We start from the raw sequence: 55984 nt of genomic DNA on the forward strand, positions 1-55984 counted from the left end.
CGGCACCGAGGTCGACGAGCAGGCGATCCTCGACATCGCCCGCTACGCGCTCGCGCGGATGCGCATCCACCCGCTCTCCGAGCTCTCGGTGATCGTCGTGGACGCCGCCGCCATGGAGCAGCTGCACGTGCAGTGGATGGACCTGCCCGGGCCCACCGATGTCATGTCGTTCCCGATGGACGAGCTGCGGCCCCCGTCCAAGGACGACGACGAGCCGCCGCAGGGGCTGCTCGGCGACATCGTGCTGTGCCCGGAGGTCGCCAAGAAGCAGGGCGAGGAAGCCCCGACCCAGCACTCCATGGACGAGGAGCTGCAGCTGCTCACCGTCCACGGGGTGCTGCACCTGCTCGGCTACGACCACGAGGAGCCCGACGAGAAGGCCGAGATGTTCGGGCTGCAGGCCGCCATCGTGGACGGGTGGCGGTCCGAGCGCGGGCTGACCGGGCCCTCCCCGGCGCCGACCGTCTCATAAGCGGCCCGCATGTCTCCGCAGATCGTGATCGGCGCGATCGCGCTGGTCGTCGTCGCCTGGCTCGCCGCCTGCGCGGAGGCGGGCATCGCCCGGGTCTCCAGCTTCCGCGCCGAGGAGGCCGTCAAGTCGGGGCGGCGCGGCAGCGCCAAGCTCGCCCAGATCGCCGCCGACCCCACCCGCTATCTCAACGTGGCCCTGCTGGTCCGCGTCGCCTGCGAGATGGCGGCCGCGGCCCTGGTGACGTACGCCTGCCTGGAGGAGTTCCCCGCCACCTGGCAGGCCCTGCTCGCCGCCATCGCCGTCATGGTCCTGGTGTCGTACGTCGCCGTGGGCGTCTCCCCGCGCACCATCGGCCGCCAGCACCCGCTGAACACCGCGACCGCGGCGGCGTACGTGCTGGTGCCGCTCGCCCGGATCATGGGACCCGTCCCGTCGCTGCTGATCCTCATCGGCAACGCCCTCACGCCCGGCAAGGGCTTCCGGCACGGCCCGTTCGCCTCCGAGGCCGAGCTGCGCGCGCTGGTCGACCTCGCCGAGAAGGAGTCGCTGATCGAGGACGACGAGCGCCGCATGGTGCACTCGGTCTTCGAACTGGGCGACACCCTCGTCCGCGAGGTCATGGTGCCGCGCACCGACCTGGTCACCATCGAGCGCTTCAAGACCATCCGGCAGGCCCTCACCCTCGCCCTGCGCTCCGGTTTCTCCCGGATCCCGGTCACCGGGGAGAGCGAGGACGACATCGTCGGGATCGTGTATCTGAAGGACCTGGTCCGCAAGACGCACATCAGCCGGGAGGCGGAGAGCGACCTGGTCTCCACCGCGATGCGGCCCGCGGTCTTCGTGCCGGACACCAAGAACGCCGGCGACCTGCTGCGCGAGATGCAGAAGGAACGCAACCACGTCGCCGTCGTCATCGACGAGTACGGCGGCACGGCCGGCATCGTCACCATCGAGGACATCCTCGAGGAGATCGTCGGCGAGATCACCGACGAGTACGACCGGGAACTCCCGCCCGTCGTCGAGCTCGGCGACGACCGCTACCGGGTCACCGCCCGCCTCGACATCACCGACCTGGGCGAGCTGTACGGCCTGGAGGAGTACGACGACGAGGACGTGGAGACCGTCGGCGGCCTGCTCGCCAAGGCCCTCGGCCGCGTGCCCATCGCCGGCGCGTCCGCCGAGGTGGAACTCCCCGACGAGCGCCGGCTGAAACTGACCGCGGAGGCAGCGGCCGGACGCCGGAACAAGATCGTCACGGTCCTGGTGGAACCGGTCCCCGTGCCGGTCGTCGAGGAGGAGACGTCCGAGTGACCCCTCAGGAGCTGCGCGCCTTCTGCCTGTCCTTCAACGCGGTCGTGGAGGACTTCCCGTTCAACCCTGAGACGTCGGTCTTCAAGGTGCTGGGCAAGATGTTCGCCCTCACCGCCCTGGACGCGCGGCCCCTGACGGTCAACCTCAAGTGCGACCCGGAGGACGCGATCCGGCTCCGGGCCGACCACGAGGGGCTGATCGTCCCCGGCTGGCACATGAACAAACGGCACTGGAACACCGTGACGGTGGACGGCGGGCTGCCGGACCGGCTGGTGAGAGAGCTGGTCGAGGACTCCTACGACCTCGTCGTCGCGGGGCTGCCCCGGGCGGAGCGCCTGCGGCTGGACCGGCCGTAAATCCGGTTGCCCGGCGCGGCCCGCACGCGGTCGGATCTCCGTATGACGATCAGGTGTCCGCGCCCGCTGCGCCCCGGTGACCGTATTGGTGTGACCTCCCCGTCCAGCGGGGTGGCCGAGAAGATGCGCGCCCGTCTCGACGTCGCGCTGCGCGACCTCGAGCGGCGCGGATACGAGGTGGTCGTCGGCCGGTGCATGGACGGCTCGACGCACATCAGCGCCCCGGCCGCCGACCGCGCCGCCGAGCTGACCGCGATGCTGACCGACCCGACGATCCGGGCCGTGGTGCCGCCGTGGGGCGGCGAGACCGCGATCGACCTGCTGCCGCTGCTCGACTTCGAGGCGATCGGGCGGGCCGAGCCGACCTGGGTCGTCGGCTACTCGGACATGTCCACGATCCTCGCCCCGCTGACCCTCCTCACCGGCGTCGCGACCGTCCACGGCAACAACCTCATGGAGACCCCCTACCGGACACCCGAGGGGCTGGTGTCCTGGCTCGACATCGCCACCGCCGCGCCGGGGGAGCCGTTCGCGCAGACGCCGCCCGGGCGGTACCGGACCGCTCGCTTCGACGACTTCGTCGGTCACCCGGAGGTCCGCGACTTCACGCTCGACGCGGAGGGCGCCTGGACCCGGCTCGACGGCGACGGAGACGTGGACGTCGAGGGCCGGCTGATCGGCGGCTGCGTCGAGACCATCGGTCACCTGGCCGGCACCCCGTACCTCGACACCTCGCGGTTCGCCGGGGACGAGCCGCTGCTCGTGTACGTCGAGGCCTGCGAGGACAACGCCTTCACCATCTGCCGCCATCTGCACGGCATGCGGCTCGCCGGGTTCTTCGACCGGGCCGCCGCCGTCCTCGTCGGCCGCACCCACGCCCCCGACGGCCCCACCCTCACCCAGCACGAGGCCGTCCTGGACGCGCTCGGCCCGCTCGGGGTCCCGGTCATCGCCGATGTCGAGTGCGGGCATGTCGCGCCGTACCTTCCCCTGGTCAACGGCGCGCGCGGCCGTGTGGTGCACACGGCCGCGCGGAGCGGGATCGTTCAGACCCTGGACTGACCCCGGCGCAGGCCCAGTCCGACCAGGACGGCGGCGGCGAGGACCACGCCCGCGTCCAGGGCGAGGACCGTGTGGACGCCGCTCAGCAGGTCGCCGGAGGTGGTGGCCAGCACGCCCAGCAGCGGGATGCCGACCGTGATCCCCACCTGCTGGGTGGAGGTCACCAGACCGGTGGCCAGGCCCTGTTCCTCGTCGGGGACGCCCGAGGTGACGGTCAGGCCGTACGAGATGATCGCGCCCAGGTGGCACATGCTGGCCAGGGACACGGCGGCCGTGGCGAGCCAGACCGACCAGGTGTGGGCCTTCAGCAGGAGCAGCGTCGCGATCAGCGCGCCCTGGCCGGTGAGCGAGCCGACCAGGGTGCGGCGGGCGCCGAAGCGGCCGATCACCTTGGGGGCGAGGGTGCCGGCGACGGCCGACAGCACGCCCTGGACGCCGAAGACGAGGCCCGTCTCGAAGGCCGAAAGGTGCAGGATCTCCTGCAGGTACAGGGTCAGCACGAAGATCACCGTCGACATCATCGAGAAGGTGACCAGGCCGCCCACGTTGCCCCACGCCACCGTGCGGCGGCGCAGCATCGGCAGCGAGACCAGCGGGGCGGCCGTACGGGACTCGACGACCGTGAACGCGGCCAGCAGGAGCAGACCGGCGACCAGGGTGGTGACGACGTCGGCGCGGGCGAAACCGTGGTCCGCGGCCGTGGACAGGGCGTAGATCAGCGACAGCAGCCCGGCGGTCACGGTCACCGCGCCGGGCACGTCCAGGCGCGGCCGCTCCGGGGTGCGCGACTCCGGCAGCAGACCCGGCGCCAGCGGCAGCACGATCAGCGCGAACACCGACAGCAGGGCCATCGTGGAGCGCCAGCCGAACGCGTCCGTCAGCACACCGCCCGCGACCATGCCGACGGTGAAGCCCAGCGACAGCAGCGTGCCGGAGATGCCGAGGGCGCGGTCGCGGGCCGGGCCCTCCGGGAAGGTGGTGGTCAGCAGGGACATGCCGGCCGGGACGATCGCCGCCGCGCCGAGGCCCTGCACCGCGCGTCCGGCGAGGAAGGACGCCGGGTCCCAGGCCAGGGTGGCCAGCAGCGAGGCCGCGCCGAACAGGGCCAGGCCGGTCAGGAACAGCTTCCGGCGGCCGTACAGGTCGCCGATGCGGCCGAAGAGCAGCAGGAACCCGCCGGAGGGCAGCGCGAACGCGGTGACCGCCCACTGCAGGGCCGAGCGGCTCATGCCGAGGTCGGAGCCGAGTTCGGGCAGTGCCACGTTCAGCACGGAGAAGTCCAGCGCGACCATGAACTGGGCGGCGCACAGGACGAACAGGACGAGCTTGTCACGCGTCGACAACCGGGGCGGCCGGGGGGTGTCGAGCGTCGTGCCCGTGGAGGTCGGGGTGGATGAGGTGGTGGTGTCGATCGCCATGCGTCGAGCTTCGGGGGCGCGGAATACTGGTGGGGAGTCGGAACTTATGGTGGTGCCGGCACCACCAGACACGGGGACCGTCACGACGGGGGAGGAGCGGCACGTGCCCGCTGCCGAGGCGACACGGAGTCAACGACGCGAAGAACTGCGCGAGTTCCTGATGAGCCGGCGGGCCCGGGTCAGCCCCGAGGAGGCCGGGCTGCCCGTGGGCGGCGGCCGGCGCCGCACGCCCGGACTGCGCCGGGAGGAGGTCGCCGTGCTGGCCGGGGTGGGCGCCTCCTGGTACCAGTGGCTGGAGCAGGGCCGGGAGATCTCCGTCTCCCCGCAGGTGCTGGACGCCGTCGCCCGGGTGCTGCGCCTCAGCGACGCCGAGCGCCGGCATCTGTATCTGCTGGCCGGGATGAACCCGCCGGCGCCCGAAGTGGCCCCGGGCAAGCGGGACATGTGCGACGGGCTGCGGCGGCTGATCGACACCTGGATGCCGTATCCGGCGCACATCATGGACCTGTACTACAACTGCGTGATGTACAACGACGCGGCCGCGATCGTGCTCGGCATGCGGCCGGACATCACGCAGAACTGCCTCGTCGACTTCTTCACCGACCCGCTGTACCGCGCGCGCAGCCACAGCTGGGAGCGGAACGCGCGCACGGTCGTGGCGCAGTTCCGGGCGGCGTGCGCGGCGCGGCCGGACGACGAGGGGTTCCAGGCGGTGCTCTCCGAGGTGAGCGAGGCCAGCGCCGAGTTCCGGGAGATGTGGGCCGAGCGGGACATCGAGGACCAGGGGCAGATCCGCAAGGAGCTGGAGCATCCGCTGGCCGGGCTGCTGGTGGTGGAGTCGACGGTGCTGAAGGTGCCGGCCCGGCCCGACCTGATGATCGTGCTGCACACTCCGCTGGACGAGGCGAACACCGCGGAGAAGCTGGAGTGGCTGGCGTCCCCGGAGGGGCGGCGCGGCGCGATGTATCCCGTGGCGGGGTGACGCGACCCCGTCGCGGGGGCGGCGGGGCGGGGCTTCGTATGCTCGGGGCATGACCGAGAGCAACGCGCTTGATCCCGAGGACCGCAAGATCGTGACCCTGGCCCGTTCCGCGCGGGTCCGCAACGGGGTGCCGGAGGGGGCGGCCGTACGGGACGACACCGGGCGCACCTATGTCGCCGGGACGGTGTCGCTGCGCTCGCTGGAGCTGAGCGCGCTGCGTACCGCCGTGGCCATGGCGGTGGCGTCCGGGGCCACGTCGCTGGAGGCGGCGGCGCTGGTGACGGAGGCGGAGTCCGTGCCGGCGGAGGACCTGGCCGCGGTCGCCGACCTCGGCGGAGCGGGGACGCCGGTGCTGCTGGCCGGGCTGGACGGAGCGGTACGGGTGACCGTCTCCGCCGGCTGACGCAGCTCAGAGCGCGTCGGGGCCGTGTTCGCCGGTTCGTACGCGTACGACCGTGTCCACGGGTACGGCCCACACCTTGCCGTCCCCGATCTTGCCCGTGCGCGCGGCGTTGACGATCGCGTCGATCACGGCGTCGGTGTCCGCGTCCTCCACCACGACCTCGATGCGCACCTTCGGCACCAGGTCGACGCGGTACTCGGCGCCCCGGTACACCTCGGTGTGGCCGCGCTGCCTGCCGTAGCCGCTGGCCTCGGTCACGGTCAGGCCCTGCACGCCCAGCTCCTGCAGGGCGGTCTTGACCTCGTCCAGACGGTACGGCTTGACGATCGCGGTGATGAGCTTCATGCCTGGCTCTTGACCTTCTGGGCGGTGGAGAGGACGGACGAGCTGACCGGGGCGCCGTGGCCCAGGACCCCGTGATCGTAAGCCGTCTCGGCGTGCACCGTAAGGTCGAGGCCGGTGTGTTCCTGCTCCTCGCTCGCCCGGAGGCCCATCACCTTGTCGAGCAGCTTGCCGACGCCGTACGTCACCGCGAAGGCGTACGCGGCGACGGCCGCCACGGCGAGGAGCTGCTTGCCGAGCGGGGCGAGCCCGCCGCCGTAGAACAGGCCCTGCGCGCCGCCGGTCATCGCCTTCTCGGCGAACAGGCCGATCAGCAGGGTGCCGATGATCCCGCCGACCAGGTGGACGCCCACGACGTCCAGGGAGTCGTCGTAGTTCAGCTTGAACTTCCAGCTCACCGCGTAACTGCAGACGACACCGGCGGCCAGGCCGACGACGAGGGCGCCGAGCAGGGAGACCGTGCCGCAGGACGGGGTGATCGCGACCAGGCCGGCCACCGCGCCGGAGGCGGCGCCGAGCGTGGTGGGGTGGCCGTCGCGCTTCTGCTCGACGAAGAGCCAGCCGAGCAGGCCGGTGCAGCCGGCGGCCAGGGTGTTGAGGAAGGCGGCCGCGGCCAGGCCGTTCGCGCCGAGCGCGCTGCCCGCGTTGAAGCCGAACCAGCCGAACCAGAGCAGACCGGCGCCGAGGATCACCATGGGCAGGTTGTGCGGGCGCATGGCGTCCTTCTTGAAGCCCAGGCGCGGGCCGAGGACCAGGCACAGGGCGAGACCGGAGGCGCCGGAGGTGATCTCGACGGGCAGGCCGCCCGCGAAGTCCAGCGCGCCCAGCCTGCTCGCGATCCAGCCGCCGGGGCCCCACACCCAGTGGGTCACCGGAACGTATACGAGCAGCGTCCAGACCGGCACGAAGACCAGCCAGGCCGCGAATTTCGTCCGGTCCGCGACCGCGCCGCTGATCAGCGCCGCCGTGATGATCGCGAAGGTCAGCTGGAAGGTGGCGAAAAGCAGGGTGGGCACCGTGCCGTGCACGCTGTCCGGGCCGAGGCCGCTCATGCCGGCCTGCCGCAGCCCGCCGATCAGCCCGCCGAACGCGTCGTCGCCGAAGGCGAGGGAGTAGCCGGCCGCCAGCCACACCACCGTGACCAGGGCGATCGACACGAAGCTCATCATCAGCATGTTGAGGACGCTCTTCGTGCGGACCATGCCGCCGTAGAACAGGGCCAGGCCCGGGGTCATCAGCAGGACGAGGGCGGTCGCGGCGAGCAGCCAGGCGGTGTCGCCGGTGTTCACGTGTGCGGCGGCGAGGGTCACGGGCGTCTCCAACGGGGAGGGGGCTCGTCAGAGGGTCACCGGTGAGCGTTTCCGGTTGCGTACGGGTGTGTTTCCGTGACGTTTCATTGCCTGAGGGTTACCGGAACCTCACAGCGTGGCGCGGCCCGCAAGGCCGGGGCCGTACGGTACGGGGCGGCCCTGTGGATCAGGGACAATGAACGGCATGAGCGTTCGCACCCCGTCATCCGAAGAGCCGGCCGAGACCGTCCACCGCGCCGGCTTCGCCTGCTTCGTGGGCCGCCCCAACGCGGGCAAGTCCACCCTCACGAACGCTCTGGTCGGGCAGAAGGTGGCGATCACGTCCAACCGGCCGCAGACCACCCGGCACACCGTACGCGGCATCGTGCACCGCCCCGACGCCCAGCTGATCCTGGTCGACACCCCGGGCCTGCACAAGCCGCGCACGCTGCTCGGCGAGCGGCTGAACGACGTGGTGCGCACGACGTGGGCCGAGGTCGACGTGATCGGCTTCTGCCTGCCCGCCGACCAGAAGCTCGGCCCCGGCGACCGCTTCATCGCCAAGGAACTCGCCGGGATCAAGAAGACCCCGAAGGTCGCGATCGTCACCAAGACCGACCTGGTGGATCCGAAGGCCCTGGCCGAGCAGCTGATCGCGATCGACCAGCTCGGCCAGGAGTTGGGCATCGAGTGGGCGGAGATCGTGCCGGTGTCGGCGGTCGGCGCCAAGCAGGTGGACCTGCTGGCCGACCTCCTGATCCCGCTGCTGCCCGAGGGCCCCGCGCTGTACCCGGAGGGCGACCTCACGGACGAGCCCGAGCAGGTGATGGTGGCCGAGCTGATCCGCGAGGCCGCGCTGGAGGGCGTCCGCGACGAGCTGCCGCACTCCATCGCCGTGGTCGTGGAGGAGATGCTCCCGCGCGAGGACCGCCCCGCGGACCGGCCGCTGCTGGACATCCACGCCAACGTCTACATCGAGCGCCCCAGCCAGAAGGGCATCATCATCGGCCCCAAGGGCAAGCGCCTGAAGGAAGTCGGCATCAAGTCCCGCAAACACATCGAGGCCCTCCTCGGCACACCGGTCTTCCTTGACCTGCACGTCAAGGTGGCCAAGGACTGGCAGCGAGACCCCAAGCAGCTGCGCAGGCTGGGCTTCTGAGTTCGTTTCGCACCATGGTGGTGCGGGGCTTGGCACGTGCCTGATGAGGGTCGGTATCAAGTCCTGTGAGCACATCGAAGCGCTGCTGGGCACGCCGGCCGCGCGGCGGTAGCCGCACGTCGATACGGCCTGGACCTGCACGTCAAGGTGGCCAAGGACTGGCAGCGAGACCCGAAGCAGCTGCGCAGGCTGGGCTTTTGATCACTCCCTTCCCCGTACGTCGAGGACGACGCGTCGGCCGCGGGTCTCGCCCTGTTCGAGTCTGCGGTGGGCCTCCGCGGCCGCGCTCAGTGGGAAGGACGTGACGGCGCGGGGGCGCAGTCGGCGGTTCGCGAGGAGGCGGTTGATGGTGACGGCGGCCTCGGCGAGTTCGCCGGTGGTGGCATGGGAGATGACGAACCCCCGGATGCTGCAGTCCTTCATGTAGAGGGCACCTGCCGGGAGTTCGGGGTGCGAGGCGGCGCCGGCCAGCAGGACGATCCGGCCGCGCGGGGCGAGGAGCGGGACGGCGAGGCCGAGGTCGTTGGTGCCGCTGGTATCGACGTAGAGGTCGACGCCGTTCGGGACGTGCTCGCGCAGGGCGTCCAGGAGGCGGTCGGAGCGGTAGTCGACGACCGCGTCGGCCCCCAGGGAACGGCAGTGGTCCGCGTCGCGCGCGGCGGCGGTCGCGACAACCCGGGCACCCGCTTCGACGGCCAGGACCGTCAGCGCGCTGCCGACGTTGCCGGCGGCCCCGGCCACGACCACGGTCTCTCCGGGCCGCAGCTCCCCGTGCGTGAACAGGCCCAGGTAGGCGGTGGCCGCCGGATGCAGCACGGCGACCGCGGTCCTCGGATCGACGCCTGCGGGCAGGTGGTAGAGACGGTCGGCGGGTACGACGGCCCGTTCGGCCGCGGCGCCCTGCCGTCCCTCGTGGCCGAGGCTGTTGCACCACACGGTGTCCCCGACGGCGAACCCGGCAGCCCCGGGTCCCGCCTCGGCGACCGTGCCCACCAGGTCGCGGCCGACGACGAACGGGAACGGCAGCGGCGTACGGAAGACACCCGACCGTACGAAGGTGTCGACGGGGTTGACGGTGGTCGCGGTCACGTCGACGAGGACGTCGGTGGGGCCCGGGCGGGGATCGGGCAGTTCGCCGTGGCGAATGGCCTCCGGGGTGCCGAGCCGTTCGATGTAGGCGGCGCGCATGGCGAGTGGTCTCCCTTTCGCGGTGCAGGGGTGTCAAGGGGTGGTGCGGCATGGCGGGGCCGGCGGGTCACGGTTTGCGGGGGCACGGCCGGCGCACTCTCCAGCCCCCGATGGCCAGCGCCGCGTCCACCGGCTCCCGGTGCCGCCCCGAGGTACTGGAGCGGATCGCACAGCGTGGTCAGCTGCCCGGGCGGCAGGGCGGCAGGGCGGCAGGGCGTCCGGGTGACCGGCGCGGGTGAGGTGCTGCGACAGCGGACAGGGGCCGCCCGGAGAGTCGCGGTCAGCGAACGGGGGATCAGCCCAGGGCGAGCGCCGGGGCGGTGGTGATCGGGGCCGGGGCCAGCAGCCGGGCGAGTGCGTCGGAGACGATGCCCAGGCCACCGGGCGTGAGCAGCGACTCCGGGTGGAACTGGACGGACGCGAACGCCGGGCCGCGCAGGGCGTGCACCTCGCCGGTCTCCGGGGCGCGGCAGACCTCGACCGGGCCGGCCGCGAGCGGGTGGGTGAGCAGGTCGCCGTCGTGCACGGCGGCGAAGGTGTTGTAGAAGCCGACCGGCTGGCGCTGCCCGAAGTAGTCGATGCTCTCCTGCTGGCCCTGGTGCGGGCTGTCCTTGCGGACGACGGGCAGTCCGAGCAGGGTGGACAGCACCTGGTGGCTCAGGCAGACCGCGAACGTGGGGCGACCGTGGGCGAGCTGACGCAGGGTCAGTGCTCGCAGTGCCGCGATCTTGGGGTGGTGGATGTCGCTCGGATCGCCGGGCCCGGGCCCCAGCACCGTGAGGTCGTACGCCGAGGCGTCGAAGTACGCGTCGTGGTCGCGTACCGTCACCGTCGCACCGAGCGAGCGGATCTGCTGGGCGAGCATCGCCGTGAAGCTGTCCTCCGCGTCGACCACCAGGACACTGCGGCCGGCCACCGCCGCGGTCACGGCGTTGCGTTCCTCCGGCCGGGCGAACCAGTACGGCGCCAGGCGGGCGTTGCGCCGCTCCAGGGCCTCCCGCACCTGTGGGTGCGCGGCGAAGCTGCGGGGCCGGACCGCGGCGGACGCCTGGGCGGAGGCGGAGGGGGCGGCGTGGGCCGTGGCATTCGCGGCGATGGTGGCGGCCGGGGAGGCGGAGGGCGCGAACGCCCGCCACAGCGCCTGCGTCTTCGCCCGCGTCTCCGCCGCCTCCGCCGCCGGGTCCGAGTGGCGTACGAGGGTGGCGCCCGCGCCGATCTCCAGCCGCCCGGCCGCGTCGATGTCGGCGGTGCGTATGAGGATCGCCGAGTCCAGCGTCGGGCCGTCCGCGTCCCGGCCCAGCAGGGCGATCACGCCGCTGTAGTAGCCGCGGCCGCGCGGTTCGTGCCGGGCGATGACCCGGCAGGCGCTGGCCAGCGGGGAGCCGGTGACGGTCGGGGCGAAGAGGCCGGCGCGCAGGATGTCGGCGGGCGCCGCCTCGCTGCGGCCCTCGATGACGTACTCGGTGTGCGCCAGCCCGGACATCTCCTTGAGGAACGGGCCGTGCACGGTGCCGCCCTCGGGGCACACCTGGCCCATCATCTTCAGTTCCTCGTCGACGACCATGTAGAGCTCGTCGCGCTCCTTGGCGTCGTCGAGGAAGGACAGCACACCGGGCAGGTCCGGTCCGGCGGCGGGATAGCGGTAGGTGCCGCTGATGGGGTTCATGGTGACGGTGCCGCCGCGCTGGGACATGTGGCGTTCGGGGGTGGCGCCGATGAAGGTGCGGTCGCCGGTGTGGACGAGGAAGGTCCAGTAGGTGCCGCGCTCCCGCTCCAGCAGCCGCCGGAACGCCGCGGTGACCGGCCGCAGGGAGGGGGTGCCGAGTTCGGCGACCAGGGAGCGGCGGATGACGAAGTTGGCGCCCTCGCCCTGCCCGATCTCGTCCTCCAGGACGCGGCGGACGGTCGCGGCGTACGTCGCGTCGTCAGGTTCGAAACGCGGCGTGGACGGCTCTGGGGCGTCCTCGGGCAGGCAGGCGATGACCTCCTCCAGCGGCAGCTGGTGGTGGGTGTGCGGGACCAGCGCGAGCACCGGCTCGCCGTCGTCCTGGCAGGCGAAACCGCGTTCGGTGATCTGCCGGTAGGGGATCAGCGCGAGGCTGTCGATCACCGGTGCGGCGGGACGGGCGGCGGCGCCGCGCGGGGGCCGGGGCAGGTCGTCGAGCCGGTCCAGCCGCTCGACGTCACCGATCAGGAGGTCCACGAGCCCGGGGCCGCCGGTCTGGGGGCGGTACAGGAGGGCGAACGGGGGAAAGGTGGCGCGGAGCAGGTCCGCGAGCCCTCCTTCGAGGGCCGGCGCCTGGTGCGGGGTCATGTCACGTCCTTTTCGTGGTCGGCGCGTTCAGCGCGTGGCGGTCGCGAGGGCGGGTACGGGCTGCAGGGCGGCCAGGACGTCGGCCGTGGTGGGGGTGGCGGCACAGCGCTCGGCGGCATACGTCAGGGCCTGGACGTGGTAGTCGTAGGAGAAGTCGGCCACCGCGTCGGCGACCAGGAACGGCTGGATGTCCCGGGTGAACGCGTCGCAGGCCGTCATCAGGCAGCCGACGTGCGCGTACACGCCGCAGACGACCAGCTGGTCGCGGTCGGCGGCGGCCAGCCGGTCCGCCAGGTCGGTGCGGGCGAAGGCGCTGTAGCGCCACTTGGTGAGCACGGTCTCGCCCGGCCGGGGCGCCAGCTCCGCCAGGATGCTCCGGTCGGCTGCGTCGGCCCGCATCCCCGGTCCCCACACGTCCATCAGCAGTCCGCGCTCGGCGGGCGTCATGCTGCCGGGCTGCGCGGTGTAGAAGACCGGCATCCGGGCCCGGCGGGCGGCGTCCAGCAGGGCCCGTACGTGCGCGGTGACCGAGCGGCGGGGCTCGGCGTCCGCGGCGTACGGCGCGAGGAAGTACTCCTGCATGTCGTGGACGAGCAGCGCCGCGCGGGACGGGTCGGGCCGCCAGCCGACGGCCTGAGCCGGCCAGGCGTCGCGCCCGGGGAGCGGGTAGGCGGGGATGGGGGCGATGGACATGGTGGTCCTCCCGTTGCGGAGAGAAGCGGCGGGGCGAAGGAGAAGGGCGGCCTCGGTGGGGAAGAAGGGGGCGGCCCGGTGACGAGAAGGGGCTCGGCAGACCGTCAGGCGCGCAGTGACTGTCCGCCGTCGACGTAGATGTCCTGCATCGTGATGTGCCGGCTGCGATCGGAGGCCAGGAAGGCGACGGTCTCCGCGACGTCCTCGGGGGTGGCGAGCCGGCGCAGCGGGATGCCCAGCCGGTACGTGGCCGGGTCGCCGTCGATCACCTTCTGCCGGGCGTCGGGGCCGTGCCACAGGGCGTGCTGCATGGCGGTGTCGACGGAGCCGGGCGCGACGACGTTGCAGCGCACACCGGTGGCGGCCAGTTCCAGGCCGAGGCACTTGGTGAAGATCGTCGAGGCGGCCTTGGAGGCGGCGTAGGCGGCCATGTTCATCCGCGGCAGCGCGGCCGCGTTGGAGGCGACGGTGACGATGCTGCCGCCACCGCGGGCCGCCATCCGTCCGGCCACCGCGCGGGAGACCAGGAAGACGCCGGTGGCGTTGCAGCGCAGCACCTCCTCCCAGGTCTCCTGGGTCAGCGCGGCGATCGGGCCGGTGCGCAGGATGCCCGCGCAGTTCACCGCGACGTCGACCGGACCGAGTCCGGCCTCGATGCGGTCCAGGGCGGACTCGACGGCGTCGGCGTCACGTACGTCCAGCTCGATCGCCATGTGCCGGGCTGCTCCGGGCAGTGCGGCGATCGCCTCATCGAGCGCGACGGGATCGGTGTCGCTGGCGGCGACCCGGGCGCCGTCCTCGGCGAGCCGGCGGACGACGGCGCGGCCGATGCCGCCCGCCGCGCCGGTGACCCAGGCGACGCGTCCGTGCAGTTCCATGCGGTGCTCCTCGGGGTGGGCGGGTACGGCCGGGCGGTTCAGGACCCGGTCCGCACCCCGTAGGCAGGCGGGTACTTCACGCCGGCGAACCGGCGAGCGAGGCGGTCTCCTTCGGCTCCCGGGCGAGCGAACCTGCAAGAGGGGTCCTCTCCTTCGGCTCCTCGGCCGCCGCGGCGAGCATGCGTCCCAGCTCCAGCCGCTTGATCTTGGTGGTGGCGGTGTGCGGCAGATCGTCGATGCGCCACTGCACGGGATCGGCCATGTCCGGCAGCCCGGCCGCCGCGGCCCTCCAGGCCGCCAGGTCCAGCGGCCGGTCCTCCCGCGTGCACACCACCGGCACCGGCCGGCCGTCCGCGCCCCGTACGACGATGACCTCGGTCAGCTCGGGCAGCTTCGCCAGCAGCGTGTCCTCCGCGGTCAGGGTGGAGCCGAAGCCCTCGATCACGTCGACCTCGCGGTCCAGCAGATACAGGCGGCCCAGCCGGTCGCGGTAGCCGACATCGCCCATCCGCCACCAGCCGTCGGCGGTGACCTGCCGGGCGTAGCGCTCCGGTTCGCCGAGGAAGGTCACTGCGCGGCCGTCGCTGCGGACGTCGATGTAGCCGGGGTTGTCGGGCGTGACGGGCCTGCCGTCGCGGCTGACCACCCGGACCTCGGTCATACCGGGGAAGGGGACGCCGACCCGGCGCCCGTTCGCGTCCGCGGCCTGGCGGCGGGTGAAGCAGGAGGCGACGACGGGCCCGGTCTCGCTCTGCCCGTAGAGCTGGACGAACAGCGGGGCCGTACGGCGGGAGGCGTGCAGCAGGCGGTGCACGGTGCGCGGGTGGATCGCGTCGAAGGTGCTGGAGAAGTACTTGACGCCGGCCAGCGGGCCGCGCGGGTCGTCCGCCAACTCCTCCCACTCCATGAAGGAGTTGGGGTGCGCTTCGAGGATCCCGGGCCGCAGCCGGGCGAAGAGGTCGGCGGTGTGCCGCGGCGAGGAGTCCTTGAGGACGAGCAGCGGGAAGCCGCGGTACAGGGAGAGGGCGATCGCGCTGATGACCCGGGAGTGCACGAAGGAGACGTGCATGGCCACGGTCTCGCGCCCCCGGACCAGGGCGACCGCGGAGGCCTGCGGCCGGTAACGGGCCTGCAGCGTACGGCTGGTGTGCACGGCGAGCTTGGGCAGGCCGGTGGTGCCGGAGGTGTGCGTCACCAGCGCCGGGTGGTCGGCCGGCATGGTGACCGGGGCGACCCGCGCCACGCCGGCCAGGTCCGCGAGCGCCGTGGCGCCGGGGTGGTGGCCCGCGGCGAGCAGCACGCTGGTCGCGTACTCGTGGACGGTGGCGGGGAGTTCGCGCTCCAGCTTGCTCTGGTCGGTCAGCAGGTGGGCGGGGGCGGCCCGGCGCAGCAGCTCGGCGACCGACGCGCCGTCGAGCTTCGGGGACAGCAGGACGGGTACGCCGCCGATCCGGGAGACGGCGAAGGCCAGCAGCGGGATGTCGAAGCCGTCGGACTTGTGCAGCACGACGCGCTCGCCGGAGCGTACGCCGGCCGCCCACAGCCGGGCGGCGTAGTCGTCGACCAGATCCGCGGCCTCGGAGACGGTCAGCCGGCGGCCGCGCTCGGGGGCGATGTCCAGGTCGTGGTCGAGGGTGATGACGTTCGCCGGGTGCTTGGCCGCGGCCCGGTCGAGTATCGTGCCGAGACCGATTCCCTTGTTGCCGATGCGTTGCAGAAACATGGTGGTTCCTTTTTTCGGTACGGGCGGACGGTGGTGCGGGGAATCTCCGCGTGGTGCGGGGAAGTTCTTCGGGGTGAGCGGGGAGGTGTTTTCGGGAGCGGGGCGCTATTCAGCGCTCATGAGCCGGGCAATGCGCTCGACGGTCTTCCGGAGGTCCTTCTCGATCTTCACCTGCCATTCGCGGATGAACTGCGCCCGCTCGGCACGGCACATGTCCGCGGTGATGCCTTCGATGCCCTCGGTGGCCCGGCCCATCCGGAAGTGGTGGGTGAGGAGGGTGCCGCCGCGGACCTCCGCGAGGTCGAAGCCCCAGACGCTCTCCTGCGCGTGGCCTGCGCTGTCGCGCATCGCCCAGCGGAAGGTGCGGCCCGGTTCGGCCGCGGTGACCTCGGCCTCCGTGGTCCACTCGCCGCGGACGACCGGGGCCCAGCCGACGACGTCGGCGGCCCGGTGGTTGGTGCCGCGGAACACCGAACCGACCTTCGCGGGGGTTCCGTCGACCCAGCTGCCGCCGGTGCACTCCGGGCTCCATTCGCCGCTGCGGGGCAGGTCGCTGACCGTGTCGTAGACCTCGGCGGGAGGCGCCGGGACGAAAATCTCGGCACTGGCGCGGAAGGTTTCCTGGGCTTCGAGCATCGTGTTCGTCATGGGAAAGAAACTCGCAGCATTTCCCCGGGGGCGCGATGCTTTCGGTCCAGTGCCCAAAGGATGGGACAGGGGTGGGAAACGGTACGGCGATCCGTCGAAGGGTTCGGATACCGGAGAACCGCGTTCTGGAGCAACGAGAAGCCCCGGCACGGGCTTGCGCCGCGTACCGGGGCCATGAGACGTGAGTAGAAGGAGAACGAGCGTAGAAGGAGAATGTGCGCAGGCGGTCGATGCGCGGCACCGAAGGCGGAGTTACCCCTTGCGGCCGCGACCGGTCACTGTCAGGAAGGCCAGCGCGACGACGGCGAGCACCGCGCCCAGGCCGTACGCGGCCGCCGGCCCGTGGGCCAGCGCCAGGCCGCCCAGGCCCGTACCCGCACTGATGCCCAGATAGATCGCGGAGGAGTTCAGCGACACCAGAAGCGGCGCCTCGGACGGTGCGGCGGCGATCAGCCGGTGCTGTTGCGGCGGGGTCTGCGACCAACTGCTGCCGCCCCACAGGAACACGAGGAGCCCGACGACGAGTTCGGTTCCGCCGCCGTGGGCCGCGATCCCGCCCAGCAGCGCCAGCGAGCCGCCCATGGCGACGTACGCGCCGGTCAACAGTCGCACGGCGCCCCAGCGATCGGTGACCACACCGGCCAGAAGGTTTCCGAGCACCGCCCCCAGCCCGTACAGGAACAGCATCAGCGTGCCGTGCGCGGTGGGGACTCCGACCGCATGCAGGGTGGGAACGGCATAGGCGTAGACGGTGTAACAGGCGGCCATGCCCAGCACGGTGAGCGGGAGCACGGCGAGCACTCCGGGACGGCGCAGCGCGTTCAGCCGGTCGCGCAGCGGCACCCGGGGGTTGCCGGGCAGCCTGGGCATGATGGCGGCCACGCCGACGCCGGCGAGCAGGCACAGCGCGGCGACCAGCGCGAGGGCGCTGCGCCAGCCCAGCCAGTGGCTCGCCACGCCGCCCAGCGGCACGCCGAGCGCGGTGGCGACGGTCAGCCCGCCGATGACCACCGCGAGGGCCCGGGCCCGCTGTTCGGGGCGGACCAGGGCGGCGCCGACCGCCCCCGCGTTGGGCGTGTACGCGGCGGCACCGACCGCGGCGAGCACGCGGGTGACGAGCAGCACGGAAAGGCTGGGCGAGAGCGCCGAGCCGAGGTTGGCGAGGGCCAGCACGCCCAGCGCGCCGACCAGCAGGGTGCGGCGCTCCAGGCGCGCGGTGAGGGTGGCGACGACGGGCGCGAGCAGCGCGTAGGCGATCGCGAAGACGGTGATCGCCTGGCCGGCGGCGGCCTGCGAGACACCCAGCCCCCCGGCCATCGAGGGCAGGAACGCCGCCAGGACGAAGGCGTCGGTGCCGACCGCGAAGGTGCCGAGGGCCAGGACGAGCGTGGAGGTGAGACCGCGGCGCGGCGGCTCGGGGGCCGCGCCGCCGGCCTGTGCTGACTTCGGCGGCCGGGTGGCCGCGGACGTGGTGGACATGACGGTACTCCTGCGGGTGGGGGGAGACATCTCCCGGGACGGGACGGACACCTTCCGGGACGGGACGGACACCTTCCGCGATGGGGCGGATGCGCCCCAGCATCCACCCGACGCCGCCTCTCGCGCGATGTATTCGACGCAGCGCCGAAACCAGCGCTCCATGCCTTGGCGCAACGGCGCAGCATTCGACCAACGGCCGAACAGATCGCGGGAATTGACCGGTGCCGCCTAATGTCCAGGGCATCGGACGAGCCGGTCGCCCACCGGCCTCCGATCACCACAATCCCCTTTTCCCGAAGCCACCCCATTCCATTCCTCCCCAGCCCGCACCACACCTGTACCCAGGGGGACCCATGCCCGGTCGGATTCCACATCAGAAACGGCACGCAATCATCTCCAGCGTCTCTTCGGACTCGCACACCTGGAACCTCGTCTTCCTTCAGCTATTGCTGGAGGAGCACAACTTCGAGGTGACCAATCTCGGCGCCTGCGTGCCGCCCGACATGCTCACCGAACGCGCCCTGGAGCTGCGGCCCGACCTCATTCTGCTCTCCAGCGTGAATGGCCACGGCGGGCTGCAGGGCGCCGATTACGTCAGGGAATTGAAGGGCCGTGAGGAACTCGCCGGCACCCCGGTCGTCATCGGCGGAAAGCTCGGTGTGGCGGGTGAAGCTGACCGCAATCTCGTTCCCGAGCTGCTGGACGCCGGCTTCGACGGCGTGTTCGTCGGCGACGAGGCCGTGCCGGAATTCCTCCGCTACGTCGGGAACCTGAGCCTGGTGACGGCGGCATGAGCAGCCCACCCGTCGCCTTCGGCCGTCACGTCGCCGAGCGGGCCGCCGCGGGCTCCCTGGTCGTCCAGCCCCGCCTCGGCTTCGCCACCACGGCCCGGATGCGCTCCGCTCTTCAGGCCGTACGACGTGCCGACGCCGACACCGTCGGCACGCTCACCCTCGACAGTTACACCCGCGTCAACGACCACGCCGCGGCGGCCCGCGCCCTCGCGGCCGGAAAGGACCTGAACGGGTTTCCGCTCGTGGCGCACGGCGCCGACCGCACCCGCGGAATGCTGGACGGCCTGGCCGGCCCCGGCTTCCCGGTCCAGGTACGGCACGGTTCCGCACAGCCGCTGCAGATCTTCCGGGCGCTGCTGGACTCCGGTCTGGACGCGACCGAGGGCGGCCCGGTCTCGTACTGCCTCCCCTACAGCCGCGTGCCCCTGCGTCAGGCGGTCGCGGCCTGGGCGGAGTGCTGCCGGCTGCTCGCCGACGGCCCCGGTGACGGGCGCCCCGGGCACTTGGAGAGCTTCGCCGGCTGCATGCTGGGCCAGCTCTGCCCGCCGGGCCTGCTGGTCGCGCTCGGTGTCCTGGAGGGCATCTTCGCCCGTGGGTACGGCGTGCGCAGCCTGTCGCTGAGCTACTCCCAGCAGGTGCACGCGGGCCAGGACGCCGAGGCGCTGCGCGCCCTGCGGGCACTGGCCATGGAGTTCCTGCCGGATGTGGACGTCCACCTGGTGGTCTACACGTTCATGGGGCTCTTCCCCAGGACCCCCGCCGGGTCCGCCGCGATCCTGCGGGACAGCGTCGACCTGGCCAGGGCCGCGGGCGCCGAGCGGCTGATCGTGAAGACGGCGGCGGAGGCCATGCGCATCCCGACCGTCGGCGAGAACGTCGAGGCCCTCGAGTCGGCCGCCGCACGCGCCCGCGAGGTGCCCGCGCAGCGGCCCGAGGACGGCGCGGACCTGGCCGACAACGAGACCTATGCCGAGGCCCGCACCCTCGTCGAGGCGGTGCTCGACCTCCATCCGGATGTCGGGACCGCACTCGTCACGGCCTTCGACCGCGGCCTGCTGGACGTGCCGTACTGCCTGCACCCGGACACCGCGCAGCGGGCCCGCGCCCGCATCGCGCCGGACGGCCGGCTGCGCTGGTCCGATCCGGGCCGGATGCCGCTGCCGGCCGCCGCGATACCGGCCGCCGAGCGACTGCGCCGGGTGGGCTCCGCCGAACTCCTGCAGATGCTCTCGCACAACCAGCGCGCCTACGACGGCATCACCGACACGTACGACCGCGTCACCGACGTCTACCACCGCACCGCCGACACCCACGACGGCAGCACCGATCACGTCTCCACCCGTCCCACCCTCCGAAAGGCAACGGCCCTCGCATGACCACCGACACCACCACCGGCGCCACCACCGAATCGACCGCATCCCCCACCCTCGCCGCCGTCCGTGCCCGCGGCCGGCTCCGTGTCGGCGTCTCCACCGGCATCAAGGGCCTGTCCTGGACCGATGAGCAGGGCGTACGCCGGGGTCTCGACGTGGACACCGCCCGCGCGGTGGCCGCGGCCGTGCTCGGCGACGCCGATGCCGTCGACTACGTCGAGCTGACCCCCGAGCAGCGGATGCCCTCTCTCGCGGACGGCTCGATCGATCTGCTCAGCTGCAACGCCACCTGGACGCTGACCCGCGAGTGCGGGGCCGGGGCCGTGTTCCTGCCCACCACCGCCTACGACGGCGGCGCGTTCATGGTCAAGAAGTCCACCGGCATCACCGAGGCCGCCCAGCTCGCGGGCCGCAAGCTGGCGGTGCTCGGCGGCACGAGCAGCGCCGCCAGCCTGGACGCCTACTACGGACCACAGGGCCTTGAGGTCACCGCCGTGCCGTTCGACACGCCCGCCGAGGCCCTGGCGGCGTACGCCGACGGCAGTGTCGACGGCTACGTCTGCGACCGCATCGTGCTGGCCGGTGAGCGCACCCGCATCGGCGACCCGGACGACCACGTCATCCTGGAGGAGACGATCTCGAACGAGCCGATGGGTCCCGCCGTCCGCGACGACGACCCGGCCTGGCTGCGTGTCAACCGCTGGGTGTTCTTCGCCCTGGTCGCCGCCGAGGCGGAGGGCCTGACCGCGGCCGGCGTCGCGGCCGGCACCCCGTCGGCGCTGCTGGACCGGCAGGCCGGGCTGGGCGCCGCCGCCGGTCTGCCCGCCACCTGGATCCAGGACGCCGTCGGCCAGGTCGGCAACTACGGCGAGATCTACGACCGCAACCTCGGGGACGCCTCCGGCCTCGGCATTCCGCGCGGCCTCAACGACCTGTGGCTGCGCGGCGGCCTGATCTACGCCCCGCCGCTCGCCTGATCCACAGGGCCGGCTCGCCTGGTCCACGCGCCGTGGCCGGCCCGGTCCAGGGGCTGCCGCCCTCCTGGTCCACAGGGTGTGGCTCGCGCGTGGTCCAGGGGCCGCCGCCCGTCTGCTCCACTCGCATCGCACGCCCGCTCACGACCGTCCACCGACCGTCCATCGGCTGTGGCCGTCCCCTCCGGTCACGGCCCGCCTCCGGAGACCCGACTCACCTGGAGTTCCCACCATGCAACCCCCCTCCGCTGCCCGGCCCTTGCTCCAGATCGGCACCGCCATGGCCGGCTGGGGCACCATCGGGGCCTTCGTGCTGGCCAGCGGCCAGCCGTCCTTCAACGTGGCCTTCGTCCGGTGCCTGCTGGGCGCCGTGGCCATCGCCGTGATCTGCCTGCTGCGCGGCGACTTCTGCGACACCAACCTCACCAGGCGCAACCTGTCCCTGATCGTCGGCGGCGGTGTCTGCCTGGTCTTCAACTGGGTCTTCCTGTTCACCGCGTTCAAGCTGACCTCGATCACGCTGGCCACCGTGCTCTACCACACCGAGCCGTTCTTCGTGCTCTTCATGGGCGCGCTCGCGTTCAAGGAGGGCATCACCGGGCACAAGGTCGCCTGGGTCGTCCTTGCCTTCGCCGGCCTGGTCGCCACCACCGAGGTCTGGAAGCTCAGTTCGGACGACCTCGGCGACGGCTATCTCCTCGGCATGGGCTGCGCCACCGCCGCGGCCCTGCTCTACGGCATCGCCACCGTCACCGCCAAGCAGGTCAAGGGCGTCAAGCCGCAGCTCACCGCGCTGATCCAGTTCACCGTCGGCGTGCCGCTGCTGCTGCCGTTCGCCGACCTCGGCTCGCTGGCGCACGCCGGCAGCGGCTGGGGCTGGCTGGTCCCCATCGGGCTCTTCCACACCGCGCTGCTGTACTTCCTCATGTACTCCGCGGTGCCCAGACTGCCCAGCGCCACCATTGCCGTGGTCGCCTTCGTCAACCCGGCCGTGGCCATCCTCTCCGACCTGGTCTTCTTCGGCCACCACCTCTCGCTGGGCGAGGGCGTCGGCATCGTCCTCATCACTGTGGCGAGCCTGGGCGTCACCCTCGGCTGGCGCGCCTACCCCTCGAGGAAGTCCAATCCGCTCGCCGGCTCCTCTTCTCCGTCTTCCCTCTCTTCCGCACCCACCGCCTCGTCCATGTCCTCCCCTTCCCCGGCACCCGCCGTCGCCGTCGACACCAGGAGCTGAACCACCGTGACCGCCACCCTTCCCGAGACCGCCACCCTTCCCGAGACCGGCGCCCGCCCCGTCACCGGCGCCCCCCGCATCGCCCTGGTGGGCGGCACCGGGGCCGTCGGCCGCACCTTCCTCGAACTCATCGCCCAGCGCGGCTTCGAGACCTCCTCGATCCGGCTGATCGCCTCGGCTCGTTCCGCCGGCCAGGTGCTGCCCGTGCCCGGCGGCGCGGAGGCCGTCGTGGAGGACCTCGCCACCTGCGACTTCTCGGGTGTCGACCTGGCGTTCTTCTCCGCGGGTACGCCCATCAGCGCCGAGCACGCCCCACGTGCCGCCGCGGCCGGCGCCCTCGTCGTCGACAACACCAACGCTTTCCGCATGGACCCGGACAGCCCCCTCGTCGTCCCCCAGGTCAACGGGCACCTCCTGGCCGAGCGCCCGAAGAGCGGCATCGTGGCCAACCCCAACTGCTCGACCATCCCCCTCGCCCGGCTGCTGAAGCCGATCCAGGAGCGCTACGGGCTGCGCCGGGTGACCGTGTCCACGTACCAGGCGGCCTCCGGCGGCGGGCAGAGCGGGATCGACGAGCTGCGCGCCGACACCGCCGCCCGGCTCGCCGACCCGGCCGCGCCGGCTCCCGGGAACAGCCGCTTCGGTCCGGGCCTCGCCTTCAACGTCGTACCCGCCATCGACCGCTTCCTGGAGCACGGCGGCACGCTGGAGGAGCAGAAGATGCGCCAGGAGTCCCGGCGCATCCTCGGACTCGACGGCCTCGACCTCACCGCCACCTGCGTCCGCGTCCCGGTCGTCAACGGTCACTCCGAGGCCGTGGTCATCGACACCGAACACGCCGCGGACGCCGCCGAGATCGCCGCGCTCCTCGCCGAACAGGAGGAGGTGCGGGTGTGGACCGAGGGCTTCCCCACGCCCCGTACGGTCACCGACCAGCCCGATCTGGTCCACGTCGGCCGGGTGCGGACCGACCCGGAGAACGCGAACCGCCTCCTGCTGTGGCTGGTCGCCGACAACCTGCGGATCGGCGCCGCGCTGAACGCCCTGCAGATCGCCGAGAAAGCTGTTTCCCACGGCATCGTCGGAGGTGCGCTGTGAGCCTGCACGTTCTGAAGTTCGGCGGATCGACCTTCCCCTCCACGCACCAGTACCGGTCCATCGCCCGCTATCTGCGCCGCCGCATGGCGCGTGGCGAGCAGCTGGTGATCGTCGCCAGCGGGATGCAGGGCGCCACCGAGAACCTCCGCTCGCTGGCCACCTCCATCGACCCCGGGGTGGGCACCGCGGCCCTGCACGGTGTGCTGCCGCTGGCCGACACCACCGGCGCCGGTCTGCTGCGCATCGGCCTGGAGCGCGAGGGCGTGCCCGCCACGCTGCTGCACGGCCACCGTACGGGCCTGGTCACCGAGGCCGTCGAGGACCGCGCGGCGCCGCTGCTGCGCACCGAACTCGGCGAGATCCAGGACCTGTTGGACCGGGGCATCACGCCTGTGCTGCCCGGCGGGCAGGGCGCGGACGACCAGCACCGGCCCACCTGGCTCGGGAAGAACAGCTCCGACCTGAGCGCGGTGGCACTGGCGGGCGCGCTGGGCCTGCCGGAGGTGGAGATCTTCTCCGACGTGGAGGGTGTCTACTCGGCCGACCCCTACATCATCGACGCCGCCCGTCCGATGCCGCGGATCGGCTACGAGGAGATGATCACGCTGGCCGGGCACGGTGCGAAGGTGCTGCACCCGCAGGCCGTACGGACCGCCCAGCGGCACGGCGTCCGCATCGTCTGCCGCCTCAACTACGGCGATTTCAGCTCGGGTTCCGTCATCGGCGACACCGGCGGTGTGCGGGCCGTGGTGGTCGACCTGCGCTCGGTGGTGGCGTCCTTCCCGGACGCGGCCACGGCCGACACGGCCTACGAGCGCCTGCTCGCCGAAGGCGCCCAGGCCCACCGGCCGCAGGTCCCGGGCCGTCACCTGGCGGCCGTCACGGGCGGCTTCTTCGACGTCGGCCGCGCCCTGGCAGACGCCGGGCTGCCGGTCTCCATCGGCAGCGAGCGGCTGGTCACGGCGGTGCGCGACGGGGTGGCGACGATCCATGTGGCGGACGACGAGCAGGCGGCGCGCCGGCTCGGCGCCGAGCTGCACGACGAGCTGACGACGGCGCAGGCCGGGCGGGAGAGGGAGGTGCTGGTCCGGGCCTGAGGCGGGACGCACGGTGGCCCCGGGGCATATGCCCCGGGGCCACCGTGCGTCCATGAAGGACGAAGGCCGCGTCCCGTGACGCCGGACGGCTCAGCCGTGGCCCGCGGTCAGCAGTTGCGAGCCCAGCTCTGTCAGCAGATGCTCCACCTGCTTGCCCCGCCGGTGGGTGACGATCAGCCCGGCCCGGCGCAGTGCGGCGGCATGGCTGGAGGCGGTCGCCGCCCCGACACCGAGCCGGCAGGCCAGCTCCGTCGTGCTGCAACCGGTGCCGATGGACGTCAGGGCGTCCGAGCGGGCGCGGCCCAACAGGGCGGCCAGCGGCGTGGGTTCGGTGGCCGCGCGGGCCTCGTCCCGGGTGGCCCGGACCGTGCACGGGTACCGCAGCACCGGCAGCTCGCAGCCGCTGAGCACCGTGGGGTGCGCGGCCACCGCGCTGGGCACCAGCAGCAGCCCGTCCACGCTGTGCTGGGGCGGCTGCACCGCCGGACCCCGGCCGCCGCCCTGCGCCGCGTACGGGGGCGGAGAGACGTACAGGATCTGGTCCGCGTAGGCGATCTGGTCGTGCAGCGTGTCCAGCAGCCGGGCCGCCCCGTGCCGGGCGAGTTGATGCGCGCGGCAGGCGACATCGTCCTCCAGCGCGCGGCGGTGCGCGGGCCAGTCCTCGGCCAGCCACAGGCCGAAGGCGGCGCGCAGCGCCTCGATCAGCTCGCCGATCTCCTCGACGGGCACCGACGGGGGGCCGTCGGTCCTGTCGTGCGCGGCGCCGACGGGCTCCGGGCCGAGGGGCTCGGGACGGCCTGGCGAGGGCCCGTAGGCGCGACCGGAGTAGGTGCTGTCGAACGGGCGGCAGCCTTCGGTCATCCTCGCCCGCAGCGCCTCCAGTTCCTCCTCGAAGCCGGGGCAGCTGGTGCGGTCCAGCAGCGTGGGGGAGAGCAGCCTGGCCACCGGCCAGCGGACCGCGCGCAGGGCGGCGGTCAGCCGCCGCACCGTCCCCTCGGTCCGTGCGTCGCGCCGGGGGACCTCGCTGCGGTAGGGGCGGGCCGGCCCCGGTCCCGCGGCCCCCGCGTGCCGGGCGGCCTGGGCGAGCAGTTCGTTCATCGGCGAGACCATGAAACGGGTACGGGCCAGGGCGGCGCCGTCCAGGACGAGCGCGGCGCGCAGTCCGGTGCCGACGTGCTGCCCCCCCGGCGCGAGCGGGGCGCGGGACGAGCTGGTGGAGAGGTCCATGACTGTCATGGGTGCCTTTCGGACGGGTAGGGACGAGGAACGGGTGGGACCCCAGGCCTCACATTCCTTCTGGAAGGTATGTTTTTTGGTCCGAGGAACGGCCCCGGACGGGTGACTGCCGGATGATGCGGCCGCATGGGTGTGCCGCCCGGCCCCTGCGGCTCAGGTGACCTGGCCCGGACCGCGGGCGCGCAACGACGCCAGGAACGCCCACAGCGCCTCCCGCCAGCGGGTCGGTTCCTTCCCGATGGCGGGCCAGCCGGCGAAGACAGCGCCGTAGACCATGGCGAGCAGCACCTGGGCGGCCACCTCGGGCCGCCATTCCGGCGCCAGCCGGCCGAGCCGGTGGGCACTGCGCAGCTGCTCCAGCAGGCAGTGGCGCACCTCCTCCAGGAGGTTGGGGGTCCCCCGGCCGCGGCGCCCGCTGTCCGCGGCCAGCCGCAAGGCCGCCCGGAGGCGTGGGTCGTCCAGTTGCCGGGCCAGGGCCAGCATGGTGTCGTGCAGGGCCTGTTCGGGGCCGGTGCCGGGCGCCTCGGCCGTGGCGCGCAGCGCGTGCCAGCGCTCGGCGGCCTCGCGTTCCAGGGCCTCCGCGAGCGCCTCCTTGGAGGCGAAATGCCCATAGAGCGCCCCCTTGGTCGTGCCCAGGCGGTCGGCCACGGTCTGCAGGTTGGTCCGTGCGTATCCGTGCGCCGCGATCTCCTCGGCCGCCAGCTCCAGCACCCGCTCTCTGGTGCGCCGAGCGCGTTCCTGCCGCGCCATGTGCCCTCCCTTGCGTTCCGTACGCTCGCCATCGGATGAAATATACCTTCCGAAAGGAATGTTTTCAGCTTCGAACGATACGGGCCGCACCGGGCCCGCATCGCGGCGCCCCCGCTACCGGGGGCCGCCCGAGGCCGGCACGCGTGGCCAGCCCCGGCGCGCGGCATGAGCCGCCAACTCAGGGTCGTCGCCCACGACATGGGGACGCCCCACGGCTTGCAGCATCGAGAGGTCACTGGCGTGATCCCCGTAGCCGTGAGCCCGCTCCGCCGGCAGCCCGTACTGCTCCAGCAGTCCGGTCACCGCCTCGCCCTTCGCCGCGCCGATCATCGGCCGCCGCACCTCCCCGGTGAGCAAGCCGCCCTCCGTTACCAGGAGTTCGGTGGACAGGACGTCATCGGCGCCCAGGTCACGGGCGATCGGCGCCAGCAGCGGCCGCGCCGACCCGGAGACCAGCACGACCGCGTCCCCCGCGGCCCGGTGCCTCCGCAGCGCCTCGACGGTCGCGCCGACGAAGGCGGTCGGCCCGGTGCGGTAGCCGTCGTACCACTCCCGGGCGGCCGTGCGCAGCTCCGCCAGGGGGACCCCGGCGTACCGCCGGAAGTGCGCGCGATTGCGTGCGGCGCGGTCCGGTCCGTCGTCCGAGACGGCCGCCGTGCCATGGCGGTCGGCCGTACCGGAGGCCACCCAGTGGTCCCAGAACGCGAGCATGCTCTTCGCCGTGATCAGCGTCTCGTCGACGTCGAAGAAGGCGATCCCCCGCGGGCGGGACAGCATCCCCGTACCTGCGCCTGGGCCTGCACTCGTACGCGTGCCCGTCATCGGCCCTCCGCCCCGTCCCCGGCGCCCGCGCCGCCCGCGAAGACGGCATGCGCGTACGCCCCCGCCGCCGCCTCGAAATTCACCGCCGGATGGGCCGCCACCGCCGCCGCATCGCGCCACCTCCGCTGCACCGGATCGTCCTCCGCGAGGCCGCCGGCGCCCAGGGCCCGCCACAGCCGTTCGGTCTCGGCCGTGCACAGCTCCACCGCCAGCGCCGCGTCCCGCCGGTTCGCGGCCACGGCGAGCGGGGTCGCCTCGGCGTGGTCCGCCCGGTGCGCCGCCTGTTCCAGCAACAGCTGGGCGGACTCGATGTGCGCGGTGCTGCGGGCCAGCACCTGCTGCACCGCACCGCTGTCGCGCGCCGCCCGCCCGTCGGCGCCCGTCCTGCCCGCCATCCGGATCTCCCAGTCGCGCACCGCGCCCCGCGCCGCGCCCAGGGCCGGCGCCGCGAACATCAGCGCGGCGACCATCGCGTACGGCACCCGGTGGCAGCGCGCCGCCCCCGGCGGTACCCGTCCCAGGTCGGCCAGCGTGAGGGAGCGGTGCTCAGGTACGTAGACCCCGTCCACGGCAACCGAGTTGCTGCCCGTACCACGCAGCCCGAGCGTGCGCCAGGTGTCCGCGACGGTCACTGCCGCCCGCGGCACGGCGAAGACGCGGTGCCCGGCCTCCCCCTCGCCGGGCGTCCTGCTGGCCAGCAGCACCCACTCCGCGTGGTCCACTCCGCTGGCGTACGTCCAGCTGCCGGTCAGCCGCCAGCCGCCCGGCTCGGGGAGCGCTTCGCCCTGCGGCGGTACGACCGAGGCGGCGATCCGCACGTCCGGGCCGTCGGCCCACACCTCGCGCTGCCCGGCCTCGGGCAGATACGCGGCGAGCCGGCCGTGCGCCGCGTACAACGCCGCGCACCACGCGGTCGACGCGCAGGTCTCGCCCACCGTGGCCACCGCCTCCAGCAGCTCGGCGAACCCGCCCGCGCCGCCGCCCCGTTCCACGGGGACGAAGTGCCGGGCGAAGCCGGCCCGGCTCAGGGCGGCGGCCACCGCGGCGGACAGCCGCCGCCGGCCGTCCAGGGCGCCGCGGTCGTCTGCCGCCGACGCGATCACCTCGGCGTACGACAGCGGGCCGGGCGCGGGGTCCGCCGGCCGCCCGTCCGGCTGCCGGACCGGTTCGGGCGTCCTCACGTCGAGCATCTGGGCCGTCGGCATCAGGCACCGCCCCCGGGCAGGCGGGCACCGGTCAGTTCGACGGTCGCGAGGGTGCGCTCCCCCTGGACGGCGGTCAGGCGCAGGGCTCCGTCGCCCGGCTGGCCCTCGGCCAGGTCGATCCACACCGGTGTGTCGAGCTCCCCGAAGGCGTCGAACGTGATGGACACCGAGGTCGCCTCCCAGCTCTCCGGGTCGCTCGTCGGGTCGGCCGAGGCCGCGCGGGCCGCCTGCCGGAAGGCCTCCAGCAGCGCCATCCCCGGGATGTGGTCGCAGGCGTGGTCGAAGAGCACGGGGTGGCCGAGGTCCAGCCGCAGCTGCCACCGGCCTCCGGCCGCCGCGCCCTGAGCGTCCTTCAGTACGGAGTCGCGGTCGGCGCATCCGGCTCCCGCCCCTACCGGCACGTGCCCGGCCGCGCCCGCCACCGCTGCGTCCAGTGTCGCGTTGGAGCGCACCGTCGTCCCGCCGGTCCGGCGCCGCAGCGCCGCGTACCGCCGGCGCTCCATCGCGGCCCAGCGCATCCCGGCCCGGCCGATCCGCACCCCGCCGGCGTACACCTCCACCGCCATGCGCGTGCCGCGCCCGGCGCGGGTGCAGTCGATCTCCAGCATCACGGGGGCCGACTGCGCGCCGCCGGGCGGCAGCGGCGCCTCCAGGGCGAACTCCAGGTCGCACAGGACGAAGGCGTGATCCCGCGGCACCTCGTGGAAACGGTGCGAGAGGTAGATCGCGGCCTGCCGGACCGCCTCGGCGAGCAGCAGCGGGTCACCCGCGGGCCGGTCGCCCCGGTGCCCGAGGAAGCGGTCGCGGGACCAGCGGACCGTGACGATGAAGCGGTCCTCGGCCACCTGGACGGCGTCGCCCAGCAGGACCTCACCGGCCACGGCCTTGTGCACCAACTCCTTGGGGACATGTGTGCGTTCCGCTATGAGCCGGCCGGCGACACGGATCGCCGAGGCAGACCGCAGCGTGCAGCGCGCGTCCCTCGGCGCACTGGTCCTGAATCCCCCGCAGGCGCGAGCCGCGTGCGTTCCGCCATGCACACACTGGTGGTATCCACCCGGCCTGGTGTGCACGTCCCCCGCGACGACCACGGCACTGACATCCATGTTGAGCTCCTCCCGAAGAGGGAATCGCCGATGCCCAGCACGTGCGACCGCATCGGAGCACATACGTACGCGTGCGCACGCATCCCCCGATGCCTCAGCACGTCCTTGAGCAGCGGATTCCTAGATCACAAGGACGATCGCGGCTCGAAAATATACCTGCGGGAAGGTATATTGCAAGGGTCGCCCAACAGGCGGCGCACGACGCGACAGAGGAGAGAGCCACCACCCATGACTCGGACCCCGTCCGCTGCGCAGACAGCGTCAACTTCCTTTCCCAGCAAGAAGATCGCCGCCGCCCGAGGCCCCGAGCCACGCCAGGACCGCGCCGTGCGGACCAAGGCGATCGTGCTGAAGGCGGCCGCCGAACTGTTCGCCGCCCGCGGCTTCCGGGAGACCTCCGTGAAGGACGTGGCCGAGGCGGTCGAGATGACCAAGGGCGCCGTCTACTTCCACTACCCGAACAAGGAGGCCCTCGCCGTCGCCGTCGTGGAGGAGCACTACGCCCAGTGGCCGCGCCTGCTGGAGGAGGTCCAGGCCGAGCAGCTGCCGCCCCTGGAGACCGCGATCGCCATGCTCGACCGCGCCGCCATCGCTTTCCGTGACAACGTCATGGTCCAGGCCGGGGCCCGCCTCCAGATCGAGCGGCTGCAGATCGACGCCGAACTCCCGACCCCCTACGTGGACTGGACCAACCTCCTGCACGGCCTCCTGGTCCAGGCCCAGGACCAGGGCCAGCTCCGCCCCGACGCCGACCCGGCCGCCGCCGCCCGCGCCCTGGTCGCCGGCTTCTTCGGGATGCAGCACATCTCCGATGTCCTCCACCAGCGCACCGACATCGCGGACCGCTGGCCCGAGGTCCGCGACCTCTTCCTGCGCGCCCTGCGGACCTGACGAACACGCCCGTACGTCCGGGCCAGGGCGCGGCGGTCCCTGACGGATGCGCGGCCCGGCTCATTCCACCCCCCGTATCCGCCCCACCAGCACCGCCCCCGCCAGCCCGATCACCGCCGACACCAGGTACAGCACCCGGTAGCCGCCGAGGTACGTCACGACCGGGGCGGCCAGCGCGGGGGCGGCCACCTGGGGCAGGGCGTTGGCCACGTTGATGACGCCCAGGTCCTTGCCCCGGTCCAGCGCTTTGGGCAGCACATCCGTCATCAGGGCGAAGTCGACGGAGGTGAACACGCCGAAGCCGACGCCCAGCACCGCCGCCGCGACGATCGCGCCGGGCCAGGTCTGCCAGCCGGCCAGCGCCGCCGTCGCCACCGCCATCAGCACGCCCGACCAGACGACGAACGGCTTGCGCCGCCCCACCCGGTCCGACCACACCCCGCCCGCCACGACGGTCGCCATCAGCGTCAGGCCGTTGACCGCCGTCAGGACCAGCACGCCCTGTTCGGGGTCGGGGCGGTGCAGGCGGTCGCGGAGGTAGTAGAGGAGGTACAGCAGCACGAGCGAGTTGCTGAGGTTGATCAGGAACCGGGTCAGCCAGGCCCAGCCGAGGTCGGGATGGCGGCGCGGGCTCAGCCAGAAGCCCGCGAGGAAGCTCCGCCAGGACCACGGCGGGCGGTCCTCCGGCAGCAGCCGCAGGTCGTCGTAGCGCAACACGTACGGCAGCACGCCCGCCAGCGCGCACACCGCGCACAGCGCATACCCGGCCCCGGTCCCGCCGGCCACGGTCGCCAGGCCGGTGCCGCCGACCACGCCCAGGATCTGCGCCGCCCCCAGCCAGCCGCCCACCGCGCCCCGCTGGAGCCGGGGCACCCGGTCCGGCACGGCCGCCGTCACCGCGGCGAACGCCGCGTTCAGCGTGAGCTGCACCAGGCACCAGCCCACCGCCATGGACCACACCCCGCCCGCCCGCGCGAGCAGCAGCAGGGCCGACGCGCCGCCGCCCGCCCCGGCCACGATCCACGGCGTACGACGGCCGGGGCGGGCCGTCGTACGGTCGGACAGGGCGCCGAAGACCGGGTTGGCGAGCAGGGAGACCACCGCGCCGGCGCCGGTCACCCAGGCCAGCATGGTCTCCTTGGACATCCCGGAGCCGGGCGCGAAGTCCCTCGCCTGGGAGGCGAGCAGGATCTGCAGCGGGCCGAACCAGCCGACCCAGATCGCGCCGTTGGCCAGCGACAGCGCGGCCGTCCAGCCCCGGCCGACCGGCTCGACCGGTTCGGCCAGCGCGGCGGAGGGCCGGACCGTGGTCATCTCTGCGCCCGGAGCACGTCCCGGAACCAGTGGTAGGAGGCCTTCGGGGTGCGCTTCAGCGTGTCGTAGTCCACGTGCACCAGGCCGAAGCGGCGCCGGTAGCCCTCGGCCCACTCGAAGTTGTCCATCAGGGACCACACGAAGTAGCCGCGCACGTCCACGCCGGCGTCCAGCGCGGTGTGCAGCGCGCGGATGTGCGCGTCCAGATAGGCGATGCGGTCCTGGTCGTCGAGGCCGTCGTAGGAGCAGCCGTTCTCGGTGATGACGACCGGCGGCAGTCTGTCGCCGTACCGGTCCCGGAAGCCGCACAGCAGCTCGGTGAGGCCCTCCGGGACGACCGGCCAGCCGAAGTCGGTCACCGGGCGGCCCTCGATCTCCCGCACGGAGAAAGGCAGTTCGGCGGGGAGCGCCAGGCCGCCGTACTCGCTGCCGGTGCCGCCGGGCGCGCCCACGCGGGTCGGCGCGTAGTAGTTGATCCCGTACCAGTCGACGGGCTCGCCGATGACCTTCAGGTCGGCCGCGACGTCGCCGGGCATCAACTCGCCCGTCCCGTCCGGGTATTCGCCGAGGATGACCGGCTCGGCGAACAGGCGGTTGAGCAGGAGGTCGTAGAAGCCGGCCGCCTCCACGTCGGCCGGTTCGGCGGAGGCGGGCCAGGTGGGGCCGTGCGAGTTGGCGATGCCGATGCCGGTGGCGCCGGCCGCGCGCAGGGCCCGTACCGCGAGGCCGTGGGCGAGGAGCTGGTGGTGGGCGACCGGGAGCGCGTCGAACAGCAGCCGCCTGCCGGGGGCGTGGGCGCCGATGGCGTGGCCGAGGAGGGTGTGCTCGGCGGGCTCGTTGAGGGTGATCCACTGGTGCACCCGGTCGCCGAGCCGTTCGGCGACGACCGTCACATGGTCGGCGAACCGTGCCGCCGTGTCCCTCCGAAGCCAGTCCAGACCGGCGGGCAGATCCCAGTGGAAGAGCGTGGGCACGGGCCGCACGCCCGCCGCGCACAACGCGTCGACCAGGCGGTCGTAGAAGTCCAGCCCGCCGGGGGAGTTGACCCGGGGCCAGGAGACGGAGAACCGGTAGGCGTCCACGCCCAGTCCGGCGAGCAGGGCCACGTCCTCCCGGTACCGGTGGTAGTGGTCACAGGCCACCGCCGCCGTCGAGCCGTCCCTCACCCGCCCCGGCTCGGCCGTGAACACGTCCCACACGGACGCCTCACGCTCCTCGACGGCCCCCTCGATCTGATGCGCCGAGGTCGACACACCCCACAGAAACCCGTCCGGAAAACGCGGAACCGGGGACCACGGCCCACGTGCGTCAGTCGCCATGGCGGGATCATCCTCGGCTCCGGTTACCGCAGGTAAGTATTCACAACTTCTCCACATCTCATCACATCACCATTGCAACTCATTAATGATCTCCCCATATCCGGAATGGATGTTCAATGCCAAAACCGGCAAAGACCGTGTCCGGTTGCGCGTATGTACCGGGTGAATCGCCCAATCCTGTGTATATCTGACGATTGCTCAAATGCGTGGTGTGCGCATACGTTCCGGGTTCCGTTCCGCTCACCAGGGAGAGACATGGACCTTCTCTCGCCCGCCCGCCCCGCACCCGAGGGCAGCGCACCCGTACCGGCCGAGCACGCCGCCGCCCCCGTGGCCGTCGTGGGCCTGGGCTACGTCGGCCTGCCCACCGCGCTCGCCCTGCTCGCGGCGGGCAACGACGTCGTCGGCATCGATGTCAGCGAAACTCGCCTCGCCGCCATCCGCAGCGGCGACGTCGACCTGCTGCCGAGCGACCACGACCGGCTCGCCGCCCACCAGGACGACCCGCGCTTCACCCTGACCGCGGACCCCGCCGCCATCCAGCGGGCCCGCACCGTGCTCGTCTGCGTGCCGACCCCGGTCGACCGCCATCTCGTCCCCGACCTGAACGCCCTGTCCGCCGCCTGCGCCGCCGTGGTGGCCCACGCCGTGCCCGGCCAGCTGATCATGCTGACCTCCACCACCTACGTCGGCACCACCCGCGAACTGCTGGTCGAGCCGCTCACCGCGCGGGGATTCCGGGTGGGAACCGATGTGTTCGTGGCCTTCTCGCCCGAGCGCATCGACCCGGGCAACGCCCACCACGCCCAGGACGCGACGCCCCGGGTGGCCGGCGGCACCAACGAACTCACCAACCGCCTGGCCGAGGCGGTCCTGCAGCGCACGGCGCCGGCCGTGCACCTGCTGCCCTCCACCGAACAGGCCGAGATGACCAAGCTGTGGGAGAACACCTTCCGCGCGGTCAACATCGCGCTCGCCAACGAGTTCGCCGAGGACTGCCGGGTGCTGGGCCTCGAGCCCATGCCGATCATCGAGGCGGCGGCCACCAAGCCGTACGGCTTCATGCCGTTCTACCCCGGTCCGGGCGTCGGCGGGCACTGCATCCCCTGCGATCCGCACTACCTGCTCTGGCAGTTGCGCGCCCGCCGGGTCGCCTCGCCGCTCGTGGACGCCGCCATGACGGCGATCGCCGCCCGCCCGCACCGGGTCGTGCAGCGCGCCCGGGATCTGCTCGCCGGGCAGGGCAGGTCCGTGTCCGGCGCCCGGATCCTGGTGGTCGGCGTCGCCTACAAGCCCGGTGTCGCCGACCTGCGCGAGTCCCCGGCCCTGGAAATCATGGAGGAGCTGGCGGCCGCCGGCGCCAAGGTCGAGTTCCTCGACCCGCTGGTGTACTCGCTGCGCCTGGGCGCCGCCGTGCACACCAGCGTTCCCGAACCGGCCGACCAGGAATGGGACCTCGTGCTGGTGCACACCCTGCACCCCGGAGTCGCCCTCGACTGGCTCGCCGAGCAGCCGCTGGTCCTGGACGCCACCTACCGGCTCGACTCCGTCCCCGCCAAGGCGGTCGTGTGAACGACGGAGCACACCGCTCGCCGGGCGGCGAGTGGCGGTACGAGGACGTTCCCCCCGAACAGCACGGCTGGGGCGGGGAAGACGCCATGGCCTACGTCGACGAGGCCTTCGGGGGCTGGAACGCCACCGACGCAGAGCACCCCACGCCGCAGGGGCACGGCGGCGCAACGCCGTACGACTCCGGGATGGCGGCGCCGTACGACTACGGGGCGGCGGCGTACGATTCCGCACCCGCGGCGCCGTACGGAGCGCCGGCCGTCCCCGCGACACCGTTCGACCCCGCACCCGCACCCGTGTTCGCGTACACCGACACCGATTCCCGTGCGGCCACGTCGGCCCTCACCGCCGTACGTGCGCCCGCGCGCGTCCCGGGCCGCCCCACCGCGGCGCCCGTCCCGCTGCCCCGGCTGCGCTCGGCCCGCCGCCACAAGCCCGGCTTCATACGGCGCTGGCTGGACCGGCAGGACCCGGCGATCCGGCACGCGGCCCGGCGCGTCCTGACGCTGCTGTGCCTGCTGCCGCTGCTGCTGATCCTCGCCCGCGAGGCACCCCGGCTGGCGCAGAGCCCGCTGGTGCTCGGCTACGGCTTCACCGTGCTCATCGGCACCATCGCCATGCTGTACATCGCCTACAGCCGCTACGACGACCCGTCGGAACGGCAGCTCAGGCGGCGCCCCCGCGCCAAGGACCTGGCGGCCTTCCCCGCCCTGCCCTCCGTGCCCCGTGTCTCCTTCCTGCTGGCCGTGAAGGACGAGGAGGAGTGCATCGAGGACTGTGTGCGCTCCATGGCCGGCAGCGAGTACCCGGACCTGCAGATCATCGTCGTCGACGACCTCTCCGAGGACGGCACCCGCGACGTGCTGCGCCGCCTGGAGGCCGAACTCGGCATCACCGTCCTGTACCTGGAGAAGAACCTCGGCAAGAAGCACGCCCTGGTGCGGGCCTGCGAGATCGCCGATGGTGACGTGATCGCGTTCACCGACTCCGACTGCATCCTCGCCCCGGACGCGCTCGCCCGCTGTGTCCGCGCCCTGGTCACGCATCCCGAGCTGGGCGCGGTCAGCGGTCACGCCCGCGCGCTGAACGCGGCCCACACCTTCTTCACCAAGGCCCAGGACGTCTGGTACGAGGGCCAGTTCCGGGTCGCCAAGGCCGCCGAGTCCACCTTCGGCTCGGTCACCTGCGTCTCCGGCCCGCTGGCCGTCTTCCGCCGCGACGCCATCTACAACTACCTGCCCGCCTGGGCCGGCGACCGCTTCCTCGGCGCTCCCTTCCGCTTCGCCACCGACCGCCAGCTCACCGGCTACGTCCTGGGCCAGCGCTGGAAGGGCAAGGCCCTCAAGAAGCGCTACTCCGACTCCCCGTTCGTCACCGCCCAGGACTACCCCGAGCGCGCCTGGCGGATCGGATACGTGCAGTCCGCCAAGGTGTGGACGAACGTGCCGGCGCGCTTCAAGCCGTTCATGAAGCAGCAGATCCGCTGGAAGAAGAGCTTCATCCGGAACCTGTTCTTCACCGGCTCCTTCATGTGGCGTCGCGGCTTCGGCCCGGCCGCCCTGTACTACGGGCACGCCCTGTGGGTGGTCGCGGCGCCGGTCATGGCGTTCCGGCACCTGCTGTGGGCCCCGCTGCACGGCGCCGCCTTCCTCACCCTGCTGTACATCTGCGGGGTGGTCCTCAAGGGCTGTGTCTGGGGCCTCGCCTTCAAGATCGACAATCCGGACGACGGACGGTGGCGGTACCGCCCGCTGATGAGCCTGCTGTCCGCGCTGATCCTGGCCTGGCTGCTGCCGTACTCCTTCGCCACCATCCGGCGCGGGGTGTGGGCGCGGGGGGCGAACTGATGCACCCCGTGCTGCGGCTGCTCGCCGCCCTGCTGACCTCCGCCGTGGTGTGCGGCGTGTACCTGATCGTGCTGACGAGAGGAAGCATCCTGCCGTGACCAGCGACGAGTTCTTCACGGCGCCGGCCACGACACGCCGCAAGCAGCGCCGCGGCCCGGGACACTACGCCGTCCGCGCCGGCCTGGTGCTGCTCGCCCTGGCGGTGCTCGCGCTGCCGTTCTACGCCGCGACCCAGTACTACCTGTACCAGAAGTACGTCAGTACCCAGAGGGACACCGCCCGAGTCGAGCTGACGTCGGCCGACACCGGCTCGTGGGCCGCGCAGATCAAGAGCCTGCCCGCGACCTCGGCGCCGGTCGTGCTCGCCTACCACGACATCGGCTACAACAAGAGCGACTACGCCGTCACCCCGAAGGCCTTCGAGGCCCAGATGGCGGCGCTGCAGCAGGCCGGGTACCGCAGCCTGACCACGGACGAGTTCGTCGACTACCTCAAGGGCGGCCCGGCGCCGCCGCGTTCGGTGTACATCACCTTCGACGACGGCCCCAACGGCCTGTGGGTCTACGGCGACCGGATCCTCGCCCGGCACCACATGCACGGCACCGTCTTCCTCATCACCGGACGGGTCGACCAGCGGCCGTACTACCTGTCCTGGCAAGAGATCCAGCGCATGGCCGGCTCCGGCCGCTGGGACTTCCAGGACCACACCCACGACCTGCACCGGCGGGGCGCCGTGGACGCCACCGGGCACACCGCCTCCATACTGGCGAACCGGCTGTGGCTCAAGGGCAAGAACCGACTGGAGACCCGCACGGAGTATGAGGGCCGAGTCATCGCCGACATCAAGCGGTCCTTCACAGACTTCGCCGGCCACGGCCTGCCCAAGCCGAAGGTCTTCGCCTTTCCGTTCTCGGAAGCGACGGAGAAGGTCAACGTCCCCATGCCGGGGCCGACACTCCAGCAGCTGATGAACCGTTATTTCACGGCGACGCTGACCAACGACTCCCCCCGGCCGCTCTCGGCCAGCCGGCGCGCGGCCTCGGCGCGGGTGGTGCAGCGCCTGGAGGTCGTCAGAAGCACCAAGGTGGGCCAGTTGATGACCGGCATCGCCCGCTGGACTCAGGTGGCACCCTCTGATTCGGCACCACTGTCGCATCCGGATCTGTGGCAGCGGGACGACGGGACCGGACAGACCGGTATCGGCGCGCTCACCGGCGACGGGGCCACCCCCTCGGGAAGTGCGCATTACGCGGCGGCCGACTATAGGGAGATGAGTAGCGACGACTGGAGCGGCTACCAGGTGGACGCCACGATCACCGGTCTCGGCGACGGCACCAACCAAGGGGCCGTTCACGTTCGCGGTGGCAGTTCGGAGCCGGTCGATGTGAGTGTGAGCCAAGGCACTCTGCTGCTCTCCCTCAAGGGCACGCACGTAGGCCAGGCCAAGCTCCCCCCGTCCGCCTCCCACCACGTGCGGGTCACGGTCAAGGGGCAGACCACCACCGTCCAGGTCGACGGCACCGTCACCCTGCACCACACCTCGCGGCTGGCCGCGGCCGACATCACCGGCGGCATCGGCATCCGGGTCGGCATCAACCGGGCGGGCGCCTCCTGGCCGAAGTTCACCGCGCTGTCCGTCAAGCAGCTCGCCGGCGCCTTCACCGGCTCCGGCGGCGCGCAGCAGAGCGTCGCCGGAGCCGACCTGATGGACCCCGCCGCCCAGTGGCTCAGCGCTCCCGGCGTCAAGGCGCCGTTCCACGTCTCGCCCACCGCCATCGAGCCCACCGGCCGCACCCTCTCCGCGTACGGCGCCTACCAGCCGGAGCGGACCCAGGGCTGGACCGGCTACACCGTCACCGGCACCGTCCAGCGGCTGTCCGGGACCGGGGTGAGCGGCGCGATCTGGGTGCGGGTGGGCAGCGCGCTGGCCATCAGCGTGCAGGTCGGCCGCGACCAGCTCAACGTCTACTCCGGTGACGCCGACAACCAGCAGCTCGTCGGCACCCGGCCGCTCACCGCGGCGGACAGCCACCGGGTGGCGGTGACGGTGACCGGTGGCTCGACGGCGATCGCCGTGGACGGCTCCACCCGGATGACGCTCATGGCCAGGTCGGAGACCGGAGGCGTGGCCTACTCCGCGTACCGTGACATGACCCGGCACTCCTGGCCGTCCGTCGCCGACCTCAAGGTGACCCCACAGGTGAACCCTTGACCCAGCAGCACCAGCAGTACCGACACCACCCCACGCGCCCGGCGGTCCCCGATCACCTGCACCCATCGGTGGCCTGGGACCGGTTCGCCTCCCGGCGCGGCCTGCTCGGCGGCGCCCTCGCCGCCGGTGCCGCGGTCGGAGCGGCCCTCGTGGCGTACGGCTCCTGGGGCCAGCACCGGACGCCCCCGTTCGCGCCGCGGTTCAGCGGCGAGGGGCTGGTGACGAACGAGTACGCCTTCCGGCACCCGCACGCCACCGGCGCGCGCCGCTCGAAGGACTGGGTCGTCACCAGTGGTTCGCTGTTCGCCGCCGGGGGCGGGGGCTGGACCGGAGCGCCGGACACGGGCTTCACCGGAACGGACTCCGCTCGCGTCACCGACTCCGCCGTCTTCCGCCTGGTCACAAGGCGCCGGGACTTCGGCGCGGTGACGGTGACCACCTGGGTCCGGCTGCGGCCGCCGGTCACCACGCCGCGCACCCCCGCCCAGGACTGGGACGGCGGCCACCTGTGGCTGCGCTACCACTCCCCGCAGGAGCTGTACGCGCTCAGTTTCCGGCGCCGCGACGGAGCGGTGGTGATCAAGCGGAAGGTGCCCGCCGCCGACGCGTCGGCCGTCGACGGCGGTGACTACGCCACCCTGGCCGAGACCCGGCACGCCTTCGCCTACGACAGCTGGCACCGGGTCACCGCGTCGGCCGTGAACCGTCTCGGCGGCGTCCGGCTGGAGCTGGCGATCGACGGCACGACCGTGCTGAGCTGCGTCGACCGCACCCCCGGCGGATTGCGGGAGCCGGGCGGCGTGGGTATCCGGGCGGACAACTCGGAGCTGTACTTCCGGGACTTCCACGCGGCCGGCATGGCGTCGTGACGGCGGCTACGCCCCCTCCTTCAAAACCCGCGACACCAACTCCCGTTCCTCGTCCGTGAGTCGGGGGTCGGCCGTGTGGATCGTGTGGTGGTCGACGGTGATCTCGTAGTGGAAGCCGTCGGGGACGCCGGTGGGTGGGGTGGTCCGGCCGGACGCGAGGACGCGTTCGGCCAGGGTGTGCCACTCCTGGGCGTCGGGGCGGCCCGCGGTGTTCAGCTCGGCCTGGCGCTCGATGCCCGCGAAGCCGCCCGTGCGCCTTACTCGAATACGCATGGGGAAGTGTCTAGTACGGAACTACAGCGTGCGCACCCCGACCTGTTCCCACGCCTTCTGCACGGCCTGGGGTTCGTCGCCGGTGCCGTACCGCTCCCGCGCCGCCTTCACCGTCAGTGTGGCGAAGTCGGCGAACACCGCGTCGCTCTTCAGCTCGCCGCCGGTGAGGACGTCGTACCAGATCTGCCCGGCCCGCTCCCAGGCCTGGCCGCCGATGGCCGTGGCGACCAGGTAGAAGGCGTGGTTGGGGATGCCGGAGTTGATGTGCACGCCGCCGTTGTCGCGGCCGGTGCGGACGTAGTGCTCCATGGTCGCCGGCTGCGGGTCCTTGCCGAGCTTCGGGTCGTCGTACGCGGTGCCCGGGGCCTTCATCGAGCGCAGCGCGGTGCCGTGGACGTGCGGGGCGAGCAGCCCGGCGCCGATCAGCCAGTCGGCCTCGGCGGCGGTCTGGCCGAGGGTGTACTGCTTGATCAGGGAGCCGAAGACGTCGGAGACCGACTCGTTGAGCGCGCCGGACTGGCCGAAGTAGTCCAGGTTCGCGGTGTGCTGGGTGACGCCGTGGGTCAGCTCGTGGCCGATGACGTCGACCGGGATGGTGAAGTCGAGGAAGATCTCGTTGTCGCCGTCGCCGAACACCATCTGCTCGCCGTTCCAGAACGCGTTGTCGTACGACTCCCCGAAGTGCACGGTGGCGTTCAGCGGGAGGCCCTCGCCGTCGATGGAGCGGCGGCCGTAGGCCTTCAGGTACAGCTCGAAGGTGGCGCCGAGGCCCGCGTAGGCGCGGTTGACGGTGGCGTCCGGGCCCGCCTCGGAGCCCTCCGCGCGGACCTCGGTGCCGGGCAGGTCCTGGGTGTGGTGGGCGTCGTAGATCGTGCGGTGCGGCTGGTCCGCGGCGGCGCCCGCGGGCGGGGCGGCGGAGGGCGCGCCGACGACCGTGGTCAGCCGGCGCTTGGTGCGCTGGTAGGCGTCGTGCTCCAGGGACCGGCGGGCCGGGCCGGAGAGCGCGGGGTCCTCGGCTTGCGCGAGCTTGTCGAGGATGTGCGGCGGCACGATCGTGCAGAAGACGGGCTCGAAGCCCCCGTGGGTCGTCATGCCCGGCACCATTGCACTGCGTGACGCTGATGTCACTAGCGGCCACCATGATTGGTGAAATAGCGGGACAGGAGTCGCAACGCTCCGTGACGATGTGGTAGGGCGCATGTGGTACGGCGCACGATTTATCCATGTTCTAGTGGGTTTATAGGTGCGGTCCCGCATACTGGGACACGCCCCCGCGTCCTGGGCGGCTCGGCTAGGCTGCTGCGCATCATGCGTTTCGGGCTGCTTCTCCTTAGCTGCCGCGGCGAGGGCCTGTAGACGAAGGCCGACTCCCTCCCCGCGGAGCTTGGTGTTGCGTCGTCGGCCGTCCCCCAGGACATCCGGACCTCCGGAACTCCCCAAGGAGCCCACGCGATCATGGCCAACCGCCAGCAGCCCAGCCCCATGCCGATCCACAAGTACGGCCGCTACGAGCAGGTGGACATCCCGGACCGCACCTGGCCGGACAAGCGGATCACCGTAGCCCCGCGCTGGCTCTCCACCGACCTGCGTGACGGCAACCAAGCCCTGATCGACCCGATGTCGCCCGAGCGCAAGCGCCGGATGTTCGACCAGCTGGTCAAGATGGGCTACAAGGAGATCGAGGTCGGCTTCCCCGCCTCCGGCCAGACCGACTTCGACTTCGTGCGCTCGATCATCGAGGAAGAGGGCGCGATCCCGGACGACGTCACGATCTCCGTGCTGACCCAGGCCCGCGAGGACCTGATCGAGCGGACCGTGGAGTCCCTGAAGGGCGCCAAGCGGGCCACCGTCCACCTGTACAACGCCACCGCGCCGGTCTTCCGCCGGGTGGTCTTCCGCGGCTCCAAGGACGACATCAAGCAGATCGCCGTCGACGGCACCCGCCTGGTGATCGAGTACGCCGAGAAACTGCTGGGCCCCGAGACCGAGTTCGGCTATCAGTACTCGCCGGAGATCTTCACCGACACCGAGCTGGACTTCGCCCTGGAGGTCTGCGAGGCGGTCATGGACGTCTGGCAGCCCGGCCCGGACCGCGAGATCATCCTCAACCTGCCCGCCACCGTGGAGCGTTCCACCCCGTCCACGCACGCGGACCGCTTCGAGTGGATGCACCGCAACCTGTCCCGCCGCGAGTACGTCTGCCTGTCCGTCCACCCGCACAACGACCGCGGTACGGCCGTGGCGGCGGCCGAGCTGGCCCTGATGGCCGGCGCCGACCGCGTCGAGGGCTGCCTGTTCGGGCAGGGCGAGCGCACCGGCAACGTCGACCTGGTCACCCTGGGCATGAACCTGTTCTCGCAGGGCGTCGACCCGCAGATCGACTTCTCCGACATCGACGAGATCCGCCGCGTGTGGGAGTACTGCAACCAGATGGAGGTCCACCCGCGCCACCCGTACGTGGGCGACCTGGTCTACACGTCCTTCTCCGGCTCCCACCAGGACGCCATCAAGAAGGGCTTCGACGCCATGGAGGCCGACGCCAAGGCCAAGGGCGTCACCGTCGACGACCTCGAGTGGGCCGTGCCGTACCTGCCCATCGACCCCAAGGACGTCGGCCGCTCCTACGAGGCCGTCATCCGCGTCAACTCGCAGTCCGGCAAGGGCGGTGTCTCCTACGTCCTGAAGAACGACCACAAGCTGGACCTGCCGCGCCGGATGCAGATCGAGTTCTCGAGGCTCATCCAGGCGAAGACGGACGCCGAGGGCGGCGAAATCACGCCGAAGGAGATCTGGGCGGTCTTCCAGGACGAGTACCTGCCGAACCCGGACAACCCGTGGGGCCGCATCCAGGTCAGGACGGGCCAGTCGACCACCGACACCGACGGCGTGGACACGCTCACCGTCGAGGCGACCGTCGACGGCGAGGACACCATCCTGACCGGCTCCGGCAACGGTCCGATCTCGGCCTTCTTCGACGCCCTGCAGTCCATCGGCATCGACGTACGCCTGCTGGACTACCAGGAGCACACGATGAGCGAGGGCGCCTCCGCGCAGGCCGCCTCCTACATCGAGTGCGCGATCGACGGCAAGGTCCTGTGGGGCATCGGCATCGACGCGAACACGACGCGTGCGTCGCTGAAGGCGGTCGTCTCCGCGGTCAACCGCGCGGCGCGCTAGCGCTGTGCCGGGACAGCCGACCGGGGGCATCGGCCGTCGGCCGGCTGCGGCGCCGTCGTGGCGTGCCGGGCCCGCCCGGCGGTAGCCGCAGATCAGACACAGCCGCGCGCCCCTCGGGGTGCGGCTCCGCCCCGAGTCGCAAGGTCCCGTCCGCCGTTCCCGGCGGGCGGGACCCGCTCGTTTTCGGCCAGCAGACCGTGATGGTCACAGAAAGGTCTCTTACGGGGTACTGACTCAGCCTTGGTGGTGTGGCTAACATCACGCCAGCGCGGCGATGTTGCCGCGTCGTTACGGAGGTGCGACGTGCTGCCAGTACGGGGACGAGACGGCCGTGCCGCCAGGGCTGCGCGCATCCTGCGCATCCGCACCGCGTGGACACCCGTCGGGGACGGCGAGTTCTACTGCCCCGGCTGCGGAGGCGACCGCAACTACCAACGGCTCACCGGACGCCGCAGGCTCACCCTGCTGGGCGTGCCCCTGCTGCCGCGCGGCACCGCCGGACCGGTCGTGGAGTGCGCCGCCTGCGGGCACCACTACGGCACCGACGTCCTCGACCACCCCACCACGCGCCGCTTCTCCGCGATGCTCCGCGACGCCGTGCACACCGTCGCCCTCGCCGTGCTCGCCGCCGGCGGCACCTCCTCCCGTACGGCCCTGGAGACGGCCGCCGGCACCGTGCGCGCCGCCGGTTTCGACGGCTGCACCGAGGAACAGCTGGCCGCGCTGGTCGAGGCCCTCGCCGCCGACACCGGCCGGGTGCTCGGCGCGGAGTGCGGCACCAGCCTGACGATAGAGCTGCACGAGGCCCTGGACCCGCTGGCCCCGCACCTCGCCCCGGCCGGCCGCGAGTCCCTGCTCCTCCAGGGCGCCCGCATCGCCCTGGCCGACGGACCGTACACACCGGCGGAACGGGACGCCCTCACCACGGTCGGGGCGGCGCTGACCATCTGCGCCGACGACGTGACACGGCTGCTGGCGGCGGCGCGCACGCCGTCCTGATACTCCGTGACGACCAAGAGCCTCATGGGGCCCACGCCACGGCTGACCGCGCGGAGATCGCCGGGGCGTTGGGGCTGAGCCCGCTCACCGCCACGACGCACGTCAGCCGGATCACGGGCACGCTCGGCGCCCGGGAACGCGCCCGGCCGGTGATCGTCGGTTACGAGTCCGGGCCGGTGGTTTTGGGGACCATGGGCGGGTGACACCGAGAAGCCGCCTCCTGCTCACCGCCCTCGCGCTCCTCACCTCGCTCACCGTCCGCCCGCCCACGGCGGCCCTCGCCGCGCCGCTCACCGGCTGCGCCGGATCGCTGCCGTACGTCTCCGGCCGCGGCGGTTACGCCGTCTACCGCATCCCCGCCCTGGTGCGCACCCGGCACGGCACCCTCCTGGCCTTCGCCGAGGGGCGCCGCGACGGACCGGCGGACACCGGCGCCATCGACGTCGTGCTGCGCCGCTCCACCGACGGCGGCTGCAGCTGGGGCCCGCTGACCGTGGTGGCCGCCGGGCGCGGGGACACCCGGGGCAACCCGGCGCCGGTCGTGGACCCGCGCACCGGCGCCGTCGTCCTGGTGACCTGCTCCAACAGCGGCAGGCTGACGGAGGAGCAGATCCGGCGCGGTGAGGGGGAGCGCCGGGTGTTCGTGCAGCGCAGCCGGGACGACGGCCGGCACTTCACGGCGCCGGCGGACATCACGGCGTCGGTGGAGCGGCCCGGCTGGACCTGGTACGCCACCGGCCCCGGCCACGCCGTAGCCCTCACCCGGGGCCCCCATGCCGGCCGGCTGCTGGTCCCCGCCGACCACTCCTTCGGCCCCGGCTCCCCGTACGGCGGCGGGCACGCCCTCTACAGCGACGACGGCGGCCGCACCTGGCACCTCGGCTTCGTGACCGAGCCCCACGACGGCGCCATCCGGCCCAACGAGACGACCGCCGCCCAACTCCCGGACGGCCGGGTCTACTTCAACGCCCGCGACCAGTACGGCAGCGCGCCGGGCAACCGCCTCGACACCTACTCCTCCGACGGCGGCACCACCCTCGACCGCCCCTACGCCGTCCAGCCCGCCCTGAACGCCGTCCCGGTCGTCCAGGGCAGCCTCCTCCAGCTCCGCGGCCGCAAAGCCCCGCTGCTCTTCTCGGCCCCCTCCGCGCCGACCGCCCGCCGCGCCCTCGCCCTGTGGTCCAGCACGGACTCCGGCCGCACCTTCAGCAGGCTGCTCACCCTCTCGAACCGCCCGGCCGCCTACTCCGACCTGGTCCAGCTGGGACCCGGCATGGTCGGTGTCCTGTACGAGACGGGCGGCAAGCACGCCTACGACACCCTGGAGTTCCGCAGACTGGCCTTGCCGGCGGGCTAGAGCAGCCCCGCCGCCGCCAGGAACTTCCCCACCCTCTCCACCTCGTCCCCCGACAGCGGCACCTGCGGCTCCGCCGTGACCGCGCAGTCGATGACCCCCCGCAGATGCAGCGCGGCCTTGAACGCGCCCAGCGCCGACGAGCTGCCGCCCATCCGGGCCGGATCCCCGACCGTGACCATCCCGAACAGCGCGCACAACCGCTCCTGCTCGGCCCGCGCGCCCTCGAAGTCGCCGGCGCGGCACATCCGGTACAGCCGTACGTACCCGTGCGGATCGACGTTGGCCAGGCCCGGCACCGCCCCGTCGGCGCCCAGGGCCAGCGCCGAGTCCACGATCAGCTCGGAACCGGTGAGCGCGCTGAACCCGGGGTGCGCGCGGGTGCCGGTGACGATCTCGCGGAAGGCGGCCAGGTCGCCGCTGGAGTCCTTGATCCCGGCCAGCACCCGGTCGGCGGCCAGCCCCAGCACCACCTCGGCGGGGAGCTTGGTGTGCACGGCGACGGGGATGTCGTACGCGATGACCGGCACGTCGGACGCGGCGGCGATCCGGCGGTAGTGGTGGACGATCTCGGCGCGGTGCGTGCGGGCGTAGAAGGGCGCGGTGACGACCACCGCCTCCGCTCCGGCCGCCGTCACCGCCGCGACGTGCTCCAGCACCCGCGGCGTGGTCATGTCGATGGCGCCGGCGAGGACCGGCAGCTGACCGCCCACATGGGCCACCACCGCCTCCACCACCTGCCTGCGCTGCCGGTCCGTGAGGAACGCGGCCTCGGACGTCGACCCGAGCAGGAACAGCCCGTGCACCCCGCCCTCCACCAGATGGCCGACCAGCCTGAGCAGCGAGGGCACGTCCACCTCGCGGTCCGGCGTCAGGGGCGTGCAGACGGGCGGGACGACACCGGTCAGCGGGGTGGGCAAGGGCATGTCAGGGCTCCTGGCGTGCTAGGTCTGCTAGGTCGCGGGTCGTTTCCTCCTCCTGGACAGGATGGTGGCACCGGTAGCGGTGTCCGGGCCGTGACGCGGCCGAGAATTCCGGCATCGCCTCGGCGCACAGCCCGTCCGCCTTCCAGCAGCGGGTGCGGAACGGGCAGCCGCTCGGCGGCCGGGTCGCCGACGGCACCGGACCGGTCAGCGGGATCGGGTCGATCGGGTCCAGCAGGCCGGGCGTGGCGGAGAACAGGGCGCGGGTGTACGGGTGCCGGGCGGCGCCGGTGACCCGGTCGGCCGGGGTCTCCTCGACGATCCGGCCCAGGTACATGGTGATCACCCGGTCGCTCATCCGCCGTACCGTCTGGATGTCGTGCGAGACGAACACCAGGGCGAGCCCGAGGCGCTCCTTCAGGTCCAGCAGGAGATTGAGGATCTGCGCGCGGACCGACACGTCCAGCGCGCTGGTCGGCTCGTCGGCGACGACCAGCGCCGGGTCCAGGGCGAGCGCGCGGGCGATGGCGACGCGCTGCCGCTGGCCGCCGGAGAGCTGTCCGGGCAGGGCGTCCGCGAGGGCCCGGGGGAGACCTACGAGCGCCATCAACTCCCGTACTCGCTCCTCCCGTTCGGGCCGGGTGCCGCGCTGGTGCACGTCCAGCGGGTCGCGCAGGATCCGCCGTACCGGCAGCCGCCGGTTCAGCGCCGTCGACGGGTCCTGGAAGACCATCCCGACGCCCGCGCCGACGGTGGTCCGGCGCTCGGCGGGCGGCATCGTCCACAGGTCCCGCCCGCGGAACGCCACCGTCCCGGACGTCGGCCGCTGCACGCCGACCAGCACCCGCGCCAGCGTCGACTTCCCGCACCCCGACTCGCCCACCACGCCCACCGTCTCCCCGGCGGCCACGGTGAGGTCGGCGCCGGTCAGGGCGTACACCCGGTCGCGACGGAAGAGTCCGCCGCTGCGGGCCTTGTGCACGACATGGACGTCCCGGACCTCGACGACGGCGTTCACTGCAGAGCCCCCTCCACGGATACGGCCGGATGGTGGCAGGCGGCCGTGTGGGCGGCCGTACCGGTGAGGACGGGCGCCCGGTCGTGGCACACCTCGCTCGCCAGCGGGCAGCGGTCGGCGAAGCGGCAGCCCGCCGGGAAGTCGGCCGGGGCGGGGACGGTCCCCTTGATCTGCGTCATCCGCTCCTCGGCCGACTCCAGCGACAGCACGCTGCCGAGCAGCCCGCGCGTGTAGTGGTGGGCCGGCGCCGCCACCAGCTCGGCGGTCACCCCGCTCTCCACGATCTGCCCGCCGTACATCACCACCACCCGGTCGGTGACGTCGGCGACCAGCGCCAGATCGTGCGAGACCAGGATCAGCGCGAACCCCAGCTCCTCGCGCAGCCGCAGCAGCAGCTCCATCACCTGGGCCTGCACGGTGACGTCCAGGGCGGTCGTCGGCTCGTCGGCGACGATCAGCCGGGGCTCGCGGGACAGCGCCATGGCGATCAGCACCCGCTGCCGCTGCCCGCCGGACAGCTCGTGCGGATAGCTGCGCAGCGTGCGCTCGGGGTCCAGGCCGACCAGCTCCAGCAGCTCGGCCGGACCGCGCCGGCCGCCGCGCCGGACGAGCTGCTTCAGCTGGGCGCGGATGGTCATCGCCGGGTTCAGCGAGGACAGGGCGTCCTGGTAGACCATCGCCATCTCGTGCCCGAGCAGCCGCCGCCGTACCCGCATCGGCTCGGCGAGCAGGTCCCGCTGCCGGAACCGCACCTGGCCGCCGACGCGCGCGCCCCTCGGCTGGAGCCCCATGACGGTGAGCGCGGTCAGCGACTTCCCGCACCCCGACTCGCCCACCAGACCGAGCACTTCGCCCGGGTACACCTCGAAGCCGACCCCGGCGACGACGTCCACGCCCCGGTGCCGGTCCGGGAAGCCGATGGTGAGGTTCTCCACGGCGAGCACCGGCTGCGCGGAGGCGTCGGGGCGGGGCCGGGCGCGGGCGCGCAGCCGCCGGGCGGCCTCGGTCAGGCCGGGCAGCCGCAGCACCTCGCCGCTGCCGGGCTCGGGCGTCTCCAGCCGGTCCGCCGGTGCCCCCTCCGGCGCAGCCTCCACCTCCCGGGGCGCCGGCGCCGCCCACGCGTCCGACAGGCCCTCGGAGAGGATGTTCAGCGACAGCACCGTCAGCAGGATCAGCAGCCCGGGGAAGACGGTCGCCCACCAGCCGCCGGTCAGCACCATGTTCTTGCCGTCGGCGATGACACTGCCCCAGGACGGGTCCGGCGGCCGCACCCCGGCGCCGATGAAGGACAGCGACGCCTCGAACACGATCGCCTCGGCGACCTGTACCGTGCAGAACACCAGTACCGGGGCGGCGCAGTTGACGGCCACGTGCCGCAGCACGATGTGCGGGGTGCGGGCGCCGATCACCCGCTCGGCGATGACGTAGTCCTCGCCGTACTGGTCGAGGACGTTCGCCCGTACGACCCGGGCGACGGGCGGCGTGAACAGGAAGGCGATGGCGCAGATCAGCACCCCGATCCCGCCGCCGAACACCGCGACCAGCACGGCCGCGAGCGCGATGCCCGGGAACGCCATCACCACGTCCAGACAGCGCATCAGCGTCTCGTCGACCGCCTTGCGCGAGGTGGCCGCGAGCGCGCCGAGCAGGGCGCCGGCGACCAGCGCGAGCACGGTCGCCCCCAGCCCGATCGCCAGCGACCACCGGGCGCCGTACATCAGCCGGCTCAGGATGTCCCGGCCGAGGCTGTCCTGCCCCAGCCAGTGCGCGGCGGACGGATGCCCGGAGCCGCCGGCCGGGTCCTGCTGGTCCAGCGGATCGTCCGGGGCGAGCAGCGGGGCGAGTACGGCGACCAGGAGGACGACGGCCAGGAAGCAGACGGCGGCCTTCGACAGCAGCGGCAGCCGGCGCCAGGCCCGCAGCCGGACGCCGCCGGGCCGGGAAAGCCGCTCGGCAAGACTCGCGCGCGTGACCATCAGCCCGCCCTCAGACGTGGGTTGACCAGCAGATACAGGATGTCGATGACGAGATTGACGACGACGAACCCGGTGGCCGTGGTGAGGACCACCCCCTGCACCACCGCCGGGTCCCCGTTCTGCACGGCGTCGATCATCAGCTTGCCCATGCCGGGCAGCGAGAAGATCGTCTCGATGACGACGGCGCCGCCGAGCAGATAGCCGACCCGCAGCCCGAGCACGGTCAGCGGATTGACCAGGGCGTTGCGCAGCACGTTCCGGCCGACGACGACCCACGGCGGCAGCCCGCTGCCGATCGCCGTCCGCACGTAGTCCTTGTCCAGCTCCTCCACCACCGAGGTCCGCACGATCCTCGTCAGCTGGGCGGCCACCGGCAGGGAGAGGGCGATGGCGGGCAGCGCCATGGTCTTCAGCCAGCCGGTGAGCGAGTCGGCCGGGTTGATGTAGCCGCCGGTCGGGAACCAGCCCCGGTCCACCGCCAGGTACTGGATCATCAGCAGCGCCAGCCAGAAGCCGGGGGCGGCGACCCCGACCAGCGAGACGACGCGGATCACCTGGTCCGGGATCCGGTCCCGGTACACGGCGGCCGTCACCCCGCCCAGCAGCGCCAGCACCACCGCGAGGGCGAGCCCGAGGAAGGTCAGCTGGAGGGTGAGCGGCAGCGCGGTGCTGACCTGGTCGGCCACGGGCGCGCGGGTCAGGGCGCTGGTGCCGAGGTCGCCGTGGAGGAGGGCGCCGACGAAGTGGACGTACCGCACCGGGAGCGGATCGAGCAGGCCGTTCCGCTCCCGGAAGTCGTGCAGTTGCCGCGGGGTCGGATTGGCCCCCTGGAAGAACGCGGACGCGGGATCGACGTCCGAGAACCGCATCACCAGGAACACGAACAGCACGATCCCGAGCATCAGCGGCACGAGCAGGGCGATACGCCGGACCAGGATCCGTACGACGGCCGTCATGCCGTCAGACCCACTTCGCCTGCAGCAGGTTGATGCCCGGGTACGGCTGGGCCCTTATCCCGGCGAGCTCGCGGGGATCCCAGGCGGTCATCAGCTCGTTGTGCACCACCGGGTACAGCACGGCCTGCTCGGCGACGACGTCGATGTAGTCCTGGACCATCGCCTTCTTCCTCTGCGGATCCGGCTCCCGGGTCGCCCGGTCCATGTCCTTGAAGAGCTGCCTGGCGACGGGGTTGTCGGCCCACCGGGTGTACTGCATCCACAGGTTCTGCGGCCCGTAGTTGTAGTGCATGATCAGGTCGGCGTCGAGCCCGAACTGATTGGGGTTGGACGCGGCGGCGACGACCTGGTAGTCCTGCTTCTGGTCCATCTTGGTGAACACGGCCGTGGTCTCCTGCGGCGCCAGAGTCGTGTGCACCCCGATGGCGTCCCAGGACGCCTTGATGGTCGGCAGGCAGTCGACGATCCAACTGACGTTGACCGCGAGGATGGTGACCTTGAGGTCGGTGACTCCGGCGGCTTTCAGCAGCGCTTTCGCCTTGTCCGGGTCGTAGTCGTAGACGGTCTTGGCCCGCCGGTAGCTGGGGTTGCCCTCGTTGAGGAAGGAGGACGCGGGCTTTCCGTGCCCCTTGAGGGCGACCCGCACCATCTTCCCGGTGTCGATGGCGTAGTGCAGGGCCTGCCGCACCCGCACGTCGTCGAAGGGCTTGTGCCGGGTGTTGAACATCAGGAACAGGTTGTTCATCCCGGCGCCGCCGGCGACCTTCAGCCCGCTCTGCTCCAGCCGCGCGATGTTGGCATACGGGATGTTGTCGGCGATCTGCGCCCCAGCGTCCGACCCGGAGATCTTCGCGACGCGGGGAGCGGCGTCGACGATGGTCAGCCAGTTCATGCGCTTGAAGGCGGGCGGGCGCGGACCGTTGTAGCCGGCGTACGCCTCGAAGGCGGTGTTGGACTTCGGGTGGTGTGCGGTCTGCCGGTACGGCCCCGAGCCGACCGCCAGCCCCTTGATCGCGTCGTCCCAGGCGCCGGGCTTGGAGAAGACGTGCTTCGGCATGATCTTGGCGAGGGTGAGCCGGGACAGCCCGTCCGGGAAGGGGAACTTGAGCCGGAGCTCGACGGTGCGCGAGTCGACCCTTCTGACGCCGTCCAGCCAGCTTTCGAAGAACCCCTTGGCGAGGGTCTGGGTCTTCGGGTCGAGGATCCGGTCGAAGACGAACACGACGTCGTCGGCGGTGACGGGCTTGCCGTCGTGGAAGGTGGCGCCCGAGCGCAGCGTGAACCGCCAGGTGGTGGCGTTCCGGTCGCCGGGGAGTGCGGTGGCGAGCGCCGGATACGGCACCCGGGTGATCGGGTCGGTGTCCAGCAGCCCCTCGTAGATGTGGTGGTTGGCGGCCATGCAGAACGCCGACGCCGTCTGCGTCGGATCCCAGCTGCCGTCGTTGCCGTAGCCGATCACGGCGGTCAGCGTCCGGTCCTTCCCGCTGCCCCCGCCCCCGGTGTCGTTCGTCGACTGCGGCCCGGCCGAGCACGCGGTCAGCGCCGGCGGCAGCAGAGCGGCCGCGCCGAGCACACCGGTGTAAGCGAGGAACTGCCGGCGGCGCGGTGCCGGTACGCCGGGCTCGGGTGTCACGTCGTCGCGCACGGGTCCTCCAACGAGTCGGGGGCGGGAGGGGTGAGGCGGGTGCTGAGAGATACGACGTCCTACGTCCTACGTCCGGCCGGTAGCGCGACCATAGGAGGGGGCGTGGGGGTGGTCAAGACGGCGCACACGGATGGGCCGGGCCGCCAGTGGTCGAGCCAATGGCGGGGGCGGTGCGACATTTCGCTGAGCGTCATGGGCAGGGGCCCGCGTGGGCGACAATGGGCTTCATGAGCCTGTTCCGCGACGACGGCATCGTGCTGCGCACCCAGAAGCCGGGTGGGGCGGACCGGATCATGCTGTGCCGTCCCGGGGGTCAACCCCCGGACCCCCGGCCGGCGGGAAGCGGGGGCCGGCTGTGAGTCTCTTCCGGGATGACGGCATCGTGCTGCGCACCCAGAAACTCGGTGAGGCGGACCGGATCATCACCCTGCTCACGCGGGGGCATGGGCGGGTGCGGGCCGTGGCTCGGGGTGTGCGGCGGACGAAGTCGAAGTTCGGGGCCCGGCTGGAGCCGTTCTCGCACGTCGACGTGCAGTTCTTCGCGCGCGGGAGCGACCTGGTCGGGCGGGGGCTGCCGCTGTGCACGCAGAGTGAGACCATCGCGCCGTACGGCGGCGGGATCGTCACCGACTACGCGCGCTACACCGCCGGGACGGCCATGCTGGAGACCGCCGAGCGGTTCACCGACCACGAGGGCGAGCCGGCCGTGCAGCAGTATCTGCTGCTCGTGGGCGCCCTGCGGACCCTCGCCCGGGGCGAGCACGCGCCCCATCTCGTGCTCGACGCGTTCCTGCTCCGCTCCCTCGCCGTGAACGGCTACGCCCCGAGCTTCGGCGACTGCGCCAAGTGCGGCATGCCCGGACCGAACCGGTTCTTCTCCGTGGCCTCCGGCGGTTCCGTCTGCGCCGACTGCCGGGTGCCCGGCAGCGTCGTACCGTCGCCGCAGACCCTGGTGCTGCTCGGCGCGCTGCTTACGGGAGACTGGGAGACGGCGGACGCCTGCGAGGCGCGGTACGTCCGTGAGGGCAGCGGGCTGGTGTCCGCCTACCTGCACTGGCATCTGGAGCGCGGGCTGCGTTCGCTCAGATACGTCGAGAAGTAGTCCGCTCGGTTACGTCGAGAAGCAAGAGGGAGACGAGGAGCACATGGCCGTACGCGGGATCCTGGGGCGCCAAAGGCGCGAGTACAAGGCGCCGGAGCCGCATCCCTCGGGTGCGCGTGCGCCGAAGCTCCCGGGTGAGCTGGTCCCGAACCATGTGGCGATCGTCATGGACGGCAACGGCCGGTGGGCGAAGGAGCGCGGGCTGCCCCGGACGGAGGGGCACAAGGTCGGCGCCGAGCGGGTGCTCGACGTGCTCCAGGGGTCCATCGAGATCGGCGTCCGCAACATCTCCCTGTACGCCTTCTCCACCGAGAACTGGAAGCGCTCGCCCGACGAGGTCCGCTTCCTGATGAACTTCAACCGCGACTTCATCCGCAAGACCCGGGACCAGCTCGACGAGCTGGGGATCCGGGTGCGCTGGGTGGGCCGGATGCCCAGGCTGTGGAAGTCCGTCGCCAAGGAGCTGCAGGTCGCCCAGGAGCAGACCAAGGGCAACGACCTGCTCACGCTGTACTTCTGCATGAACTACGGCGGCCGGGCGGAGATCGCCGACGCGGCGAAGGCGCTGGCCGAGGACGTCGCGGCCGGGCGGCTGGACCCGTCCAAGGTCAGCGAGAAGACCATCCAGAAGTACCTGTACTACCCGGACATGCCGGACGTGGACCTCTTCCTGCGGCCCAGTGGGGAGCAGCGCACCTCCAACTACCTGCTGTGGCAGAGCGCGTACGCCGAGATGGTCTTCCAGGACGTGCTCTGGCCCGACTTCGACCGCCGTGACCTGTGGCGGGCCTGCATGGAATTCGCCTCCCGCGACCGGCGGTTCGGCGGTGCCGTGCCCAACGAGGAGCTGCTCGCCATGGAGGCCGCGATGAAGGGCGAGTCCACCTCGTAGCCACCGGCGGTTCAACGGGGCCGCCGAGGATGCGGATCCATGAGACGTCTCATCCCTGTCCTCGCCCTCGGCGCCCTGCTGCTCACCGCGTTGGAGCGCTGCTTCGGCCGCACCGCCTGATCACATCCGGGGGAACGGCTGTACGATCCCGCCTCATGGTCATGGACATGGGGCGGGAGACCGCCCATGAGGCCGTGGAGCTGGCGTACCGGCCGACCGCGCGCGACTTCACCAAGGCACTCTGGGTGCGCCGGAGGATGACCTGGTGGGGCCGGAACACGCTGGGGGTCGCACTCGCCCTGCTGCTGTGGATCGGGCTCCTCACGACCGACGGCATGGACGTGACCTCGGTCCTCCTCGTCGGCTACCTCGCGCTGTGCTTCCTGCTGATGCCCCGGTTCCAGGGGCGGAGCCTGGCGCGGGCCGCCGAAGTGAGCGGGGCGTGCCGCACGACGGTGACGGACGCCGGGGTGACGATCCGCGGGGACCACATCACCGTCACGCAGGAGTGGGGGGCGCGGCCGTGCTACCGGGAGACACCGGAGATGTTCGTCCTCTTCAGCGGTGATCCCCATGCGCGGTGCCTCACGCTGCTGCCGAAGCGGGGGCTGGCGGAGTCGTCGGACGCGGACCGCCTGCGGGAGATCCTGGACCGCCACATCACCCGCACCTGAGCGGGCGCCGGACCCCCTGCACCGCCAACGCCGCTGCCCGACCGGCGGTCAGCTCCGCGCGCAGTCGGCGCACGTGCCGAAGATCTCCACCGTGTGGGCCACGTTGACGTACCCGTGTTCCGCCGCGATCGCCTCGGCCCACTTCTCCACGGCCGGGCCCTCGACCTCCACGGCCTTGCCGCAAGCCCGGCACACCAGGTGGTGGTGGTGCTCGCCGGTCGAGCAGCGGCGGTAGACGGACTCGCCGTCGGAGGTGCGCAGGACGTCGACCTCGCCGGCCTCGGCGAGGGACTGGAGGGTGCGGTAGACCGTGGTCAGGCCGACCGAGTCGCCCTTGTGCTTGAGCATGTCGTGCAGTTCCTGCGCGCTGCGGAACTCCTCGACCTCGTCCAGGGCCGCCGCCACGGCTGCACGCTGACGGGTCGCGCGGCCCTTCACGGGCGGTCCAGCGGTCGTCACCGGGTGCCTCCTCACGTCTCGCTTCTGCCCGGGCGGCCATTGTGCCAGCCCGGGCTGTCGGCGGTCAGACGCCGATCTTGTCCCCGGCCTGTCTCGTGGCCGGAATCGTGCACTCGGCCGGGTCCGCGGCGGGCTGCGCCGCGGCCGCCGCACGGGCGCGGCGCCGGGCCAACGGCGTGGCCAGGGCCGTCAGCGCGACGAACCCGGCGATGGTCAGCAGGACGATCGTCGCGCCGGGCGGGACGTCCTGGTAGTACGAGGTGATCGTGCCGCTGACGGTCACGGCCACGCCGATCGCGACCGCGATCACGAAGGTCGCCGTGAAGCTGCGGGTGAGCTGCTGCGCCGCCGCGACCGGCACCACCATCAGCGCGGACACCAGCAGCAGACCGACCACACGCATGGCGACCGTGACCGTCACCGCCGCCGTGACCGCCGTCAGCAGGTTCAGGGCGCGCACCGGCAGGCCCGTGACCCGCGCGAACTCCTCGTCCTGGCTGACCGCGAACAGCTGGCGGCGCAGGCCGAGCGTGACCAGCACCACGAACGCGGCGAGCAGGCAGATCGCCGTCACGTCGGACTGCGACACGGTGGACAGCGAGCCGAACAGGTACGTCGTCAGGTTCGCGTTGGAGCCCGTCGGCGCCAGGTTGATGAACATCACGCCGCCCGCCATGCCGCCGTAGAAGAGCATGGCGAGCGCGATGTCGCCGCGGGTCCTGCCGTACCAGCGGATCAGCTCCATCAGGACCGCGCCGAGGACCGAGACGGCCGTCGCCATCCACACCGGGGAGGCGGAGAGCAGGAAGCCGAGGCCGACGCCGGTCATCGCGACGTGTCCGATGCCGTCGCCCATCAGGGCCTGGCGGCGCATGACCAGGTAGATGCCGACCGCGGGCGCCGTGATGCCGACCAGGACGGCGGCGAGCAGGGCCCGCTGCATGAAGGCGTAGTTCAGGAAGTCCATCAGCTCAGCAGTCCCGTCCGCAGAGGTTCCGAACCCGCCGGTGCGTGCGGGTGTACGTGGTCGTGGCCGGGCAGGGCGTGCTGGCCCACGGCCTGCGGCGGCGGGCCGTCGTGCAGGACGCAGCCGTCGCGCAGGACGACCG

Annotated in this window: 52 protein-coding genes and 1 pseudogene (2 of these 53 running past the window's edge); 26 read left to right on the forward strand and 27 right to left on the reverse strand. The window is 72.4% G+C overall.

The features are described 5' to 3' along the window. The 4 genes in view from ybeY to AB0950_RS04270 are tightly spaced (at most 42 nt apart) and all read left to right on the forward strand, a layout consistent with a single transcriptional unit that may run on beyond the window. Positions 1 to 472, forward strand: the 3' portion of a protein-coding gene (gene ybeY / locus AB0950_RS04255) for an rRNA maturation RNase YbeY (protein ID WP_360144403.1). The gene continues 26 nt to the left of window position 1, outside the view; only the last 472 of its 498 coding nucleotides appear in the window; the start codon falls outside the window, past its left edge; its stop codon occupies positions 470 to 472. 9 nt (positions 473 to 481) lie between these two features. Then, positions 482 to 1783 carry a hemolysin family protein gene (locus tag AB0950_RS04260; RefSeq protein ID WP_360144400.1) on the forward strand — a complete coding sequence of 434 codons (1302 nt, stop codon included), beginning with the start codon at positions 482 to 484 and terminating at the stop codon, positions 1781 to 1783. Further along, entirely contained in the window at positions 1780 to 2139 is a 360-nt protein-coding gene (locus AB0950_RS04265; RefSeq protein ID WP_360144397.1) for an MmcQ/YjbR family DNA-binding protein, read from the forward strand. Before AB0950_RS04260 ends, AB0950_RS04265 begins: the two co-directional genes overlap by 4 nt. 42 nt (positions 2140 to 2181) lie before the next feature. Beyond that, the gene (locus AB0950_RS04270) at positions 2182 to 3201 is read left to right on the forward strand and encodes a S66 peptidase family protein (protein WP_360144394.1); all 1020 of its coding nucleotides are present in this window, start codon (positions 2182 to 2184) and stop codon (positions 3199 to 3201) included. Here AB0950_RS04270 and AB0950_RS04275 read toward each other — a convergent pair. Next, positions 3186 to 4619: an MFS transporter gene (locus AB0950_RS04275; protein ID WP_366777760.1), complete on the reverse strand. Its 1434-nt coding sequence runs from the start codon at positions 4617 to 4619 to the stop codon at positions 3186 to 3188. The genes AB0950_RS04270 and AB0950_RS04275 overlap by 16 nt on opposite strands. A 160-nt stretch (positions 4620 to 4779) precedes the next feature. Between AB0950_RS04275 and AB0950_RS04280 the strand changes: the two genes are divergently transcribed. Continuing rightward, positions 4780 to 5601 (forward strand): helix-turn-helix transcriptional regulator, encoded by an 822-nt coding sequence (locus tag AB0950_RS04280; RefSeq protein WP_360571181.1) that lies wholly within the window; start codon positions 4780 to 4782, stop codon positions 5599 to 5601. Between the two features lie 49 nt (positions 5602 to 5650). After that, positions 5651 to 6004 carry a cytidine deaminase gene (locus AB0950_RS04285; protein ID WP_360144388.1) on the forward strand — a complete coding sequence of 118 codons (354 nt, stop codon included), beginning with the start codon at positions 5651 to 5653 and terminating at the stop codon, positions 6002 to 6004. A gap of 6 nt (positions 6005 to 6010) precedes the next feature. Here the strand turns inward: AB0950_RS04285 and AB0950_RS04290 are convergent, their stop codons facing one another. Further along, positions 6011 to 6349 carry a P-II family nitrogen regulator gene (locus AB0950_RS04290; protein WP_360144385.1) on the reverse strand — a complete coding sequence of 113 codons (339 nt, stop codon included), beginning with the start codon at positions 6347 to 6349 and terminating at the stop codon, positions 6011 to 6013. After that, complete coding sequence (locus tag AB0950_RS04295) at positions 6346 to 7656, reverse strand: ammonium transporter (RefSeq protein WP_360144382.1); 1311 nt, start codon at positions 7654 to 7656, stop codon at positions 6346 to 6348. The genes AB0950_RS04290 and AB0950_RS04295 overlap by 4 nt, the downstream gene beginning before the upstream one ends. Positions 7657 to 7840: 184 nt before the next feature. Between AB0950_RS04295 and era the strand changes: the two genes are divergently transcribed. Next, positions 7841 to 8794 (forward strand): GTPase Era, encoded by a 954-nt coding sequence (era, locus tag AB0950_RS04300; RefSeq protein WP_360144379.1) that lies wholly within the window; start codon positions 7841 to 7843, stop codon positions 8792 to 8794. A 201-nt stretch (positions 8795 to 8995) separates the two neighbouring features. Here era and AB0950_RS04305 read toward each other — a convergent pair whose 3' ends face one another. The 7 genes from AB0950_RS04305 to AB0950_RS04335 form a co-directional block, all read right to left on the reverse strand. Then, positions 8996 to 9982: an NADPH:quinone reductase gene (locus tag AB0950_RS04305; protein WP_360144376.1), complete on the reverse strand. Its 987-nt coding sequence runs from the start codon at positions 9980 to 9982 to the stop codon at positions 8996 to 8998. A gap of 295 nt (positions 9983 to 10277) precedes the next feature. Beyond that, the gene (locus AB0950_RS04310) at positions 10278 to 12296 is read right to left on the reverse strand and encodes an anthranilate synthase family protein (protein ID WP_366777761.1); all 2019 of its coding nucleotides are present in this window, start codon (positions 12294 to 12296) and stop codon (positions 10278 to 10280) included. Between the two features lie 27 nt (positions 12297 to 12323). Further along, positions 12324 to 12989: an isochorismatase family protein gene (locus tag AB0950_RS04315; protein WP_360570877.1), complete on the reverse strand. Its 666-nt coding sequence runs from the start codon at positions 12987 to 12989 to the stop codon at positions 12324 to 12326. Positions 12990 to 13093: 104 nt separating this feature from the next. Continuing rightward, positions 13094 to 13867, reverse strand: a complete 774-nt coding sequence (locus AB0950_RS04320; RefSeq protein WP_360144367.1) for a 2,3-dihydro-2,3-dihydroxybenzoate dehydrogenase — start codon at positions 13865 to 13867, stop codon at positions 13094 to 13096. A 76-nt stretch (positions 13868 to 13943) separates the two neighbouring features. Beyond that, positions 13944 to 15590, reverse strand: coding sequence for a class I adenylate-forming enzyme family protein (locus AB0950_RS04325; protein WP_360570879.1), 1647 nt, complete (start codon positions 15588 to 15590; stop codon positions 13944 to 13946). Positions 15591 to 15695: 105 nt separating this feature from the next. Continuing rightward, a complete protein-coding gene (locus AB0950_RS04330; RefSeq protein ID WP_366777762.1) occupies positions 15696 to 16238 on the reverse strand; it encodes an SRPBCC family protein in 543 nt (180 codons plus the stop codon). A gap of 252 nt (positions 16239 to 16490) precedes the next feature. Then, complete coding sequence (locus tag AB0950_RS04335) at positions 16491 to 17717, reverse strand: MFS transporter (protein WP_360570883.1); 1227 nt, start codon at positions 17715 to 17717, stop codon at positions 16491 to 16493. 353 nt (positions 17718 to 18070) lie between these two features. On the opposite strand from AB0950_RS04335, the gene AB0950_RS04340 reads away from it, so the two are divergent. The 6 genes from AB0950_RS04340 (at position 18071) to AB0950_RS04365 (ending at position 24287) form a co-directional block, all read left to right on the forward strand. After that, a complete protein-coding gene (locus tag AB0950_RS04340; protein ID WP_360144355.1) occupies positions 18071 to 18511 on the forward strand; it encodes a cobalamin-dependent protein in 441 nt (146 codons plus the stop codon). After that, positions 18508 to 19887, forward strand: coding sequence for a methylaspartate mutase (locus AB0950_RS04345; RefSeq protein ID WP_360570885.1), 1380 nt, complete (start codon positions 18508 to 18510; stop codon positions 19885 to 19887). The genes AB0950_RS04340 and AB0950_RS04345 overlap by 4 nt, the downstream gene beginning before the upstream one ends. Continuing rightward, entirely contained in the window at positions 19884 to 20861 is a 978-nt protein-coding gene (locus AB0950_RS04350; RefSeq protein WP_360144349.1) for an amino acid ABC transporter substrate-binding protein, read from the forward strand. The genes AB0950_RS04345 and AB0950_RS04350 overlap by 4 nt, the downstream gene beginning before the upstream one ends. A 229-nt stretch (positions 20862 to 21090) precedes the next feature. After that, on the forward strand, positions 21091 to 22092 hold the full coding sequence (locus AB0950_RS04355) for an EamA family transporter (protein ID WP_360144346.1): 1002 nt from the start codon (positions 21091 to 21093) through the stop codon (positions 22090 to 22092). A 6-nt stretch (positions 22093 to 22098) separates the two neighbouring features. Then, positions 22099 to 23190: an aspartate-semialdehyde dehydrogenase gene (locus AB0950_RS04360; RefSeq protein WP_366777763.1), complete on the forward strand. Its 1092-nt coding sequence runs from the start codon at positions 22099 to 22101 to the stop codon at positions 23188 to 23190. After that, positions 23187 to 24287, forward strand: coding sequence for an aspartate kinase (locus AB0950_RS04365; protein ID WP_360144340.1), 1101 nt, complete (start codon positions 23187 to 23189; stop codon positions 24285 to 24287). The genes AB0950_RS04360 and AB0950_RS04365 overlap by 4 nt, the downstream gene beginning before the upstream one ends. 90 nt (positions 24288 to 24377) lie before the next feature. On the opposite strand, the gene AB0950_RS04370 is transcribed toward AB0950_RS04365, so the two are convergent. From AB0950_RS04370 to AB0950_RS04390, 5 genes are all read right to left on the reverse strand, one after another. Then, a complete protein-coding gene (locus AB0950_RS04370) occupies positions 24378 to 25523 on the reverse strand; it encodes a hypothetical protein (RefSeq protein ID WP_366777764.1) in 1146 nt (381 codons plus the stop codon). 153 nt (positions 25524 to 25676) lie between these two features. Beyond that, positions 25677 to 26273 (reverse strand): TetR family transcriptional regulator, encoded by a 597-nt coding sequence (locus tag AB0950_RS04375; RefSeq protein ID WP_366777765.1) that lies wholly within the window; start codon positions 26271 to 26273, stop codon positions 25677 to 25679. Positions 26274 to 26387: 114 nt separating this feature from the next. Then, the gene (locus AB0950_RS04380; RefSeq protein WP_366777766.1) at positions 26388 to 27050 is read right to left on the reverse strand and encodes an HAD-IB family hydrolase; all 663 of its coding nucleotides are present in this window, start codon (positions 27048 to 27050) and stop codon (positions 26388 to 26390) included. A 41-nt stretch (positions 27051 to 27091) separates the two neighbouring features. Then, the gene (locus AB0950_RS04385; RefSeq protein ID WP_366777767.1) at positions 27092 to 28300 is read right to left on the reverse strand and encodes an acyl-CoA dehydrogenase family protein; all 1209 of its coding nucleotides are present in this window, start codon (positions 28298 to 28300) and stop codon (positions 27092 to 27094) included. Further along, complete coding sequence (locus tag AB0950_RS04390) at positions 28300 to 29469, reverse strand: ScbA/BarX family gamma-butyrolactone biosynthesis protein (RefSeq protein ID WP_360570893.1); 1170 nt, start codon at positions 29467 to 29469, stop codon at positions 28300 to 28302. The genes AB0950_RS04385 and AB0950_RS04390 overlap by 1 nt, the downstream gene beginning before the upstream one ends. A 165-nt stretch (positions 29470 to 29634) precedes the next feature. On the opposite strand from AB0950_RS04390, the gene AB0950_RS04395 reads away from it, so the two are divergent. Continuing rightward, positions 29635 to 30297 carry a ScbR family autoregulator-binding transcription factor gene (locus AB0950_RS04395; protein WP_360144322.1) on the forward strand — a complete coding sequence of 221 codons (663 nt, stop codon included), beginning with the start codon at positions 29635 to 29637 and terminating at the stop codon, positions 30295 to 30297. 60 nt (positions 30298 to 30357) lie between these two features. Here AB0950_RS04395 and AB0950_RS04400 read toward each other — a convergent pair whose 3' ends face one another. Then, positions 30358 to 31611 (reverse strand): MFS transporter, encoded by a 1254-nt coding sequence (locus AB0950_RS04400; protein ID WP_366777768.1) that lies wholly within the window; start codon positions 31609 to 31611, stop codon positions 30358 to 30360. Then, a complete protein-coding gene (locus AB0950_RS04405; RefSeq protein WP_360144316.1) occupies positions 31608 to 32930 on the reverse strand; it encodes a GH1 family beta-glucosidase in 1323 nt (440 codons plus the stop codon). The genes AB0950_RS04400 and AB0950_RS04405 overlap by 4 nt, the downstream gene beginning before the upstream one ends. 255 nt (positions 32931 to 33185) lie before the next feature. Between AB0950_RS04405 and AB0950_RS04410 the strand changes: the two genes are divergently transcribed. The 4 genes from AB0950_RS04410 (at position 33186) to AB0950_RS04425 (ending at position 39427) form a co-directional block, all read left to right on the forward strand. Next, positions 33186 to 34502 (forward strand): nucleotide sugar dehydrogenase, encoded by a 1317-nt coding sequence (locus AB0950_RS04410; protein WP_366777769.1) that lies wholly within the window; start codon positions 33186 to 33188, stop codon positions 34500 to 34502. Between the two features lie 440 nt (positions 34503 to 34942). Beyond that, complete coding sequence (locus AB0950_RS04415; RefSeq protein WP_366777926.1) at positions 34943 to 36346, forward strand: glycosyltransferase; 1404 nt, start codon at positions 34943 to 34945, stop codon at positions 36344 to 36346. Between the two features lie 94 nt (positions 36347 to 36440). Then, positions 36441 to 38558: a polysaccharide deacetylase family protein gene (locus AB0950_RS04420; RefSeq protein WP_366777770.1), complete on the forward strand. Its 2118-nt coding sequence runs from the start codon at positions 36441 to 36443 to the stop codon at positions 38556 to 38558. Beyond that, positions 38555 to 39427, forward strand: a complete 873-nt coding sequence (locus AB0950_RS04425) for a hypothetical protein (protein ID WP_366777771.1) — start codon at positions 38555 to 38557, stop codon at positions 39425 to 39427. The genes AB0950_RS04420 and AB0950_RS04425 overlap by 4 nt, the downstream gene beginning before the upstream one ends. Before the next feature lie 6 nt (positions 39428 to 39433). Here AB0950_RS04425 and AB0950_RS04430 read toward each other — a convergent pair whose 3' ends face one another. After that, positions 39434 to 39700 (reverse strand): protealysin inhibitor emfourin, encoded by a 267-nt coding sequence (locus AB0950_RS04430; protein ID WP_366777772.1) that lies wholly within the window; start codon positions 39698 to 39700, stop codon positions 39434 to 39436. A gap of 21 nt (positions 39701 to 39721) precedes the next feature. Then, entirely contained in the window at positions 39722 to 40792 is a 1071-nt protein-coding gene (locus AB0950_RS04435; protein WP_366777773.1) for a M4 family metallopeptidase, read from the reverse strand. Between the two features lie 363 nt (positions 40793 to 41155). Between AB0950_RS04435 and leuA the strand changes: the two genes are divergently transcribed. From leuA to AB0950_RS04455, 4 genes and pseudogenes are all read left to right on the forward strand, one after another. Then, positions 41156 to 42877 carry a 2-isopropylmalate synthase gene (leuA, locus tag AB0950_RS04440; RefSeq protein WP_360144307.1) on the forward strand — a complete coding sequence of 574 codons (1722 nt, stop codon included), beginning with the start codon at positions 41156 to 41158 and terminating at the stop codon, positions 42875 to 42877. A gap of 303 nt (positions 42878 to 43180) precedes the next feature. Beyond that, on the forward strand, positions 43181 to 43876 hold the full coding sequence (locus tag AB0950_RS04445) for a TerB family tellurite resistance protein (protein ID WP_330340056.1): 696 nt from the start codon (positions 43181 to 43183) through the stop codon (positions 43874 to 43876). 53 nt (positions 43877 to 43929) lie between these two features. Then, positions 43930 to 44079 (forward strand): annotated as a pseudogene (locus AB0950_RS04450) (DNA-binding response regulator); the annotation flags it as partial. Beyond that, the gene (locus AB0950_RS04455; protein ID WP_366777775.1) at positions 44076 to 45233 is read left to right on the forward strand and encodes a sialidase family protein; all 1158 of its coding nucleotides are present in this window, start codon (positions 44076 to 44078) and stop codon (positions 45231 to 45233) included. The pseudogene AB0950_RS04450 and the gene AB0950_RS04455, both read left to right, overlap by 4 nt. Here AB0950_RS04455 and AB0950_RS04460 read toward each other — a convergent pair. The 5 genes from AB0950_RS04460 to AB0950_RS04480 are packed head-to-tail and all read right to left on the reverse strand — an operon-like array spanning position 45230 to position 51748. Continuing rightward, positions 45230 to 46156: a dihydrodipicolinate synthase family protein gene (locus tag AB0950_RS04460; RefSeq protein ID WP_360570899.1), complete on the reverse strand. Its 927-nt coding sequence runs from the start codon at positions 46154 to 46156 to the stop codon at positions 45230 to 45232. The genes AB0950_RS04455 and AB0950_RS04460 overlap by 4 nt on opposite strands. Before the next feature lies 1 nt (position 46157). Then, positions 46158 to 47171 carry an ABC transporter ATP-binding protein gene (locus AB0950_RS04465; protein ID WP_366777776.1) on the reverse strand — a complete coding sequence of 338 codons (1014 nt, stop codon included), beginning with the start codon at positions 47169 to 47171 and terminating at the stop codon, positions 46158 to 46160. Next, on the reverse strand, positions 47168 to 49147 hold the full coding sequence (locus AB0950_RS04470) for a dipeptide/oligopeptide/nickel ABC transporter permease/ATP-binding protein (protein WP_360144294.1): 1980 nt from the start codon (positions 49145 to 49147) through the stop codon (positions 47168 to 47170). Before AB0950_RS04470 ends, AB0950_RS04465 begins: the two co-directional genes overlap by 4 nt. Further along, complete coding sequence (locus AB0950_RS04475; RefSeq protein ID WP_360144291.1) at positions 49147 to 50103, reverse strand: ABC transporter permease; 957 nt, start codon at positions 50101 to 50103, stop codon at positions 49147 to 49149. The genes AB0950_RS04470 and AB0950_RS04475 overlap by 1 nt, the downstream gene beginning before the upstream one ends. A gap of 4 nt (positions 50104 to 50107) precedes the next feature. After that, on the reverse strand, positions 50108 to 51748 hold the full coding sequence (locus AB0950_RS04480; RefSeq protein WP_360144288.1) for an ABC transporter substrate-binding protein: 1641 nt from the start codon (positions 51746 to 51748) through the stop codon (positions 50108 to 50110). A 227-nt stretch (positions 51749 to 51975) separates the two neighbouring features. On the opposite strand from AB0950_RS04480, the gene AB0950_RS04485 reads away from it, so the two are divergent. The 4 genes from AB0950_RS04485 to AB0950_RS04500 all read left to right on the forward strand — a co-directional run bounded on the left by AB0950_RS04485 (position 51976) and on the right by AB0950_RS04500 (position 54416). After that, on the forward strand, positions 51976 to 52107 hold the full coding sequence (locus AB0950_RS04485; RefSeq protein ID WP_366777778.1) for a hypothetical protein: 132 nt from the start codon (positions 51976 to 51978) through the stop codon (positions 52105 to 52107). Next, on the forward strand, positions 52104 to 52850 hold the full coding sequence (gene recO, locus AB0950_RS04490) for a DNA repair protein RecO (protein ID WP_360144282.1): 747 nt from the start codon (positions 52104 to 52106) through the stop codon (positions 52848 to 52850). Before AB0950_RS04485 ends, recO begins: the two co-directional genes overlap by 4 nt. Positions 52851 to 52893: 43 nt before the next feature. After that, positions 52894 to 53742: an isoprenyl transferase gene (locus AB0950_RS04495; protein WP_360144279.1), complete on the forward strand. Its 849-nt coding sequence runs from the start codon at positions 52894 to 52896 to the stop codon at positions 53740 to 53742. A 155-nt stretch (positions 53743 to 53897) separates the two neighbouring features. Further along, positions 53898 to 54416 (forward strand): hypothetical protein, encoded by a 519-nt coding sequence (locus AB0950_RS04500; protein WP_360144276.1) that lies wholly within the window; start codon positions 53898 to 53900, stop codon positions 54414 to 54416. A 48-nt stretch (positions 54417 to 54464) separates the two neighbouring features. On the opposite strand, the gene AB0950_RS04505 is transcribed toward AB0950_RS04500, so the two are convergent. The 3 genes from AB0950_RS04505 to AB0950_RS04515 all read right to left on the reverse strand — a co-directional run. Further along, positions 54465 to 54875 carry a transcriptional repressor gene (locus tag AB0950_RS04505; RefSeq protein WP_360144273.1) on the reverse strand — a complete coding sequence of 137 codons (411 nt, stop codon included), beginning with the start codon at positions 54873 to 54875 and terminating at the stop codon, positions 54465 to 54467. Between the two features lie 64 nt (positions 54876 to 54939). Beyond that, on the reverse strand, positions 54940 to 55842 hold the full coding sequence (locus AB0950_RS04510) for a metal ABC transporter permease (protein ID WP_360144270.1): 903 nt from the start codon (positions 55840 to 55842) through the stop codon (positions 54940 to 54942). Next, positions 55842 to 55984, reverse strand: partial view of a metal ABC transporter ATP-binding protein gene (locus AB0950_RS04515; protein ID WP_360144267.1) — the 3' end only. 628 nt of this gene lie beyond the right edge of the window; only the last 143 of its 771 coding nucleotides appear in the window; the start codon falls outside the window, past its right edge; its stop codon occupies positions 55842 to 55844. Before AB0950_RS04515 ends, AB0950_RS04510 begins: the two co-directional genes overlap by 1 nt.

Origin of the sequence: Streptomyces sp. NPDC007189, assembly GCF_040703635.1 — a bacterium.
Taxonomy (GTDB): Bacteria; Actinomycetota; Actinomycetes; order Streptomycetales; family Streptomycetaceae; genus Streptomyces.

What these genes read in the sequence shown, in the direction of transcription:
- AB0950_RS04495 (WP_360144279.1), top strand. Translation starts at nt 52,894, where the DNA reads ATGGCCGTACGCGGGATCCTGGGGCGCCAAAGGCGCGAGTACAAGGCG.
- AB0950_RS04310 (WP_366777761.1), bottom strand. Translation starts at nt 12,296, where the DNA reads ATGACCCCGCACCAGGCGCCGGCCCTCGAAGGAGGGCTCGCGGACCTG.
- era (WP_360144379.1), top strand. Translation starts at nt 7,841, where the DNA reads ATGAGCGTTCGCACCCCGTCATCCGAAGAGCCGGCCGAGACCGTCCAC.
- AB0950_RS04460 (WP_360570899.1), bottom strand. Translation starts at nt 46,156, where the DNA reads ATGCCCTTGCCCACCCCGCTGACCGGTGTCGTCCCGCCCGTCTGCACG.
- AB0950_RS04325 (WP_360570879.1), bottom strand. Translation starts at nt 15,590, where the DNA reads ATGTTTCTGCAACGCATCGGCAACAAGGGAATCGGTCTCGGCACGATA.
- AB0950_RS04510 (WP_360144270.1), bottom strand. Translation starts at nt 55,842, where the DNA reads ATGGACTTCCTGAACTACGCCTTCATGCAGCGGGCCCTGCTCGCCGCC.
- AB0950_RS04435 (WP_366777773.1), bottom strand. Translation starts at nt 40,792, where the DNA reads ATGACGACCCACGGGGGCTTCGAGCCCGTCTTCTGCACGATCGTGCCG.
- AB0950_RS04260 (WP_360144400.1), top strand. Translation starts at nt 482, where the DNA reads ATGTCTCCGCAGATCGTGATCGGCGCGATCGCGCTGGTCGTCGTCGCC.
- AB0950_RS04500 (WP_360144276.1), top strand. Translation starts at nt 53,898, where the DNA reads ATGGTCATGGACATGGGGCGGGAGACCGCCCATGAGGCCGTGGAGCTG.
- AB0950_RS04380 (WP_366777766.1), bottom strand. Translation starts at nt 27,050, where the DNA reads ATGCTGTCCCGCCCGCGGGGGATCGCCTTCTTCGACGTCGACGAGACG.
- AB0950_RS04385 (WP_366777767.1), bottom strand. Translation starts at nt 28,300, where the DNA reads ATGCCGACGGCCCAGATGCTCGACGTGAGGACGCCCGAACCGGTCCGG.
- AB0950_RS04340 (WP_360144355.1), top strand. Translation starts at nt 18,071, where the DNA reads ATGCCCGGTCGGATTCCACATCAGAAACGGCACGCAATCATCTCCAGC.
- AB0950_RS04375 (WP_366777765.1), bottom strand. Translation starts at nt 26,273, where the DNA reads ATGGCGCGGCAGGAACGCGCTCGGCGCACCAGAGAGCGGGTGCTGGAG.
- AB0950_RS04285 (WP_360144388.1), top strand. Translation starts at nt 5,651, where the DNA reads ATGACCGAGAGCAACGCGCTTGATCCCGAGGACCGCAAGATCGTGACC.
- AB0950_RS04345 (WP_360570885.1), top strand. Translation starts at nt 18,508, where the DNA reads ATGAGCAGCCCACCCGTCGCCTTCGGCCGTCACGTCGCCGAGCGGGCC.
- AB0950_RS04400 (WP_366777768.1), bottom strand. Translation starts at nt 31,611, where the DNA reads ATGACCACGGTCCGGCCCTCCGCCGCGCTGGCCGAACCGGTCGAGCCG.
- AB0950_RS04430 (WP_366777772.1), bottom strand. Translation starts at nt 39,700, where the DNA reads ATGCGTATTCGAGTAAGGCGCACGGGCGGCTTCGCGGGCATCGAGCGC.
- AB0950_RS04335 (WP_360570883.1), bottom strand. Translation starts at nt 17,717, where the DNA reads ATGTCCACCACGTCCGCGGCCACCCGGCCGCCGAAGTCAGCACAGGCC.
- AB0950_RS04410 (WP_366777769.1), top strand. Translation starts at nt 33,186, where the DNA reads ATGGACCTTCTCTCGCCCGCCCGCCCCGCACCCGAGGGCAGCGCACCC.
- AB0950_RS04355 (WP_360144346.1), top strand. Translation starts at nt 21,091, where the DNA reads ATGCAACCCCCCTCCGCTGCCCGGCCCTTGCTCCAGATCGGCACCGCC.
- AB0950_RS04270 (WP_360144394.1), top strand. Translation starts at nt 2,182, where the DNA reads ATGACGATCAGGTGTCCGCGCCCGCTGCGCCCCGGTGACCGTATTGGT.
- AB0950_RS04305 (WP_360144376.1), bottom strand. Translation starts at nt 9,982, where the DNA reads ATGCGCGCCGCCTACATCGAACGGCTCGGCACCCCGGAGGCCATTCGC.
- AB0950_RS04390 (WP_360570893.1), bottom strand. Translation starts at nt 29,469, where the DNA reads ATGTGCTCCGATGCGGTCGCACGTGCTGGGCATCGGCGATTCCCTCTT.
- AB0950_RS04475 (WP_360144291.1), bottom strand. Translation starts at nt 50,103, where the DNA reads ATGACGGCCGTCGTACGGATCCTGGTCCGGCGTATCGCCCTGCTCGTG.
- AB0950_RS04470 (WP_360144294.1), bottom strand. Translation starts at nt 49,147, where the DNA reads ATGGTCACGCGCGCGAGTCTTGCCGAGCGGCTTTCCCGGCCCGGCGGC.
- AB0950_RS04290 (WP_360144385.1), bottom strand. Translation starts at nt 6,349, where the DNA reads ATGAAGCTCATCACCGCGATCGTCAAGCCGTACCGTCTGGACGAGGTC.
- AB0950_RS04395 (WP_360144322.1), top strand. Translation starts at nt 29,635, where the DNA reads ATGACTCGGACCCCGTCCGCTGCGCAGACAGCGTCAACTTCCTTTCCC.
- AB0950_RS04330 (WP_366777762.1), bottom strand. Translation starts at nt 16,238, where the DNA reads ATGACGAACACGATGCTCGAAGCCCAGGAAACCTTCCGCGCCAGTGCC.
- AB0950_RS04320 (WP_360144367.1), bottom strand. Translation starts at nt 13,867, where the DNA reads ATGGAACTGCACGGACGCGTCGCCTGGGTCACCGGCGCGGCGGGCGGC.
- AB0950_RS04350 (WP_360144349.1), top strand. Translation starts at nt 19,884, where the DNA reads ATGACCACCGACACCACCACCGGCGCCACCACCGAATCGACCGCATCC.
- AB0950_RS04485 (WP_366777778.1), top strand. Translation starts at nt 51,976, where the DNA reads ATGAGCCTGTTCCGCGACGACGGCATCGTGCTGCGCACCCAGAAGCCG.
- AB0950_RS04275 (WP_366777760.1), bottom strand. Translation starts at nt 4,619, where the DNA reads ATGGCGATCGACACCACCACCTCATCCACCCCGACCTCCACGGGCACG.
- leuA (WP_360144307.1), top strand. Translation starts at nt 41,156, where the DNA reads ATGGCCAACCGCCAGCAGCCCAGCCCCATGCCGATCCACAAGTACGGC.
- AB0950_RS04280 (WP_360571181.1), top strand. Translation starts at nt 4,780, where the DNA reads ATGAGCCGGCGGGCCCGGGTCAGCCCCGAGGAGGCCGGGCTGCCCGTG.
- AB0950_RS04370 (WP_366777764.1), bottom strand. Translation starts at nt 25,523, where the DNA reads ATGACAGTCATGGACCTCTCCACCAGCTCGTCCCGCGCCCCGCTCGCG.
- AB0950_RS04405 (WP_360144316.1), bottom strand. Translation starts at nt 32,930, where the DNA reads ATGGCGACTGACGCACGTGGGCCGTGGTCCCCGGTTCCGCGTTTTCCG.
- AB0950_RS04315 (WP_360570877.1), bottom strand. Translation starts at nt 12,989, where the DNA reads ATGTCCATCGCCCCCATCCCCGCCTACCCGCTCCCCGGGCGCGACGCC.